We start from the raw sequence: 56,593 nt of genomic DNA, 5'->3' as shown, positions 1-56,593 counted from the left end.
TTCGGCGTCGACGGCGCAGCGCATTTCTATTTCAACAAATCCGCGCGCGACGTGAACCTCGCGGAAGCCGCGATGCTCGCCGGCCTGTTCAAGGCCCCAACCAAATACGCGCCGCATATCAACCTGCCCGCCGCCCGCGCCCGCGCCAACGTGGTGCTCGACAACCTCGTCGATGCCGGCTTCATGACCGAAGGTCAGGTGTTCGGTGCGCGGCGCAATCCCGCCGTCGCCGTCGATCGTCGTCAGGAAATCTCGCCGAACTACTATCTCGACTGGGCCTTCGACGAGATGCGCAAGCTCGTCGATACATTCCCGAAGTCCTATGTCGAACGCGTCTTCGTGGTCCGCACCGCCATCGACATGAATGTGCAGCGCGCCGCCGAGGCCGCCGTCGAAAACCAGCTTCGCCAGTTCGGCCGCGACTATCACGCGACGCAGGCCGCCACGGTGGTGTCGGACCTCGAAGGCGGCGTCCGCGCCATGGTGGGCGGCCGCGACTACGGCGCAAGCCAGTTCAACCGCGCGGTGGACGCGATGCGCCAGCCCGGTTCGTCGTTCAAGCCCTATGTCTACACGACGGCGCTGCTCAACGGTTATAAGCCGACCTCGATCATCCTCGACGGCCCGGTCTGTATCGGCAACTGGTGCCCGCAGAACTACGGCCACTCCTATTCCGGCAACGTGACGCTGACGCAGGCCATCACCCGTTCGATCAACGTCGTGCCGGTGAAGATTTCGATTGCGCTCGGCAAGGGCGCGCAGAATCCGGCCAAGGCCGGCCGCGTCAAGATCGTGGAGACCGCGCGCCGCTTCGGCATCACGGCGCCGTTGCTTGATACGCCGTCGCTGCCGATCGGCTCCACCGAAGTCACCGTGCTCGAACACGCCGTCGCCTATGCGACCTTCCCGAACAAAGGCCGATCGTCGAAGCCACATGCCGTGCTGGAAGTCCGTACCGGCGCCGGCGATCTGGTCTGGCGCTTCGACCGCGACGGCCCGAAACAGTTGCAGGCGATCCCGGCCTCCGTCGCCGCCGATATGGCCGGCATGATGAGCCACGTGGTCAGCGAAGGCACCGCACGCCGCGCGGCGCTGGACGGCATTCCGACCGCGGGCAAGACCGGCACGACCAATGCGTATCGCGACGCCTGGTTCGTCGGCTACACCGGCAACTTCAGCTGCGCAGTCTGGTACGGCAATGACGACTACTCGCCGACCAACCGCATGACCGGCGGCTCGCTGCCGGCGCAGACATGGCACGACATCATGGTCGCAGCCCATCAGGGCATCGAGATCAAGGAAATCCCGGGTGTCGGCGCGGGTACCAAGAATCCTGCCGCAGCCGCCTCATCCGTCATGGCCGCCAACGCGCAGGACGCCAAGCCCGGCCCGCCGCCGGTGCTGACGCGCCGCGGCGCCGACGTCCTGCTGCGTGTCGAGAAGCTGCTCGACGACGCCGGCAAGACCGCCGGCCGCACATCATCCAACGAACCGTTGAAGCCCCGCGCCTCCTCCGCGTTGGCCTTCCCCGAGAGCTACGCGTCGGCGAATGATGCACCGGATGCCAAAACGACCACATCCGCAACCGCCCCCGCGTCGCGCAAGAACTGAAGCTGCTATCATGACGGTGCGCACGTGCGGCTGATCTTCCTCACGCTTCTGGCGCTCGCGATCGCCACTGCTGTCGGTCTCGGTCTGACCTGGACCACCGCGACCCGCGGCACAGACCTTGGCACACTCACCATCGGTGCATGGACGGCGCGCCCACGCACCGGCACCAGCGAGATCGATCCCTATGCGCGGGCGTCCATTGCACGGTCGGGCGAATTGCCGATCGGCACGGGCGACGGCGTCACTTTCACTGCCACCACCGATGACAAGAAAAAGCCGCTAGACGGTCGCTGCGATATCGTCGTGTCAGGCGTGACACCGGCTGCGCGTTTCTGGACGCTCTCGCTCTATGACACCAAGGGCCGCCTGGTGCCCAACACATTGCAGCGCTACGGCTTCACCAGCCAGGAAGTGGTGCGCAATGCCGACGGCGCGTTCGAGATCCGCATCGCTGCACGCTCGCGCGCCGGAAATTGGCTGCCGACATCAGCGCTGGAACGTTATGTGTTGATGCTGCGGCTGTACGATACGCCGGTTGGCGTTGCCACCCGGACGCAGAAAGACGCGCCGATGCCCGCCATCGCCACGGTGAGCTGCCCATGATCCGGCTGATGTTCGCGCTCATCGGGGGTGTCGTGCTTGGCGGCATCGTGCACCTTGTCAGCGTGCTGGCGCTGCCGCGCATCGCGACGCAGGACGCCTATTCGCGCCTCGCTTCGGTGACGAAAGAAAATGCGGTGACAGCATTGCCGCAGACCGAGCCGGCCAATGCGCTGCTGCCATTCATGGACCCGGCCTTCGCCATGGCGGTCTGCCGCTACGACCTGGCCAAAGGACCGATCAAGCTCACCGTGCCGGTCAGCCAGTCCTACACGTCGGTGTCGTTCTATACCCGCAGCGACGTCGCTTACTACGCGATCAACGACCGCTCCGCCGGCCGCCGCGTCATCGAGCTCGATCTGATGACCGAGGCGCAGCACGAAGCCCTGCCCGAGGAAGAGGACGTCACGTCCGCCGACCGCCTCATCATCGACTCGCCGACCGCGACCGGCCTGATCGTGCTGAAGGCGCTCGCCGCCGAACCCGGCCTGATGATCCAGGCCCAGGCGTCGCTGGCCGCATCGAATTGTCGGGTGCAGACCGATCCGCCGGCCGCGCCGGTGAAGGGGAAGCGCTGATAAGCGATCGTCATCGTAGGATGGGTAGAGCGTCTTCGCGAAACCCATCATGTCGTCGTGTGTATATGATGGGTTTCGCTGCGCTCTACCCATCCTACGTGCGCTATCCCGTTGCCAGCGGCGTGCCGATATCCGCCACGAGCTTCACGAGATCGGCCTGCCGTGACCTGCCGGTCTTGGCGTAGATCCGGTTAAGATGTGTCTTCAGCGTATTCTCTGAGATCCCAAGCAAAGTAGCAGTCTGGGATGGGTTGAGCCCCTTTCCGGCGCTCACGAGCACGCGCGCTTCGGCGGGCGTGAGCTCGAACAGCGTCGTCAACACGGCTTCCGGCATTGGAGAGGCCGAGGTCGTTGTCGAGACGAAGACGGCCGCACATGCGGGGCGGAAAGCGGCACGCGCCGTACCAGCAGTCAAAGGCAGGACATAGGCGACAGCGGGCGGTTGTCCTGCCGCCGACACCGGCAAGCCAATGCCTTTAGCGCCGAGCGAGAGATCCGATGCAGCGCTTGCGATCGCCTGCAGCAAGGCATCGCCCATTAATGCGTTCTGTGCCTGAATGGTTCGCCCCTGACGCAGGATCGGACCATCAGTTGCGAACATGCGTTCGGCACTTGCATTGGCATGGAGCACCGATCCGGCCGCGTCGGTCAGCACGACGGGCACCGCGAGGTTCTCAAGCGATTCACGAAACAGCTGCGCGGTCACGCGCACGTCGTCGAGCAGGTCGCTGATCATCGCGGCCCTGCGCAAATGCGGAGACAGCAAGGTCAGAAACCGTTGATCCTCGGCAGATACGGCAGCCTTGTCCGCCCAGGTGGTGCAGCCGAGCAGACCGATGCGATCCGGCGTGTGGACAAACTTGACGATGCACCCTTCCCGCAATCCCTGCGGTCCGGCCCAATTGCGAAAGAACGCGGTCTGCTGCAATTCACTTTCGGGCATCAGCGAGAGCGTGGATACGGGCGTATCGATATCGCCGACCACCGCAGCTTTCAGGCCCGGAATATCATCGAAACTGTAGTCCTGCAGCGCGCGCATGCGCTCGGCATCCCAGGGCGATTGGGCAGCAAACCGGCCGTGATTGTCCGACGTGCCGGCTAGTGCGATCGTGGTGTAGGCCGCGTCCATCGTCTGCGTGATGCGGGTGAGAACGCTCGACCATCCCTCACGGTTCAGAACGCAGTCGTAGATATCTCCGATGATTGAAGAGAGCACGTCATTGTCGACATCGTCCATGAACATTCCAAATCCGTGATGGCGCGCGCTCTGGTGTGACAGGGCGAGGTCGAAGTCAATTTCCGGACGCGCACACGCAGCATATTTTACCACATCATACTTCGGGGTGACGACACGGAATCCTGCAACGCTTAGCAGTGGCGATGGCGACCCTGGACTTTTCGGGAGCGCGAATGAGCGGCCTGCTTGTCCGGCGGGCCCGCACGTCTGGAAGTCACGTCTCGAAGTACTGGAGAGCTCGATGTCGAAATCCGCTAAGTTGGCCTGCGTGATCGGCTGCGTTCTGCTTGCGTCAACGCCCGTGCTGGCCGCGGACAATCTCGCTCAACCGCACTACAAGGCGGCAGTGTCCCCACCAATCGTGACATGGACAGGCGCCTATATCGGCGCCACCTTGGGCTATGGCTGGACCGAAAGTGCGTCCACCATTACGGCCATCGACACGATCATCACGCCATTTTTCCTGTCGCAGGGCACGATGCCCCGGTCGCTCAATTCCCGCTTCGATGGATTCATCGGTGGCGCTGAAATCGGCTACAACTGGCTGATCGACCGTTGGGTAACAGGTCTGGAAACAGACTTGTCCTATTCGAAAATGGGCGCGGGCGTCACTTATTACGCCCCGGAGATTGGTGCCAATCCGGAAACTCTGACCAGCCATAACACCGAGCTGAGCTGGTTTGGTACCGCGCGTGCACGATTGGGCTATCTGGTGACACCGGAGACATTGTTCTTCGCTACCGGCGGTCTGGCCTACGGCCACGTGAAAGTCTCGTCTGCTCTTGTGCCGGAGCCGACATTTCCATGTGCCCGGAACGCTCTCTGCTCCGCAGGGTCTGCATCGGAGACACGGATCGGCTGGGCGATCGGCGGCGGCGTGGAATCGAAGATCGCATCGAACTGGACCGCGAAGGTTGAATATCTGCATTTCGATCTCGGAACGATCAGCGATACGACGTTGAGCAAGGCCACCTTCGCGGCCTGGCCAGGAAAACCGATCATGGGCGTTAATTCGAACGTCACAGGCAATATCGTCCGCATTGGCGTGAATTATCAGCTGTAAGACGACCTCGGCGTGACGTTATTCCGCATAGAAAACGTCCAGGGAGCCCTCTGGCGTAATCTGCCTGCAATCTCCCGCAGCGAAGCTCCGCATCCATTGTCGACCCACGAATCGGCGCGAATGCGGGGCCTCCATGCAACACGACCAAGAGCCGTCCGATACGGCCGTCAGCTATTTCCTGTCCCTGATCTGGTGGCCGCTGCTGTATTTCGGGGCGCTGCTCGGTGCCGGCATGGCTTTCGCCAGCAATGCGCCGCTGTTCTGGTTCAATATCGTCTATGCCGCGCTTCTGCTGACGATTGTGCTGCTCGAACGCATGACGCCGCATCGCGCCGAGTGGCTGGAGCATGATGGCGAAACGCTGAATGACCTCAGTCACACGTTGCTGACCAAGGGGGCGGCGCAACTGGCCGTCGCGGCGACCTCGATTGTGCCGATGGCGGTGGCGACCGTAACGCGCGCGGACGATCATGCCTCGCATCTGTGGCCGACACAGTGGCCGCTGATCGCGCAGGTCGTGCTCGCGCTGGTGATTGCCGAATTCGGGCTCTACTGGTCACACCGGATCGCGCATGAAAACCTGTTCTTCTGGCGCTTCCATGCGCTTCATCACAGCGTGGTCCGGCTCTGGGTGGTGAACACAGGACGCTTCCATGTGATCGACTCGCTGATCAAGATGGCGCTCAGCCAGGCGCCGCTCTACCTGCTCGATGCACCGTTGCCGGTGTTCCTGTGGGTCGGCGCGGTGACTGCGATCACCGGCCTGCTCACCCATTGCAATGTGGAGACGCGCACGGCGCTGTTCGATCCGATCTTTGCGACGCCAAAACTGCATCGCTGGCATCATTCGAAGACGCTGAAGGAAGGCAATAGCAACTATTGCGAGAACATCATGGTGTGGGACCATGTGTTCGGCACCTATCTCAATCCCGCCAAGGCGTCGCCGGATCGGCTCGGCATCAGCGGCAAGGTTGCGTCGGATTTTCTGGGACAGATCGTGCAGCCGTTTTCGCGCAAGGGCGCGCGACAGATTCTTGGCCGTCAGATCGTGCCGGACGATCAGGTGAATCCAGTTGAAAAGTCGGACGCTGTGGCGCGGATCAGCGAAGCGTAATCCACCCTACTTCCAGCCCTACACGTCCAGCTATCCGCCGACCTGGAGCACCTTGCCGGGGCGCACCGGCGTGAGGCTGCCGGCCATGGCCGTGGTCTGCGCTGCCAATTCGCCGATCAGCATATCGGCGCTGGACGCCATGCCATCGGGGGCGTGGATCACCATGCGTTCCAGCGCCCACTTATAGGACGACACCCGGCGCTGCAGACATTGCTCGACCCACTGCACGATCAGCGCGTTCTCATCCATGCGTGCGATGGCGTCGGCGCGCTCCTTCGGCTCCAGCGCCGACACCAGCTTCAGGCTGGCATTACGTTTGCGATCGAGTTCGACGACCTTTGCAGCCGTCGCATAAAATCCCTCGAAACGCAGGATGTCGTCGCGCGCGTCATCCATCAGCACGCTGTAGCGCGACGTATGCGAGCGATGTGGCTCGTCGATCAGCAGCCGACCATAGGCCGTGCGATCGAAGGTGACGTTCTGCCGCCATGGCGACGCGATCGGCTTGTAGTCGCCGAACACACTCTTCCAGAGAGGGCGCGAATGCGGCGGCTCGATCAGCGGATAAGCGAGATCGCGCATCTGGCGTTCGAGATCGGTGAGCTGGAATTCCGACGACTTCAGGCCGACGCTGCCGGTGGCCTCGACGCCGATCCAGCGATGCATGTCGTCGGTCACCGCATTGTTGCGGGTACGGCCGAAATCGCCGCCGGCGCAGCCGCCGAGCGTGCTGCCGATCAAGCTCGCAAGTACGAAACACGGCGCAAGAAACGACGTCTTGCGCCGAAGCCGTATCCGGTTCGGATGGGATATCGCCGACATCAGAACAGGTCCGGGGTCAGGAACGGGCGCGGCGCTTGCGGCGGCGTCCCGGCGCAGTGCCCTCTTCCGGGCCGCTGCCACCATTGCTGTCGTCGATCTGACGCTCGATTCGGATCACCGGCAGGATCAGGATTTCGGCGGAAGTTTCGCGGGGAGACGGCGCCACATTCACGCCCAGCCGTCGCGCTGCCGCATCCGCCGGGAACTTGATGATGGTGCTCATTATCCAGTCTCTCCGCGCCGCTTCGCCCGTTTTGCCGACGCACGGTCATTAAGGACAGTCATGGTTAATGGCGTGTTAACGCCACAGGTATCATCGAAACAACGGTTCGTCGATGCCGCGCGATGTCAACGAACGCACGCTCCGCTCGCACCTGGACCGTTGAACCGACTCGTCGGAATCAGATCTGCCTCGGCCAACGGCCCATGGTTAAACACATATTAATGCGTCCGCGATAATTTGAGGCAAGGTTCCCTTAGTAAGCGTATGCCATGCCTGCCTCACCTCCAATGTTTCCGGGCTTTGACGGATTGCTGACGCTCTCGCGTCGCGAAGGTGTGGACGTGCGACCGACCTTGCTGCGCGTGCTGACGGATCTTTATGTCCAGGCACCGAACCATACGATCGACGAAGAGAAGCAGTTCGTCGAACTCACCGCGCGCCTGATCGATCAGGTCGACGACGCCACCCGCGCCGCGGTGCGTGCGCGGCTGTCGATCTATCCGAACACCCCGCGCGCGATCCTCAACCGGCTCAATCTGCACCCGACCGAACCCGGCCAATCGGTGCCGCTCGCGCAGCCCATTTCCGCCGCAGAATCTCCCGCGCCGCCCGTGAAGCAGCCGAGCGAAGCGCAGATGCGTGTCGCCGCCAATATGGCCATGGCGCCCAGGGACGCGTCCGAGATCAGTACGCTGTTCTTTGCCGCATCGAGCAGCGAGCGTGCGCAGATCCTGCATAACCTCGCCGAAACGCCGCTGCGATCCTCCGCCCGAATTCCGCAAGCGCGCGCCGCACGCGCGATGCACATTCTTGAAATGGCCGCCTTCGCCGAAGACCGCGACAACTTTGCGCGCGAGCTGAGCGAAGCCTTGATGCTGCCCGCCGCCATTGCCGAGCAGGTCGTCAGCGATCCCGGCGGCGAGCCCCTCGCCTGCTGCGCCAAGGCGCTCGGCATGCGGAGCGACATCTTCCAGCGTGTCCTGCTGTTCCTCAATCCGGAATTCGGCACCTCGGTGACGAACGTCTACCGGATCGCGCGCATGTATGACGTGCTGAGCGAACGCTCGGCGCTGATCATGGTCGCCGCCTGGCGCGGCGCGCATATGGCCGCGACGCGCGCCAAGTTCCGGCCCGCGCTCTATGACGACGAACGCCATCGCGCACGGCCGAGCGCGCCGCAGGCACGGCCAAACGTCCAGCCGGATGTGGATATCACGCGCGTGACGCGGAATTCGTCGGGGCGCTAGCCCTTCGCCAATTCGAGAAAATGCCGTCCGGCCTTGTCCTCGGTCTCGACGATCCACACGTCGGGATCGAACGAGATCTCCTTCTGCAAGCGCTCTTCGATCTTGCGTTCTTCGACGGGCTGCGGCGGTGAGGCTGCGAAGACGCGATCGACAGGGCGGCTCTCGTCATAGGCGGTTTGCGGCGCCGGCGTGTAGAGCATCGCGGTGCCATCCAGCAGCGCGACCTTCACGAACACGGCGCCCGCCTCCTCCGCACCACGACGGCGCACGGCGCCGAACACGCCTTCGGTCTGGCAGCGGCGCAGATATGCGGCCACCCATATTGCTGACTTCAATCTCATGGAATCGACGATAAGCCAGCCGCAGGGCTGGCGCTAGTCGATCGCGCGCCCGGTGACGGTGGCGAGTTCGCGCACCATGCGATCGGACACCTGCCCGGTGACCGGCAGCTTGCGCTCACGCTCGAAGCGCTGGATCGCAGCCGCGGTGTCCGAGCCGACATTGCCGGTCGGCTTGAGCTGACCATAGCCGTATTCCGTCAGCGCACGCTGAACAGCGGCGACGCGGCGCGTATTGGTGATGAGATCACCGAGCGGATCGGTGCGGGTCGCATTCGGGATCGCCGCCGGCGGGCGCGCCACGGCGCCCGTGGTCGCCGGTGAGGCCGGTGGTGCCGGCGCCTTCAGGAGATTGCCGACCGGATCGGCCGCGCGCTGCTCGACGGGTTTGGCGGCGAGTGACGGCTTCGGCTCATTGGCGCTGTTGACCGGCTTGGAATCCAGCATGCGGGAATCGAGCTTGGTGTCCGGCGAAGCAGCATCCAGCGGACGCGGCTTGGGCAGCGGATTGGCGACCTGCGCCGGTGCCGGAAATGCAACGACGGTGCTCGAACCGAACATCGGCGACGGATGATGGCCCTTCTGCAGGAAAATGGCATTGGCGATGATGGCGCTGACCGCAGCGAATGCGATCAACCCGGCGACCATGTCCTTCGGGCTGTGCAGCAGCACGCGCAGGACGATACCGCGCTCCGCGGGCTCGTCGACGATGGCGACGGCGCGGCCGCGTTTGGACTTGGTCGCTTTGGAACTGGCTTTAGGCACTCTTCTTCACCTGATGGGCTTGGTCGGACGGCGCGGTGCGCGCCGCGGGATTCAAGATCGCGATATTACTGACGTGTTCAGCCTGCGGCGTAAACTCCAGCGGCAGCGCGATGGTGATGGTGGTGCCTTCGTCGATCCGGCTCTGCACCTGCATCTCGCCACCATGCATGCCAACGAGGCTCTTCACAATGGACAGGCCGAGGCCGGTGCCCTCATGGCGCCGCTGATAGGTCTTGCCGGCCTGGAAGAACGGATCGCCGATGCGGGCGAGATCGTCCGATGCAATCCCGACGCCGGTATCGCTGACGCGCAGCATCAAGCGTGATCCTTCGACGCCCGCTGCCACGGTAACGCTGCCGCCGCGCTCGGTAAATTTGATGGCATTGGATACGAGGTTGAGCAGGATTTGCCGGAATGCACGCGGATCGCCGTTGACCTCAGGCAGATCCTTCGGCGCATCGGTGATGAGATCGATGCCGTTCTCGCGCGCCTTCAGCGCCAGCAGATTGCAGCAATTGATCAGCGCCGGACGCGGGGCGAAGGGCTCCGGCGAAATCTCAAAATTGCCGGATTCCAGCTTCGACATGTCAAGGATACCGTTGACCACCGACAGCAGGTGCTGGCCGGAATCGTTGATGAGCTGGGCATACTCCTTGCGCTTGGTCGCATCGAGCATCATCAGCTCTTCCTGCACCAGCATGTCCGAAAAGCCGATAATGGCATTCAGCGGCGTGCGCAGCTCGTGGCTCATGGTGGCCAAGAATCTTGTCTTCGACGCATCGGCGCGCTCGGCTTCAATGCGGGCCTGCGCCAATGCCTCTTCCTGCAACTTGCGGTCGGTAACATCGCGCAGCACGGCCACAACTTCTGCATCGGCATTGACCGGCATCGACGTGTCGACGTCCTGCTCCATCGGCCGGCAGCGCATTTCAACCCAGATGAATTCGGCGCCAGACGGACGCATGCGATCATTGCCGCGCACGACATCGCGGCGCAGGCGGAATTCGACGCTGCGGGCTTCGCCGCCGCGTGCGGCGTCGGACAGAGCCGTGAGATAGGCCGGGCGATCCGCAACATGGACGCGATCGAACAGGCCATGGCCGAGCAATCGCTGCACGGGCGCGCCGATCAGTGCTTCAGCCGCCGGCGAAATGAACTGCACGGCGCCATTGTGACGATGACGCGAGATCACGTCGCTCATATTGCGCGCCAGCAGGCGATAGCGGTCTTCCTCAACATAGAGCAGCGAGACGCTGGTCCGCGCCAGCGACTCCGCGCCGAAGGCGAGACCGGCAGCGTAGATGGTGGCAGACGCGATGCCGAAAGCCATGAACACGCCATGGCCGGCGACCCCGGCTTCAGATACAGGCAACCAATCGAGGCTGGTCAGCACGATGAGAATGCTGACGCAGGACAGCGCCAGCGCCGATGCAAAGGCAACGATACGCCGCGAAGCCGAGAGCGCCGCCTCGATCGGCACCACGACAAGCCAGATCGCCGCGAACGAATTGATGCCACCGGTGGAGATCGCCATCATCATCACGAGGCCGGCGAGTGCGACGGACGACAGCACCTGTGCGCTTTCATAGCGACCGGTGCGCGACAGAAAATATGAGCAGAGGATCGGCGCCATCAGCCAGGCGAAAGCCGCGACCTCGATCGCGTTCGGCGCGCCGCGCAGCGCGAGATAGACAGGAAAAGCCGCAAAGGCCGCAAGGCTGCCGAGCAGACGCGGCGCCATGAATGCGCGGTGACGCGCACTCGTCAGCGCATCGTAGCGCACTGAAGGGTGCAGCATGGCATCAAGGCAGTCGCGGATGATGGTCGATACTGTCACTGGTCTCGCTTCGGCTTGATCGTCAATTCAGACGCGCCGAAACGCCTCCTTTTATCGTTGTGCCAACGTGTCAGAGCGACATTAAGCGAACACTAAAGTGACCGCCGCGTTCGCCATGCCTAACGTGCAAGTGCTGATTTAAGAGGAGTTTTCGCATTTCCATTCGGCAACGATGGTGAACGAGTAGTTTCCATCGCCGCGTCCATATGGTTTCGAAAGCGTGCATCCCCAACATCGTGTCGGAAAACGCACGAACAGCTCATCAATGGAAAATTTACGCCAAACCGAATGAAGCGAATTTTCGTCGATTTAACCGCATCGCAAATACTTGCAATTTATCGACTGCTGCTAACTTCGATCCCAATTGCGACAAATCGCAACGGTTCGAAGAGACTAACGGGGTTCGCGATGTTCTTCCTGCTTCGCATGGCATTCTGGCTCGGGCTCGTGCTCGTGCTGCTGCCGAGGGACAAGACGCCGGAATCGGACAAGCTGCCGCAGATCGGCGCGTCCGATGCGGTATCGGCTGCGAGTGCGGCGATGTCCGACATGGCTCAATTCTGCAAGCGCCAGCCGGCCACCTGCGAAGTCGGCGGCCATGCGGCCACCGTGATCGGCGAACGTGCCAAGGACGGCGCGAAGAAAATCTACCAGATCATCACCGAGAAGAAGCCGGATACTACCGGCTCGATCGGTGGCGAAGGTGAAAACCAGGGGACGATCGCCATGGTCAAACCCGACACGCTCACCCAGGACGACCTCGCCGCCGAATGGCAGCCACCCACCGCTGCTCCCTAAACGGCTGATTGCGGCGGATAATTACCGCAAACAGCGGTCGCTTTCGGCGCTGTTCGTCCCTATATAGGGCCTGACATTGCTTGCAGGCCCCGATGACCACGATTGACGATATCCGCGATAATTTCGAGCTACTCGAGGACTGGGACGACCGCTACCGGTACGTCATCGAACTCGGGCGCAGCCTCACGCCGATGCCGGATGAGGAACATTCCTCCGCCAATAAGGTCAATGGCTGCGCGAGCCAGGTCTGGCTGTCGCGCCAGGTCGCTCGCGACCACGGCACGCCGGTGCTCAGCTATCTCGGCGACAGCGACGCGCATATCGTTCGCGGGCTGATCGCGATCCTGCTGACGCTGTATTCGGGCCGCAAGGCCGAGGACATTCTGGCCACCGACGCCATCAAGGTGTTCGACGAACTCGGCTTCAAGGAACACCTCACGCCGCAGCGCTCCAATGGCCTGCGCGCCATGGTCGAGCGTATCCGCCGGGACGCCACCGAGACGCTGGCAGACGCGAACCAGGGCGTGACCCCATAGGCTCGAGCGGCTGCAGGTGCTGCGCCAACGCTCCGCCAGGGATTCACTGATCGGAGCGCAGCTGAGGCCCGTTTACCGGGCTTCAGCCCCAAGCGCGCCCGACCGCGCCCTCGCCTGCAGCCGGGACACCGCCTCGGCCAAAGGAATGTCGGCCTGTGAGCCGTCGCGCTCGCGCAGGCCCACCCGGCCGTCCCTCATCTCGCGTCCGCCAACGATCGCCATTACCGGCACCGCCATGTCATGCGCCGCCACGATGCGCCGTGAAAGGGTATCGGCGCCGTTATAGGCAATGGCCCTAATCCCTGCATCCTCGAACGCCGCCACGACGTCAGCGCCGTATCCGGCCTGGTCTTTCGAGATCGGCGCAACCGCGACCTGATCCGGCGACAACCAGAACGGAAGCACGCCGCCGTGGTGCTCGAGCAGGATCGCGATCATGCGGCCGAGCGATCCGAAGATGGCATGGTGGATCATCAGGGGCCTTGCGCGGCTGCCGTCGGCGGCGATGTAGGACGCGTCGAGCCGCTGCGGGAGAACGCTGTCGAGCTGCACCGTGCCGCACTGCCAGGATCGTCCCAGCCGGTCGCGCAACGCGAATTCCAGCTTCGGTCCGTAGAACGCGCCTTCGCCAGGATTGATTTGAGGTGCGAGGCCGCATTGCCGCGAGGCATCGCCGAGCTTCGCCTCCGACCAGTCCCACGTCGCGTCGTCGCCAGCGCGCATCGCCGGACGCGTCGACAGCGCCACTTCGTAGTCGGGGAAGCCAAGATCGCAATAGACCTCGCCCAGCAAAGCGATGAAGCGCGCGACTTCGTCCTCCACGTCCTGCTCGCGGCAGAACACATGCGCATCATCCTGCTCGAAGGCGCGCGTTCGCATGATGCCGTGGAGCGAACCGGATGGCTCGTTGCGGTGACAAGCGCCAAACTCGGCATAGCGGATTGGAAGCTCTCGCCACGAGCGCAGACCCTTGTTGAAGATCTGCACGTGGCAGGGGCATGACATCGGCTTCAGTGCCATCGCCAATTCGCCGTCATCGACCCGGAACATGTGCTCGCGGAATTTGTCCCAGTGGCCGCTGCGACCCCAGAACTCCTTTGGCAGCAGCTGTGGCGTTTGGACCTCGGCATAGCCGGCTTGGCGCATTTTGCGCCGGAGATAATCCTCCAGCACCCGGTAGATCGCGTAGCCGCGCGGATGCCAGAACACCATGCCCGGCGCATCGTCCTGCAGGTGCCAGAGTTTGAGTTGTACGCCGAGATTTCTGTGGTCGAGATCGTCCATGGCTGTGTTCCTTACGAGGGGAAAAAGCGCGGACGGGGATCATCAGAAACAGAAAAGGCCCCGTCCGTCACCGGCGGGGCCTTTTCTGGGTGAAGTACGCTTGTCTCTAGCGCGCGCGACCAGAAGGCGATCCGCCGTGAGCGGTCGCCGTGGTGGTCAATGCAGCTGATCGAAGCTTGTTCATGCGCTGTATATGGCGGCAAAACGCCCAGGCGTCAACGAAAGCTGCTTGGCGTCGCAGATATATGATGCGCGGGCCTATGATCGCGGCGAACGACTTGGCCGTCGTCAAGCTCGCATCCATCAGCATCTGGCTGCGCGCTATCGACTCCACACCCTAGCTCTCGAACGCCGCATCGTCTGCGAGCCAGGTTCGCACTTTCGATGGCTGCCCCCTGACCTCACTGGCGAAGCCGTAGTGCCGCGCGAGGCGATCCAGCGCGAGTTGCAACACGACCTTGGCGGAACGCGCCGGCCAGTTGCGTTCGCGCTCGATGTCTTCGAGGCCGCGCAGAAAGCAGCACACATCCATCAGAACCCCTGAAAATTCGGGCCCGCAGGCCTCCAGCGCCTGACTGACGCGCTGGCGCGACGTCACCATGACGTCCGTCATCTCGCCGGGACTACTGCTGGCCCCGCGTGGGCGACCGCCGGTTGGCGCGGCCCAGTTCGCCGTCATGCGCGGCGCCATGTTGCCGCGCGTGAAATCGGCACGCAGTTTCTCGCCGGCGATGAACTGATGCGGGCTGATCATGCTGCGACCATCGCGGCCCTTGCGCCGGGCCAGCCAGCCGAGCGGGCTTTCACTGTCATTGACGAGGACGCTGGCGACGCCGTCATCGGTGAGGATCTGCCGCGTTTCCAGCGATAGATGCTGCGCGCGATGGTGGTCGACGCGGTCGGGATGCTTGGCGGTGCTGCGGGATGTCTTCATCGGGGCGACTCCATTTAGGACAATAAGCTCACATCCCGAACGGCCCGGCAAGCAGAATTTTAGACTTTATTCCTTTATCGGCTTTTATTCAAAGGAACGAGTGCCTTCGCACGATCGCTCGAAGCTGCGGCGTTGAGAAAGCGGGTTTCCGGCGGCGACCGCGATTGATCCGCGGCCGGCGCGCGCGAAGAGTTCATCGCAGTCTTCGGCCACGACCTGCGGGCAAAGCCCACCCCTGTCGTCCGACAGATCACGTCCAGAATTCGCGGCACGGCATCGATGCGCGGGATGGCCTCAACGTCCGCTTGAAAGTCTCCCGTCATACCCGCCAAGTTCACGTATCGCCTGCCTGTGGTGTCACACACCAATTGCGCGTGGCGGGAGATGTATCCCGCATCCCGACGTAGAACTTTCTTCGTCTCCGATTTGTTCTATATTGGTTCCTGCGGATGGAACCTGACTTTATTGCTTAGCTTTACTTGTGCGGATTACTTGCGGGATCGCTTGCTCAGGTCACCTGTTCAGGTCACTTGCGCCGGCGGCGCTGCTGACCCAGCCCCATTTTCTTGGCGAGCTGCGAACGCGCCACCGCATAGTTCGGCGCGACCATCGGATAGTCGGCCGGCAGGCCCCATTTCTCGCGATATTGTTCCGGCGTCATCGCGTACTGCGTGCGCAGATGGCGCTTCAACGACTTGAAGCGTTTTCCGTCCTCGAGACAGACCAGATATTCGGCGGTCATCGATTTCTTGACGGACACCGCCGGTTTGGCCGGCTCCGCTGCGACCTCCGGCCGGCCGTTCGACACCCGCACCAGGGCAGCGTGAACCTGACCGATCAGCGCCGGCAGTTCTGACGCCGGTGTTGGATTGTGACCGACATAGGCCGACACGATCGTCGCCGTGAGATCGATGAAGCTCTTGCCGGCGATGTCGTTCATGATCCGTCGTCTTTCAAGGATTGGAGCCGCACTTTACTTGACAATCATGCGGGCATTACAGCCACGAGGGCAATAACAACGTATAGCGCGCCGATTTCATTCTGCGCGCAAGATTAGTCGAGATCAGCTGAAAGTGACCGCCAACGGCAATGGGCTGAGCGTCAGCCCCTGTTGTCGAGATGTTCGCGCAACTCGTCGATCGAGGCGAAGCGCATCATGCCTTCGGGCATCTGCGCCTCGATGGAGCCGTCGGAATACAGCGAATAGGCCATGCCATCGACGACCCCCGATTTCAGCACGGTGACGTCCGGTGCTTGCGACGGCTCTTCAGCCGGCGTCGGCGGAACGTAGCGATCCGGAATCAGCGCGGCATCGGGCAGCTTGTCGCTTGGCGAGGACGAGGTACGGGCGGCGCGGCGGATCGCGTCGGAGCGCGACCGATCCGGCTGCGGCCAGGCATCCTCGAAACTCTTCGGCTGCTCGGCGGGCGCCTCCGGCGTTGGCATGGCCGCCTCGAATGCGGCAGCTGCCTCGGCCCTCTCCCGCTCCCGGCGCGACGACTGGAACAGCAGATTGCGACGCTTCGGCTCCTCAGGCACCGGTGCCTCGGCGGCCGCGGACGCAAGCCGCTCACGGTCGCGCAGCACTTCGTCCTGCCATGGGGGAACACCTGGCTCCGGAACGGCAGGTCGCGCGGCCGGCTGGTCACGGCTGAACAGCGGGGCCGGCGCCGGCGCGTCATCCGCCTCCTCTGCGTCCTCCCTCGGAACCGGCGGCAGTTTCAGTTCCCGGCGCGGCAGCCGGGGCGACGGAACCAGTTCATCGATCTCGCCCTGTGGTCCAAACTTCTTCAGCTCGCGGACGGCGAGCGCCATGCTGACCATGATCAGGCCGGTGCAGGCGCCGACCGTTCCGGTCAGGATCAGGGTATTGCCGAAGCCGAATTCCTTGACCGGAATGCCGAAGCCGATCGCGGCAAGGCCCGCCAGAATGACCCCGATCCCGGCAATCAGCAGCAATTTCATAGTCTTCGAACTCCTCGACGGACCACTCGCGAGTCTCGTCATGGGTGCCACGATAGCGTCATATTGCGTGCACCGCCAAACGGCATTTTGCGTTCATCCCTTGTACATCGGCCTGGTGGTAAGTTTTGGGAGAGTTTTCTTCCACCGGAGACAACAGGTTTGGGACAGCCGACGCCGATCTATCCCTAAACGGTAAAGCTTTTACCTTGTCCTGTTTGTTGCAACGCATTAAGAAACTTCAGCCACAATTCTCAATTACTTCAAAAGAGAAGTGCGCTATATCGATGCCGGGGAAACGAGGCTCAAAGAGCGCTAAAGCTGAGCCATTGGGGACACCGGGTTATCCATCGCCATGTCATCGATTACGACTGCGGCCATCGACACGCCAGTAAGGCGCTCGGTGGAACGGACGTGTGACGACCTCGCCATCCTGGCGCTTGTCGTTGTCAGTATCGTCGCAAGCTTCACGTTCCGGGACTACGGTCTCGGATGGGACGACTATACTCACGCTGAATATGCAGATCTTCTATTGAAGATGTACGGGTCGGGCTTCACCGACACCGGCGCTTTGTCGTTTGCAAATCTCTACATGTATGGCGGCGGCTTCGATATGGCGGCCGCGCTGCTGCACAAGATCATCCCGCTTGAGCTGTTCGAGACGCGACGCCTGCTCGGCGCGATCGTCGGCGTCATCGGCCTCGGCGTCACCTGGCGCCTCGGCCGCCGTGTCGCCGGCCCCGTGGGCGGCCTCGCCACGCTGCTGCTGCTGGCGCTGTGCCCGACCTTCTACGGCCATATGTTCATGAACCCGAAGGATGCGCCTTTCGCCGTGGCGATGGTCATCCTGATGCTCGGGCTGGTGCGCCTTGCGCAGGAATATCCGAATCCGTCGCCGCGCACGGTCCTGATCCTCGGCCTCGGTGCCGGCTGCGCGATCGGCTGCCGCATTCTCGCCGGCCTGACGCTGATCTACGCGGTGATCGGCTTCATGCCGCTGTGGATCGAGGATGTCCGCACCAATGGCGTGCGCGAGAGCGTGCACCGCTTGCTGCATGTCCTTTACGTGCTGCTGCCCGGCCTCGCTTTCGGCTATCTGATCATGGGCCTGATCTGGCCGTGGTCGATTCTCGAGCCCGCCAATCCGCTGCGCGCCCTGGGCTACTTCTCTCACTTCTTCGAGAAACCGTGGAAAGAGATGTTCGACGGCGCGATGATCTCGGTGCCGGACATGCCGTGGTCCTATCTGCCGACGCTGTTCGCGCTGCAGCTTCCGGAAGTGCTGCTCAGCCTCACCTTCGGCGGCATCGCGCTGACCATCATGTCGCTGTCGCGCGACACCGTGCCCGCACGTCGCAAGACCATCCTGTTGATGCTGACCTTTGCCGCCACATTGCCGCTGGTGATCGCCATGGTGAAGCGCCCGGCGCTGTATAACGGCATCCGGCATTTCATCTTCGTGCTTCCGCCGATGGCCGTGCTCGGCGGCGCGGCTTTCGCGGCGCTGATGGACTGGCTGCGCGTCAATCATCGCGGCGCGCAAGCGGCTGCCGTCGCCGTGTTCTCCTTCGGCCTGATGCTGCCGACGGCCGAGATGATCCGGCTGCATCCGTATCAGTACACCCACTTCAACTACATCGCCGGCACCGTTCGCCAGGCCGATGCGCTGTACATGCTGGACTATTGGGGCCTTGCGCTGAAGCAGGCCTCCGATGCGCTGCGCGAGCAGATCGTCGAGCGCCAGGAAAGCCCGCCGGTCGGCCGCAAGTGGAAGGTCGCCGTGTGCGGCCCGCAGCGTCCGGCACAGGTCGCGCTCGGTCCCGACTTCACCATCGGCTGGGACAGCCAGTCGGCCGACTTTGCGATGACGCTCGGCGAGTTCTACTGCAAGGGCCTCACCGCCCCCGTGATTGCCGAGATCAAGCGCGACGACGTCGTCTTCGCCAAAGTCTACGACATCCGCGGCAGCAGCATTTCGAGCCTGCTCGCGATCCCCGCGCCGTAAAATTCTGCGTTAGTACTAAGTTCCAAGTTTTCGTCGTGCCCGGCCTTGTGCCGGGCATCCACGTCTTGGCGATCATGAAAGGCGTGGATGGCCGGGACAAGCCCGGCCATGACGACTCTTGTTGTTCATGGCCCGTGTCGTAGACTAACGCGCCGCCTGAAACCTGATGTCGCCGTTGTTCAGAAAGCACGTCTTGCTGAACAGGCCGAGATCGACAGGATTCGGCAACCGCACATCGTCCAGATCGGGACATGGCTTCACGGCGGGGTCGTAGGACCGATGAATCTGCGAGATGAAGACGAAGATCAGCCCGCGTTCCCTCGCGAATGACTGCAGCGCACGCACCTGCACCATCAAGGCCGGGTTCTCGCGTTTCTGATCGAGCAGTTGCAGATAGTCGATCACCACAAGCGTGCCGCGCGGCGCATCGGCCAGTTTCCGGACGACGTAGTCGGCGCTGATGTCGTCGGAATTGTCGAATTCGAACAGAGTATCGAAACGCCCCCGCTCCACGCCGATGGCACTGAAACGGTCCAGCACGTCCTTTTCGCTGTATTCCAGCGAAAAGAACACGCTGCGATGGCCGGATTGCATCGCCTCCACGGCAAGCTTCAGGCTCATCAGCGTCTTGCCATGGCCCGGGCGCGCGCCGACCAGCACGAGATCGCCAGGAGACAGTTGTTCGAACAGTTTCGCGGCAGGTGCCACCGAAGACATTCGGGCCACAAGCAGGCTCCAGGCAGCAAAGCCTTCTCGCACGGCGATCCGGTCGAGTGCCTCGTGCAGAGGAATGTTATCGGCGCGGGATAGAAGCCTGGCCTTGCGCTTCAATTGATAAACAGGCGCAGAAAGACGCATTGTGAGAACCTCCTGGTGCGAGCGTTGTCACAACCCCTCCTTATGCTTGATGCTCGAACAGTTGGTTCGGTGATCAGAGAGCCCGGTATGATGGATACTTTCCCGCTGGAGGGGGGAGGCGTGGGCCGCGCCAGAATCACAGTGTAGCGCAATCCCCTTCCCCGCGAAATTGCGGACTTCCAATCGCCCGCCATCAATTCTCCCTCTTCGCCCGCGAATGACACGCCATGATGATCAATCGACGAACATTGCTGGCGGCTGCGCCGGCGCTCATGGCGTGGCCGGCCTTTGCCAAGGAAACGGCAAAGGACGCGCCGGCAGCGTTGCAAGCCTATGAACGCGACACCGGCGGGCGGATCGGCGTCTATGCCGAAAACCTCAAGACGGGCGCAAAGATCGCGTGGCGCGCCCATGAGCGCTTCGTGATGTGCAGCACGTTCAAGGCCTCGCTCGCCGCCTGCGTTCTCGCCCGCATCGACCGCGGCGAAGACAAGCCCGATCAGATGATTGCCTATGCCGCTGCAGACCTTCTGCAATATGCACCGGTCGCGCGCGACAATCTTGCCAAGGGCGCGCTCTCGGTCGCCGACATGTGCAAGGCCATCGTCGAGCTCAGCGACAACACCTGCGCCAACATGCTGCTGGCGCGCGTCGGCGGTCCGGCCGCCCTCACCGCCTTCTGGACCAAGACCGGCGACGGCGTCTCGCGCCTCGATCACAACGAGCCGCTATTGAACCGTTCGCGTCCCGGCAATCCGCAGGACACGACCACGCCTGCCGCGATGGCCGGCAACGTCAAACGCTTCGTGACAGGCGACGTGTTAACGCCCGCCTCGCGCGAACGCCTCACCGACTGGATGGTGAACTGCAAGACCGGCGACAAGCGCCTGCGCGCCGGGCTGCCGAAGACATGGAAGATCGGCGACAAGACCGGCAACAACGGCAAGGACGCCGCCGGCGACATCGCCGTGACCTGGCCGAAGCCAGACCAGCCCGTCGTCATCGCCGCCTATACGCAGGGCGGCACGCCGACGGCTCCGCAACTGGAGACGGTGTTCACGGCGATTGGCGAGATGGTCGGGCGGCAACTGGGATAGGCTGCGTCGTCGGCAGAACATCTGGCTTCCGGCGCGACATCGTTCCGACGACAATCCCGCCAAGAATCATGGCCATCGAGGCGATCAGCGACAGCTCGATCGCCTCGCCCAGCACCAGCGCGGAAATCGCAACGCCCATTACCGGCGTTGCCAGCAGGCCGAGCGACGTAATGGTCGCCGGCAGGCTGCGGTTGATGATCACCATCGCCCAATGCGCCAGCGCCGTGCCGAAGATCCCGCCGAACAGCAATGCGCCGACGAGTTCGCGCGTCCAGGCGATATCGGGGACGCCTTCGCGGATCAGCGCCAGCACTGTCAGCAGCACGCTCGCGAGCAGCGCCTGCCAGAACACGAGTTGAAACGGCTCGGAGATCCAGCGGTGGCCGCGGACATAGACGATGTTCGCCGCCCAGCACAGCGCCGCGAGTAATAACAGCCCGCTGCCGATCAGCGCATTGCCGTTGCTCCAGTCGAATGCCGACGGGTTGAACATGACAGCGATGCCGGCAAGCCCGAGCACGATGCCCGCGAGACGTTCTCGCGGAACGGGCTCACGCAGCAGCAGCCAAGCGGCCGGCGCGACCCAGAGCGGCGTGGTGTAGCCGAGCACGATGGAGCGCCCGACCGGCACAAATTGCAGGCCGAAGGCAACCAGCACCGAGAATAGGCCCATATGCAGAACCGCGACACTGACGATCACAGGCATGTCGCCGCGCCGCGGCACGATGAATTGCCGGCGCGCCAGCGTAATCGCCGCAAGAGCGAGCGTGGCAATCACGGCGCGGATCGCCACCGACCACAGCGGCGAAATGTGCTGCACCAGAAATTTCGTCAGCGTCCAGTTCAGCCCCCACATGGTCACGACGACGGCAAACAGCAGCAGCGCCGTGCGGCGCGACAGGGGATGTTCGGACATGGCTTCATCTCACGGCTTCGGTGCATGGCGCACTCGACAGACCGAGGACACTAGGTTTTACTGGCCCCAATCAAAGATCCATTCCAGTAAAAATGACTGAGCCAGTTTGATGGGCGACATTCTCGCAGGGCTGATCGATATCGCGCGCGGGTCCGCGAGCGGCGAGACGTTGACGCGGCAGCTCTATGATCAGCTCCGCGCGGCGATCCTGAGCGGCGCGCTGCCGCCAGGCCATCGCCTGCCGTCGAGCCGCGACTGCGCGCAGCAGCTCGGCCTCGCCCGCAACACCGTCTCGTCCGTCATCGATCAGTTGGCCATGGAAGGCTATCTCGACGTCGCGCAGGGACGACGCCCGACGGTCGCCGCCGCTGAGCGCAAGGCGTTGCTGACCGGGCGCAACATTGCCGGCAAGACGCCGAAGCCGCTCGGCCTGTCGCGCTGGGCCGAGCGCGTGCAGAAGTCGGATTGGCCGTTCATCAACAAAGGGAGGCCACTGCTGTTGGCCCCGGCGCTGGCAGATGCGCGGCTGTTTCCCCACGACATCTGGGCGCGCTGCCTGCGCCGCGCGGCGCGACGCGGATCGACCGGCGATCCCGCCATCAATCGCGCCTCGTTGCGCAACGCCCTGCTCCGCCATCTCATCGCCTATCGCGGCGTGCGGGCCGAGGCACGACAGATTATCCTGATGCCATCGGCGCAGTCTGCGCTTGAACTCATCGCGCGCGTGTTACTCGATGCCGGCGATCTCGCCTGGGTCGAAAGCCCCGGCTATGGCGGCGCATATGCGGCGCTCAATGCGGCCGGCGCGACCATGCGCGGCATTTCGCTGGATGGCAGCGGCCTCTCCATCAAAGGCCGGCGCGATCGCCCGCGGCTGATCTTCGTGACCCCGTCGCATCAGCATCCCACCGGACGGCTGATGCCTGTGAGCCGGCGGCAGCAATTGCTTGCATTTGCCAATGACATTGGGGCTGCCATCGTCGAGGACGACTATGACAGCGAATTCCACTATGACGGCCGCCCCGTCGCCGCCCTGCAGGGCCTCGATGACAACGGCCGCGTGTTCTATGTGGGCACGTTCTCGAAACCGATGTTCGCGGATGTGCGCAGCGGCTACGCCATCGTGCCGCCGGATCTTGCCGACCTGTTCGAAAAGGCGCAGCGCCACGGCAGCCATATCGTGCCGGCGCCGGTGCAGGATGCGCTGGCCGAATTCATCGACGACGGTCACTTCGCGGCGCATATCCGCAAGATGACGCGTGTCTATCGCAGCAGGCGCGATCACCTGCTGCAGGCACTGCAAGTTCATGCCGGCGATCACCTGACGATCGAACCGCCGGCCGGCGGCATGCAGTTGCTAGCCCATCTCGATCTCGATCGCGACGACCGCACCATTTCGGCACGACTTTCCGAGCTCGGCGTGACCGGCCGCCCGCTATCGATGTATTTCACCGGACCTGTGGCCGGCCAGGGATTGTTCATGGGCTTTTCCGCCTGGAACGAACAGGAGATCGACAAGGCTGCCGCCATCGTCGGACAGGTGCTGCGCGCCACAGCTCCGCCACGCGGCCACTCCGGCAAGGCACCGAAGCGGCCGAAGGGCTGACGTTCCTATGCAGCCGCGAGCTTCTTCTCGACGGCCAGCGCCGCCGGCAGCGGTCGCCACAGCACCGTCATTTCCTGTATGAGGCCGGCGTCGTTCAGACGCCAGTAGTCGACGCCATCCAGCTGTTCTGTGCCAACGGTGATACCGAAGAAGGCGGACACGTGTTCCGGGCCCTGCAGCACTTCGTGGAAGTCGAAGCTGTCGACGACACCCAGCAGCGCCGTGACCACCGGCCGGATCGCTGCCTTGCCCTTGAACGGCTCGGCCGCGAGCGGCGTCTTCAGCACGATGTCGTCGGCCATATGCGAGAGCATGGCATCGAGGTCTTTGCGCTGCATCGCTTGGGTAAATGCATGGATGTGCGTGAGGTTCATGATCATGATCCTTTCGATCATATTAGAAGCGGCTTGCGCAACTCACTCCGCCGCTGTCGGCACGATGATGCCAAGCTTCGTCGCGATGCGTTGTGCGGTGGCCTCGCGTTGCGCGGTGATCTTCGCCACCGACTGACGGGTCTGCGCCAGCACCGTCGCCGGTGCGGTTTCGGGCGTGCCGCTGTTGAACGGCGGCTGTGGCGCATATTCCATGAACAGCTGAATTCCCTGCGCCACCTCGTCGCCGCGCAGTTCTGCAGCCAGACGCAGCGCGCCATCGATGCCCGACGTCACGCCGGCGGCGAAGATCCAGTCGCCGTCGATCACCACGCGCTCGTTGACCGGCGTTGCGCCAAAATAGCGCAGCAGATGAAACGACGCCCAATGCGTGGTCGCGCGGCGGCCCATCAGCAATCCCGCAGCGCCGCAGATCAGCGCGCCGGTGCAGACCGAAAAGATTCGAGCATGTCCGGCCTGCTGACGGAGCCAATCGAGCACAACCGTATCGTCCATCAGCGCTTCCTGGCCGAAGCCGCCGGGCACATGCAGCACGTCGAGCTGGGGCGCGTCGCCAATGGCGGCATCCGGCGTAATACGAAGCCCCCTGTAGTCGCGCACGGGATCGGTGGTCTTGCCATAGATTCGATAGGTCGAATTCGGGATCCGCGACAGCACTTCGAACGGGCCGGTGAGATCGATCTGGTCAAGCCCCTCAAACAACAGCGAGCCGATCTGGAGATGTTGGTCTGGCGGGATCATGGAATGCTCCAAGCATTTGTGAATGGACAAGCCGAACCTAGCCCGGCACAGTCTGGCGAATATGCCAAAGACCCCTCGTTCCCCGCCAAACTCTGTTGCGACGGTTCCGCGCGTTATCGACGTGCTGGCGTTCCCGTCGGTGCAACTGCTCGACGTGTCCGGCCCGCTGCAGGTCTTCGCCACGGTCAATGAGATCATGCAACGCAAGGGACAACCTGCGCCCTATAGGCTGCGCGTGATCGCGCGCGGCGGCCATAGTGTGACCGCCTCTGCCGGACTTGGCCTCGCCGTGAGCGATCTGCCGCGCCAGGCCGAACCGATCGACACGCTGCTCATTGCCGGCGGTCCCGGCGTACACGCCGCCGCTTCCGATCCCGCTATGGTCGCCTGGGTGCGCAAGCGCGCGGCCAAGGCGCGGCGCACCGCCTCGGTCTGCACCGGCGCGTTCCTGCTTGCGTCAACCGGCGTGCTCGACGGCCGTCGTGCCGCCACCCACTGGTCCTGGTGTTCCGAACTCGCGCAGCGCTTTCCCGACGTGCATGTGGAGTCCGACCCGATCTTCGTCCGCGACGGCGCGTTCTGGACATCGGCCGGCGTGACCGCGGGAATCGATCTCGCGCTGGCGCTGGTGGAGGAAGACCTCGGACGCAGCGTCGCGCTGATGGTGGCGCGCCATCTCGTGGTATTTCTCAAGCGCCCCGGCGGCCAGTCGCAATTCAGCGCGGCATTGTCGCTGCAGACCGCGGACGACAAATTCGGCGCGCTGCATGAGTGGATCGGCAAGCATCTCGCCGACGACATTTCGCTACCCATGCTGGCAGAACAGGCCGGCATGAGCGAGCGCAGCTTCAGCCGGCACTATGCGGACGCCACCGGCATCACGCCCGCCCGCGCCGTCGAGCAGTTGCGCGTCGAAGCCGCACGGCGGCTGCTCTCGGAAACGAAACTGCCGGTGAAACGCATTTCGCAACGCTGCGGCTTCGGTTCCGAAGAAACCATGCGACGCAGCTTCCTGCGATTGCTTTCTGCCACGCCGCAAGACTATCGCGCGCGTTTCAGTTCCTGAATGTCGCGATCGGGCCTTCTGCCACCCTGGTAAGCATGTCTGCCGCGCAAACCGTCTGGCTTGCTGCCGCAACAGGGCGGGATTAGGCTGGCATCAGCCAAACGCCAAAACACTGCCAGTCAATCCGGGAGCACTCAACATGTCACCAGCCGAAGCCCGCCTCAAGGAAGTGCCGTCGCATATGAGTGAGGGCGAATGGGCCCAGCGCGTCAATCTCGCCGCTGCCTATCGCCTCGTTGCGCTCTACGGCTGGGACGATCTCATCGACACCCACATCTCCGCCCGCGTGCCCGGCCCCGACCATCACTTCCTGATCAATCCCTATGGCCTGATCTTCGAAGAGATCACGGCATCGTCGCTGGTCAAGGTCGATCTCGACGGCAACCAGCTGTCCGAAAGCGAATACAGCATCAACCCGGCCGGCTTCACCATCCATTCGGCAATCCACGAAGTCCGCGAAGACGCCGGCTGCGTGATGCATCTGCACACCCCGGACGGCACCGCAGTGGCCTCCTGCATGGAGGGCCTGCAGCCCCTGAACCAGACTGCTCAGCTCGTGATCCCCGAACTCGCCTATCACGACTATGAAGGCGTCGCGCTCGATCACGACGAACGCCCGCGCCTGCAGAAGGATCTTGGCACCAAGAACGCCATGCTGCTGCGCAATCACGGCACGCTGACCGTCGGCCGCTCGGTCGCCTCGGCGTTCGAGCGCATGTATTACCTGGAACGCGCCTGCACCATGCAGGTCCGCACCCGGATGCTCGGCCCGACCGCCTATCCGGTCGACCAGATCGTCATCGACAAGAACGCCGTGCTGGTGGGCAACCCCGACAAGGCCGAATTGCGCTCGACCAAGCTGGTCTGGCCGCCGATGCTGCGCAAGCTCGACCGCCGCGATCCGTCTTACAAGACCTGAGATTTGGTGCTATAGAGAGGTTACATACCTCTACACAGTGATTCAAAACGCCGTCCAATTCCGGGCGGCGTTTTTATGTTTGGTGCAGACTGTCATTCCGGGGCGCGTGCGACGCCGCAGGCGAACCTCGGCCATTCCACTTGGAATGGCGGGGAATGACGAGCCTGGGATCACGGCCGCATGAACGCAAAATCCGTGTCGGGATCGCAATTATCGGCAACGAAATGCAGCTCCGACTGTACGTCAGCCGTGGTCCTTGTCTCCAGATACTTCGAGACCACGAGATTCACGAGGGAGCGACAGACGCTGTCCTGATCGACCCCGGCGGTCTGAGCTGCCGCCATCGCGGCAGAGAAATGAGTATTGGCGATTTCGGCTGCGGACATTGCATCCTCCCTTTTTTTGTCTTTCGATCAGGAAAGCCTGACGCAAGCCTTGATGTGGGTCAACGCGAAGGCAGTCGTCATCCCAACACTCCGTCATGGCCGGGCTAAAGCGCGAAGCGCAGCTTCGCTAGATGTCCCGGCCATCCGCGCCTCAGCTCGCGGCCAAGACGTGGATGCCCGGCATATGCCGGGCATGACGGCTATTGCCAGCTTACTTCTTCACATCCGCCAGCGCCGCAATGATCCGCGCCCACGACCGGATGCCCTTGTGGAAGCTCTTGAGGTCGTACTTCTCGTTCGGCGAATGGATATTGTCGTCATCGAGGCCGAAGCCGATCAGGAGCGAGTCCAGACCGAGCGTGCGCTTGAAATCCGCGACGATGGGAATCGACGCACCTGAGCCGATCAGCAGCGCCTGCTTGCCCCATTCGTCGGTCAGCGCATCGCGCGCAGCGGCGAGCGGCTTCATGTTCCAGTCGAGCGCGATGGCCGGCGCATTGGAATGATCGAGAAACTCCGCCGTGCAATCGCCGGGCAATTGCGACGTGACGAAAGCCCGGAACGCATCGCGGATCTTGCCGGGGTCCTGACCCTCGACGATGCGGAACGAAACTTTCGCCGACGCATGCGAGGCGATCACCGTCTTGGAGCCCTCGCCCGTGTACCCACCGACGATGCCGTTGATATCGCAGGTCGGACGCGACGTGATCTGTTCGATCAGTTCGCGGCCCCGCTCGCCGGCCGGAATAGAGAGACCGATCGGCTTGAGGAAGCTCTCCGCGGTGAGACCGAGGCCCTTCCACTGCGCCAGAATATCGGCAGGCAAATCCTTCACGCCATCATAGAAGCCGGGAATGGTGATGCGGCCATTGTCGTCATGCAGCTTGCCGAGAATATTGGTCAGCACGCGGATCGGATTGCGCGCACCGCCGCCATAGATGCCGGAATGCAGATCGCGGTTGGCTGCAGTGATCTTCACCTCTTCATAGACGAGCCCGCGCAGCGACGTGGTGATCGCCGGGGTGCTCGGGTCCCACATGCCGGTGTCGCACACCACCGCGAAATCGGCGGCGAGATCCTTCTTGTTGGCTTCGAGGAACGGCACGAAATTCTTCGAGCCGACCTCCTCCTCGCCTTCGATGCAGATGGTGAGATCGATCGGCAGCGAGCCTGTGACATTCACCCAGGCCCGGCAGGCTTCCACGAAGGTCGAGAGCTGGCCCTTGTCGTCCTGCGCACCGCGCGCAACGATGATGTCGCGGCCATCGGCATGTTTGGTGACCACCGGCTCAAACGGAGGACGATGCCACAGGTTCAGCGGATCGACCGGCTGAACGTCGTAATGACCATAGAACAGAACATGCGGCCGCTTGCCGGTGTTGCCCTTGGCGGTGGCGACGATAGCGGGATGGCCCGCCGTCGGCCGTACCTCGGCGTTGAAGCCCAGGCCCTCGATCTCGCCGGCCAGATGCTTTGCCGCCGCCTTGCAGTCCTCGGCGTAAGCCGGATCGGCGGAAATCGACTGGATCCGCAACAGCGCGAACAACCGCTCCAGGGCCTTGTCGAAATCGGCATCGACGCGATCGAGAACGGATGCAAGCTGCGTATTGGACATGAGCGAATTTCCTTAAGCGTGATGGTCCGGAATTTCGGTGGAATCTAGCAGCACCGGCGGGTGGTGCATATGCCAGATCAATCCGCCTGCGAGGATGGCCGTTGCCAGCAGATTATTGCCCCAGGCCTGCAGCATCGCCGGGAATACCGGGATCGACAGCGCCATCAGCACGCCAATGATGCCAAGCAGCCACCATGTCCCGGTCCGTACATTCGGCCTGGGATCATCGGCGGCGCGATGCATCAGCACCGTGAGCGGCAGAAACAGCCACATGAAGTAATATTGCCGCGCCAGCGGCGATGCCACCGTCATCAGGCAGAACAGGATGCCGAGTTCTTCGGCACGTGAGCGCGGCGTGAGTTTCGATCGCGGCAAAAGCGACCAAATGAAGCCGAGGCCGATCAGACCAGACACCGCGAGCACGATCAGGTTCGCGGTTTTGTAGCTGACATCGATCACGTTCATCGTGGCCGATCCACGCTTGCGATCGTCCTGGAAATAATCGATCGGCCGCACCAGACGATGCGTCATCGCGATGATCGACTGATTGACCCAGGACCAGTTCTGTTCGTCGCGCTGGCCGAACCCCTTCTCGGAGCTGGAGCCGACCATTTCGGTGTACCAGGTCTTCACCTCGGCCGCATTGCGCGCGAAGCCGCGAAACGGCGCCGGCACCACATAGAGCAACAGCAGCGTGCAGATGATCATGCTGGCCGAGGCCGCCCAGTGCCGCCGCCAGATCAGATAGGGTAGCACCGCCACCGGAAACACCTTGATGGCCGTGGCGAGCGCAAACATGCTGCCGCCGAGCCACGGCCGATCCTTCTGCATCCACCAGAAGCCGAGCAGCATCATCGCCAGCAGCACCAGATTGGGCTGGCCGAGATCGTACATGTCGAACACGAAGGTGATGGTCGCAAAGCCCGGCAGCGCCGCGAGCCAGGCCGCCGGAATCTTCTTCGAGCCGGTCATGGCATTGGACAGCTGGCTGGTGATCGCCCAGGCCGCCGAATTCAAGATCGAGAGCAAGAGATAGAGCGGGATCTTGCCGAACCAGCTCGGGAGCGCCAGCAAGACCGCGGACAGCGGTGGATAGATGAAGTCCAGCGCACCATTGGTCTTCGCCTCATAGAGCGGCGCACCATGCAGCACCTGCCGCCCAGCCCAGAACCACAGCGCGTAGTCCTTGGTCTTGCCGTTGCCGAAGATTTCCGGGACGAGCACATCCGCCGTCAGCAGGACGCAGGTGATCAGGAACAGCACGTCCAGCGGCTGCCGCAAGGACGGCCACCGCAAAACCGGCATTTCGCCGTCACTTTTCGTCACTTCGCAGTCCCGCTTCAAAGACGCACCAAGGCAGCGCGTTCAGACCGCGGTGGGTAGCAGATGGCGCCGGACCTGCAAAGGCGCAGACCGGCGTATACCGACGTGGTGAATGGCACTTACCGCTTCAAAATCCCGCCCAGCGTCCCGCGCACGATCTCGCGGCCGATCGAGCTTCCCAGCGAGCCGCCCACCTGCTTGCCGATATTGGCGACGATGCCACCGACGACCTTATTGGTCACGCTGCGGGTGACGCTCCGCGCAATCACCTGGCCGGTGGAGAGCCTGTTGCGGCCGGTATTGGTGCCGAAGATGGTGCCCACGATGGCACCGAGCTGGCCCAGAAATCCGCCGCCACCACCGCCCGCCGCGTCGCCAGCCTCGGCGGGCGTCGCCGCCGTGCCGGCGATGCGCTTCTGCAGCGTCTCGTAGGCGGATTCGGAATCGATCGCGGTGTCGTATTTGCCCTTCACCGGGCTCGCCGCGAGGATCGCCTTGCGCTCCTCAGGCGTGATCGGCCCGATACGTGCGGTCGGCGGACGCACCATGATGCGTTCGACCATCGCAGGCGTGCCGTTGCCTTCGAGGAACGAGACCAGTGCCTCGCCCTTGCCGAGTTCGGTGATGACCGTGGCCGTGTCGAGTTTCGGATTGGCACGGAAGGTCTGTGCTGCCGCCTGCACCGCCTTCTGGTCCCGCGGCGTAAAGGCGCGCAGAGCGTGCTGAACGCGATTGCCGAGCTGGGCGAGTACGCGATCGGGCACATCGATCGGGTTCTGGGTGACGAAATAGACGCCGACGCCCTTGGAGCGGATCAGGCGCACGACCTGTTCGATCTTGTCGAGCAGCGCCTTCGGCGCATCGTTGAACAAGAGATGCGCCTCGTCGAAGAAGAATACCAGTTTGGGCTTCGGCAGGTCGCCGACTTCGGGCAATTCCTCGAACAGTTCCGAGAGCAGCCACAGCAGGAAGGTTGCGTAGAGCCGCGGGCTCGACATCAGCTTGTCGGCGACGAGGATATTGACCATGCCACGGCCGTCGCGGTCGGTCTTGAGAAAATCTTTCAGCTCCAGCGCCGGCTCGCCGAAGAATTTATCGGCGCCCTGGTTCTCCAGCACGAGCAATTGGCGCTGGATGGTGCCGATCGTCGCCTTGGTGACGTTTCCGAAGCTCAAGGCTGACTTGCGGACATCGGCGAGTGGATCGACCTCGTCCTTCTTGGCGGTCATCGGCACGATGGCATCGAGCAGCGCGCGCAGATCCTTCATGTCGAGCAGCGTCAGACCGTTCTCGTCGGCGACGCGGAAGGCGACGTTGAGCACGCCTTCCTGCACATCGTTGAGATCGAGCAGCCGCGCCAGCAATAGTGGCCCCATCTCCGAGATGGTCGCGCGCACCGGATGGCCCTGCTCGCCGAACACGTCCCAGAACACGGTCGAGAACTGATCGGGCTGGAACGTCAGCGCCATCTCCTTGGCGCGCTGCAAAATAAAGTCCTTGCCCTCGCCGACTTCGGCTATCCCCGAGAGGTCGCCCTTGATGTCCGCAGCGAAGACCGGCACACCGGCACGTGCAAAGCCCTCCGCCATCACCTGCAGCGATACGGTTTTACCTGTTCCCGTCGCGCCCGTGACGAGACCGTGGCGATTGCCGAGGGCCAGCGTCAGCCATGCCGGTTGGTCGCCCTTGCCGATGAAGATCTTGCCGTCGGTATCGCCTGACTTCAGTTCGGTGGTCGCCATCGGATCGCCTCTGTCGCGCGCATCAAGAAAAAGATTTCAAAAAAATTTGCGGCTCACCATGATCTTACCGCATCTTGGCGAGCGATTGAAACGCAAAGCGTTCCCGCCACACCTGAAACCCGTCCGTCGTTCCCACGGACGAAACACAAGCCGTATCTTTTTGCTCTTTCCAAAGTACGGCGCTGTCGCATCTGCGAACAATTGACCAAAATTTCACGTTTGCTCTTGCATTGGTGCAACACTCGATACGCGATCACACTGAATCGCACGTCGGGCGAGTTGGCGCGCTTGTAATTCGAATCACAGCGGCTCAAGATCACTTTTCAACATAAGGGCATCGGCACTCAACCGATGTGAGGCGGGGCATCATGGACGAATTAATCAAAGCGCTGACCGCAAAGGTCGGCATCGACGAAGCTGTGGCTGAAAAGGCTGTCGGCATTATCTTGGGGTTCCTGCGCAAGGAAGCACCGGCCGCGCCGGTCAATGCGCTCATCGAAAAAATTCCGGGTGCGGATGCAGCCATCGCATCGTCAGAGGGCGGTGGTGGATTGAGCAGCCTGATGGGCGGCGGCATCATGGCCCTGGGCAGCAAGCTGATGGGTCTCGGCCTCGGCATGGGCGAGATCCAGAGCGTCGCGCGCGAACTGTTCAAGTTCGGCCGCGAGAAGATCGGCGCGGATGCCATGGACGAGATCGTTGCCGGCACACCTGGCCTGAGCCAGTTCTCCTGACCGTCTGTTACGTCAGCAGCCGCGCGTAAGCGTCCAGCATCTTCATACGTCCGATCTTCATACGTCTGAGTACCATGACATATCCCATCTCCAAGATTGACGGTTTGACGGCCTTCGCCGCGACCAAACTGAAAAAGGCAGGCATCCGCACCATGGAAGGGCTGCTGGACGCCGCTCACTCCGCGAAGTGCCGCAAGGAACTCGCTGCCAAGACCGGGTTCAGCGAACAGCAACTGCTCGAATGGGCGAACCTCGCCGACTACCTGCGCATCCCCGGCATGGGCAAGGCCAAGGCCGAACTGCTCCGCGCCTCCGGCGTCAACACGGTACGCGAATTGACCCACCGCAACCCGTCCCGCCTGGCTCAGGCGATGCGCGAGGCCAACGACAAGCGCAAGCTGGTGCGGGTGATGCCCTCCGAGAAGTCGGTCGGCGACCTGATCGAAAAGGCCCGCCAGCTGCCGCTGAAGATTTCGTATTGAGCCTCTCGTCATTCCCCGGCACACCAATTGGTGTGCCTGAGGGCACGCGCAGCGCTAGCGGAGCGTGAACCTCAGCCACTCCGATTGGAGTGACGGGGAATCCCGAGATGGCTGAAACGCCGGATCGCTTCACGCTGCAAGATTCCGGGTTCGCCTGCGGCTCACGCCGCATGCGCCCCGGAATGACGTTTTGATCCATCTTGACTCCCTCCCCCCGACCGCGCAAAGCGACCTCATGATCGCGCGTCCGACAACGTCTGCTCCGACGGTCCACCCGGTGCTGGCCGCGCTGCTGGCATCGCCGGTGCCTGCCGTGATGGGTATCCTGAACGTCACCCCGGATTCCTTCTCCGATGGCGGCCAGTTCGATGCCCCCGAGCGTGCGCTGGCGCAGGCCAGGCGAATGATCGCCGAGGGCGCGGGGATCATCGACATCGGCGCCGAGTCCACGCGCCCCTATGGGTCCCGGCCTGTCACCGCCGATGAAGAATGGGCGCGGCTCGTGCCGGTGCTGGCCGACGTGGTCGCGCTCGGCACGCCGGTGTCGATCGACAGCATGAAGGCGTCCGTCGTCGCGAAAGCGCTCGCCGCCGGCGTCGCCATCGCCAATGACATCTGGGGACTGCAGCGCGATCCCGACATGGCGCGCGTCATCGCCGAGCACAGCGCGCCTGTGGTCGTCATGCATAACCGCGACGAGGTCGATGGCAGCATCGATATCGTCGCCGACATGAAAAGCTTCTTCGCGCGCTCGCTGGAGATCGCCGCCAGGGCCGGCATCCCTGCGGGCCACATCGTACTCGACCCCGGCATCGGCTTCGGCAAGACGCCTGAGCAGAGCATGATTGCGCTGGCGCGGTTCGACGCGCTGACCAGCTTCGGCCTGCCGGTGCTGATCGCCGCCTCGCGCAAGAAATTCATATCGACCGTCGTACCGTCGGAGCCGCAGCAGCGCATCGGCGGATCCCTCGCCGCGCATCTGCTGGCGGTGCGGCACGGCGCCAAAATCGTCCGCGCCCATGACGTCGCGGAAACCGTTCAGGCCCTGCGCGTCACCGCAGCCATCGAGGACTTAAGATGACCGACATGATCTTCATCAAGGGCGTATCCGTGCATGCCCATCACGGCGTGCTCGACTACGAAGGCGTCGTCGGGCAGCGCTTCGTCATCGATCTCGAACTCGATGCCGATATCGACCTTGCCTCGCGCACCGACCGCCTTGCCGATACCGTGTCCTATGCCAATGTCGTCGCCACCGCGATCGCCGCTTTCAAGGACACCAATTACAAGCTGCTGGAACGCGCTGCCGGTGCGGTGGCCGATGCGGTGCTCGCGGATTTTCCGCGCATCAGCTCGGTCAAGGTCACCGTGCACAAGCCGCACGCGCCGATCGCCGCGATCTTCGACGATGTCGGCGTGGTGCTGCGCAGATCGCGGGCGTAACCGATGGCCAGCGTCCTCATCGCGCTCGGCGGCAATGTCGGCGATGTCCGCATGACCTTCCGCAAGGCGATCGGCAATATCTGCGGCATGACGCAGGCCGCGTTGATCGAACGCTCGGCAGACTACAGCACGCCGCCAGTCGGCGATGTGCCGCAGGACCACTTCGTCAATGCGGCAATCGAGATCGAGACCGAACTCGATCCGCACGCGCTGTTGTTCACGCTGCACAGGATCGAACACAAGTTCGGCCGCAACCGCGTTGCCGAGGGGCACTGGGGTCCGCGGCCGCTCGATCTCGACATGATCGCCTATGACGACGTGGTCATCGCCAAGCCGGAACTGCACCTGCCCCACCCGCGCGCCACCACCCGCGCCTTCGTTCTGGTGCCGCTAGCCGAGATCGCCCCGGAGCGGGTGATCGCGGGCAAGACCGTTGCCGAGCATCTGAAGGCGCTCTCAACCGCCGGCATCGAGAAGCTGCCCGACCTCGATTGAGCGCCAACACGCCGGAACTATCCTCACAAGATCACTCGCAGATCCCACGGCGCGACCAGCTCGGACCAGATTGGTTTAGCTCTGTGCCCCGCCCCTCACCCGTCGTCGCTGCGCGACGCCACCCTCTCCCCGCATTGCGGGGAGAGGGAAGAAAGCGCCAATTCCGCGCATCCCCATGCTCGAACAGCCATTGGCAACCCCTTCTCGGCATGGCATTTTCCGGCTCAACCACGAAGCAATACCGGGAGTGAAGTTCCTCAATGTCGACTGCGACTGACGACCTGCGGCTGGCCGCCGATTTTGCGCCTGCGAGTTACGATGACTGGCGCAAGCTCGTCGATGGCGTGCTGAAAGGCGCGCCGTTCGAGAAGCTGATCAGCAAGACCTATGACGGCGTCAAGATCCAGCCGATCTATCCGCGCGCCCAGGATGCGGCGCCGATTGCCAGCCGGCCGGCCGCGGCGCCATGGCAGATCATGCAGCGGATCGACCACCCGGATGCCGGCAAGTCGAACAAGCAGGCGCTGCACGATCTCGAAAACGGCGCCACTGGTCTCACGCTGGTGTTCGAAGGTGCCAATGGCGCGCGGGGGTTCGGCCTCGTCGCCTCGCCCGACACCATCGAGACGCTGTTCGACGGCATCTATCTCGACGCCGGCATCGGCATCGAACTCCATGCCGGCCCGCAGTCGCGCATGGCCGTGACGCATCTCGCCGATTACATCAAGACGAAGGGCATCGATCCCGCCACATGCGATATCCGCTTTGGCCTCGATCCCATCGGCGCCACCGCCGTATGGGGCACCAGCGCCTATAACTGGTGGGAGATGGCGCCCGCCGTCACCGACACCATCAAGAAGCTCGCCGCACAAGGCTTCAAGGGCCCGTTCGCCGTTGCCGACGGCCGCATCATTCACGATGCCGGCGGCTCCGAAGTGCAGGAACTGTCCTACGTCCTCGCGGTGATGGTGTCCTATCTGCGCGCGATGGAAGACCATAACATTCCGCTCGAGACGGCCCGCGGCATGGTCTATGCGCGTCTCGCGGCTGATGCCGATCAGTTTCTCACCATGGCGAAATTCCGCGCGCTGCGCCTCTTGTGGGCGCGCATCGAGGAAAGCTGCGGCCTCGTGCCGAAGCCGCTGTTCATCGCTGCCGACACCGCATGGCGCATGCTTACGCAGCGCGATCCCTATGTGAACATGCTGCGCGCCACCATGGCGACATTCGCTGCGGGCCTCGGCGGTGCCAACTCCATCTGCGTGCTACCGCATACGCTGGCGCTCGGCCTGCCCGATGGCTTTGCGCGCCGTGCTGCGCGCAACACCCAACTGGTGCTGCTGGAAGAGTCCAATCTCGCCAAGGTCACCGATCCCGCCGCCGGTGCCGGCGGCATCGAGGCGCTCACGCGCGAACTGTGCGACGCCGCATGGGCGCAGTTCCAGGACATCGAAAAAGCCGGCGGCGCCTTCCCCGCGCTTGGCAACAATGTGATCCAGCCGAAGGTCGCCGCCACCCGCGCTGCGCGTCAGGCCAGCGTCGCCAAGCGCCGCGAAGTGCTCACCGGCGCCAGCGAATTCCCGAACCTGCATGAAGCACGTGCCAGTGTGCTGAAGGTCAAGCCGATCCCCGGCAAGCCCTATGGCAAGGACAAGATCAAGTTCAACCCGCTGGAACCGATCCGGCTGGCCTCGCCCTTCGAGGTGCTGCGCGACAAATCGGATCACCTGCTGGCGCGCAAGGGTGCCCGTCCGAAGGTGTTCCTGGCCAATCTCGGCACGCCAGCCGATTTCACGGCACGCGCGACCTTCGCCAAGAGCTTTTTCGAGACCGGCGGCATCGAAGCCCTCGACAGCGACGGATTCGCCGATCCGGCCGAACTCGCCAAGGCCTGGAAGGCCTCCGGTGCCGCGCTGGTATGTATCTGCTCGTCCGACAAGCTCTATGCCGGCCAGGCCGCGCCCGCAGCAAAAGCGCTTCAGGCCGCCGGCGCGAAGCATATCTATCTGGCAGGCCGCCCCGGCGACCTCGAGGCGCCCTTGCGCGACGCAGGCGTTAGGGATTTTATCATTGCCGGCGGCGATGCGCTGGCGATGCTGGTGCAGGCCCACGATCTACTAAATTCGGCCTGATGGAGTAAGCCATGACGGCAACGGCGAGCAAACCCGCGCTGACCGGCGGCTGCCAATGCGGCGCGATCCGCTTTGCGCTGTCGGCTGCGCCGACCCGGGTCAGCATCTGCCATTGCCGCATGTGCCAGAAGGCCACCGGCGCGCCATTCGCCTCGCTCGCCGATATCCCGAACGAGAACTTTGCGTGGACCCGCGGCAAGCCGGCGGCGTTCAAGTCATCGTCGATTGCGGAACGTGACTTCTGCGCCAAATGCGGCACGCCGCTGAGCTACCGCGCCATCGGCGGCCCCAAGATCGAGATCATGACCGGCGCCTTCGACCGCCCGGACCGCGTGGTGCCGACGCAGCAATTCGGCACGGAGTCACGCCTGGGCTGGGTCGGCAATGTGTCGAACCTGCCGAGCAAGACCACCATGCAGAATTTCGGACCGGAGAAATGCGCGGAAGTGTTCAGCTATCAGCATCCGGATCATGATTGAGATAGCGTGTTTCAACAAGGATCGCGCGCATGGGCAGTTTGCTATTCGACTTGCTGATGTGGCCGATCGCCAAGGTGCTTGAAAAAGTGTTTGACGTGGTACTCTGGCGGAAAACTGAAACGCCCCCGTCAGACGACCCGACCTACAAGAAGAACGTTCAGAGACTCATCGAACGCAATCGAGAATTCGAGAAACGACCATGACCAAGATTCCTGACTTCACCAACATCGCTTTCTCGCCCATCGCCGCCGGTGCGCCATCGCAGGGCGAGCCATGGCTGACACCCGAAGGCATTCTGGTGAAGCCGGGCTATGGCGAAGCCGATGTCGCCGGCATTGACTTCCTCGACACCTATCCGGGCATCGCGCCATTCCTGCGCGGCCCCTACCCCACCATGTATGTCAACCAGCCCTGGACGATCCGGCAATATGCCGGGTTCTCCACCGCGGAAGATTCCAACGCCTTTTATCGCCGCAACCTCGCCGCCGGCCAGAAGGGCCTCTCGGTCGCGTTCGATCTCGCCACCCATCGCGGCTATGACTCGGATCATCCGCGCGTGTCGGGCGACGTCGGCATGGCCGGCGTGGCGATCGACTCGATCTATGACATGCGCACGTTGTTCGCCGGTATTCCGCTCGACCAGATGAGCGTGTCGATGACCATGAACGGCGCGGTGCTGCCAATCCTCGCGCTCTATGTCGCCGCCGCCGAAGAACAGGGCGTGCCGCCGGAGAAGCTGACCGGAACGATTCAGAATGACATTCTGAAGGAGTTCATGGTGCGCAACACCTATATCTACCCGCCGACGCCCTCGATGCGGATCATCTCCGACATCTTCGCCTACACCTCACAGAAGATGCCCAAGTACAATTCGATTTCGATCTCCGGCTATCACATGCAGGAAGCCGGCGCGACGCAGGATCTCGAACTCGCCTATACGCTGGCCGACGGCGTCGAATATCTCCGTGCCGGTCTCGCCGCAGGTATCGACGTCGACCGCTTTGCGCCGCGGCTGTCGTTCTTCTGGGCGATCGGCATGAACTTCTTCATGGAAGTCGCCAAGATGCGCGCCGCGCGGCTGCTGTGGGCCAAGCTCCTGACGCAGTTCAATCCGAAGGACCCGAAATCGCTTTCGCTGCGCACCCATTGCCAGACCTCGGGCTGGTCGCTGACCGCGCAGGACGTCTACAACAACGTGATGCGCACCACCATCGAGGCGATGGCGGCGACACAGGGCCACACCCAGTCGCTGCACACCAACGCGCTCGACGAAGCATTGGCGCTGCCGACCGACTTCTCCGCGCGCATCGCCCGCAACACGCAGCTGTTCCTGCAGCAGGAAACCGGCACCAACCGCATCATCGATCCATGGGGCGGCTCCTATTACGTCGAACGTCTCACCCACGATCTCGCCACCAAGGCCTGGGCGCACATCCAGGAAGTGGAAGAACTCGGCGGCATGGCCAAGGCCATCGAGGCCGGCGTGCCGAAGCTGCGCATCGAGGAAGCCTCGGCCAAGACGCAGGCACGCATCGATGCCGGCCGTCAGGCGGTGATCGGCGTCAACAAATACAAGCCGGAAAATGAAGAAGCGCTCGACGTGCTCAAGGTGGAAAACTCCACCGTGCGCCGGCTGCAGATCGACAAATTGAAGAGGCTTCGTGGCGAGCGCAGCCAGGCCGACGTCGATGCCGCGCTGGCGGCGCTGACGCGCTCGGCCAAGGACGGCAACGGCAACCTGCTAGCGCTGGCGATCGATGCCGCGCGGGCCAAGGCCACCGTCGGCGAAATTTCCGATGCGATGGAAAAGGTGTTCGGCCGCCACCGCGCCGAGATCAAATCCATCACCGGTGTCTACAAGCGCGAGGCGTCCACCATGAACGACAAGGTCCAGAAGGTTCAGGCGCTGATCGACGCCTTCGAGGACGCCGAGGGCCGCCGTCCGCGTATTCTCGTCGCCAAAATTGGTCAGGATGGCCATGACCGCGGCCAGAAGGTGATCGCTTCGGCCTTCGCGGATGTCGGCTTCGACGTCGATATCGGGCCGCTCTTCGCCACCGCCGACGAAGCCGCGCGGCAGGCCGTCGAGAATGACGTACACATCCTCGGCCTCTCCTCGCTGGCCGCAGCCCATCTCACCGCGGTGCCGGAGCTGAAGGCCGCACTCAAGAAGCAGGGCCGCGAGGACATCATGATCATCATCGGCGGCGTCGTCCCGCCGCAGGATTACGACGAACTCTACAAGGCCGGCGCGGAGGCGATCTTCCCGCCCGGCACGGTGATCTCCGAGGCGGCCGAAGAGCTGATCCACAAGCTCAATGCGCGGCTGGGCCACAGCGAGGCGGCGGCGTAGCTGCGGCGTCACGGCAAACGTGGTAGGATCGCGGGATGACCGACGTGATCGACATCCCGCTGGAGACGATCCTCGCAAAACTGCGAGCGATTGCGCCTGCCATCAAGGCAGAAGGCGTGACGCGGCTGGCCGTGTTCGGCTCTAGGGTTCGCGGTGACGCACGGCCGGACAGCGATCTGGATATTTTGATTGAGACGTTCGACAGAGCGTCTTCAGCGCGACGCTTCGATCTGTTCAAGGTCATGCATCTCATCGAAGATACGATTGGAATTTGGCCGCACGTCATGTTTCCAACCGAATTGACACCTCGCATCAGGGAACGCATGGCCGACGATCTGATCGAGGTGTTTTGATGCCTCCCACGTCCGAAGATCGTCTGAAAGACATTCTTGATCGCGTTCATCTCATCGAGCGCGTCACGAGCGGCATGGCGCCGGATCAGTTCGCCGAAGACGAAGTTGTTCGCGGTGCGGTAGAGCGCTTCCTTGCCATCATCTGCGAAGCGTCATTGCGGTTACCGGATAACGTCAAGATTCTCGCTCCGCATATCAATTGGCGAAGAATGAATGATTTCGGAAATCACCTCCGTCACGCTTATCATCTAACGGATGCGGACGAAGTCTGGCAGATCGTGCAGAATGACCTGCCTCCCCTCAAAGCCTTTGTTGAAAGCGTCATCCGCGAATGACTATACGTGCCTTTCATCAGTCGCTGCTTGCGGCTTTGCTCCTCGCACTGCCATGCATCGCGCCCGCCCTCGCCGCCGAGCCAAAGCCCGACATCCAGCTCAAGGCCAAATACACCGAGGTCGCCGTGTTCTTCGATGCCGCGATCAAGTCCGATGCGCCGCTGCTGAAATATCTCACATCCGCCAGCAATGGCTGGGCTGCGAAGACGCTGAAGGAACTGGCCGAGCAGCGCAAGGACATGCGCGATCTGCCTGCCGATATCCGCAACCGGCCCTGGGAATCGGAGCGCAGCTATACGCAGAGCTCGCTCGTCTCCGGCCGCTATGTCAGCATCATTCGCGCGGACTACAACTACACCGGCGGCGCGCATCCCAATCGTGCCAACGACACGCTGCTGTGGGACAGGCAGGCCGGCAAGATGATCAGCATCCGCCCTTTCTTCACCGAGCTCGCCGATGGCGGGCCGGCGATGACGGCGATCCGCGATGCGGTCGTCGCCGATCTGAAACTCGAGAAGAAAAAACGCGACAACGACAATCCCGACATGAGCCTCGTCGACGCGCTGGAACCGAAGCTGCTCAAGATCGGGCCGGTATCGCTGGCGCCGTCGACGTCGACCGGCAAGAGCTCCGGCCTCAGCTTCCATTACGGCCCCTATGCGGTCGGCTCTTATGCCGAAGGTGATTACGACGCCTTCGTGCCGTGGGAGAAACTCAAGCCATATCTGTCGGCCGAAGGCAGCGCGATCTTCGGCGGCGAGCGGCCGAAGGACGACGACAAGGGGCCGCAGTGACGAAAGCCCCCATCGACATCGACGCGCTCGCCAAAGACCTCCGCGCCGGCGGCCGCGCCGCGCTGGCGCGGGCGATCACGCTGGTGGAAAGCCGCCGCGCCGATCATCAGGCCGCGGCGCGCGAACTCGTCCAGGCGCTGCTACCCGCCACGGGTAATGCGTTTCGCGTCGGTATCACCGGCTCGCCCGGCGTCGGCAAATCGACCACCATCGATGTGCTCGGCATGTATCTGATCGACAAGGGCCACAAGGTCGCGGTGCTGGCGGTCGATCCCTCCTCGGCGCGCACCGGCGGTTCGATCCTCGGCGACAAGACACGGATGAACGATCTGTCCGCCCACCCGAATGCCTTCATCCGTCCCTCGCCGTCCTCCGGCACGCTCGGCGGCGTCGCGGCGAAAACGCGCGAGGCCATGTTGCTGTGTGAGGCGGCAGGTTTCGACGTGGTGCTGGTGGAGACCGTCGGCATCGGCCAGTCGGAAACCGCGGTCTGCGATATGACCGACTTCTTTCTGGCACTGATGTTGCCCGGCGGCGGCGACGAGTTGCAGGGCATCAAGAAAGGCCTGATCGAACTCGCCGACATGATTGCCATCAACAAGGCCGACGGCGACAATCTGAAGCGCGCCAATATCACCGCTGGAGATTATCGCGGCGCGCTGCATATCCTGGCGCCGCGCTCGGAGCACTGGCATCCGCCGGTCGTGACCTATTCGGCATTGACCAAGACGGGTATCACCGAGCTCTGGGACAAGGTCGTCGCGCATCGCACCGCCATGAATGCCTCCGGCGATTTCGCCGGCCGCCGCCGCGAGCAGCAGGTGAAATGGATGTGGACCATGCTGGAGGATCGGTTGAAGGCGCGGCTGCGCAGCGATCCCGGCATTCGCAGCAAGGTCAAACAGGTCGAACGCGACGTCGCCGACGGCACGATGACGCCGGCCGTCGCGGCGGAAGCGATCGTGGAGTTGTTGAGGTAGCGCGCCCTAACCTCTCCCCGCTTGCGGGGAGAGGTCGGCTGGCGGAGCGCAGCGAAGCCAGACGGGTGAGTGGGACTATCCACTTGCTCCTATTTCGTGGAGAGTCCCCCCTCACCCGCCTTCCACATGCTTCGCATGTTACAGACGACCTCTCCCCGCAAGCGGGGAGAGGTTAGCGCGCCGTCGCGATCATGGAGGCGAATGTTGAACCGTTCCGGTACATCCCCCCGCATCCTCATCACCGGCTTCGGCCCGTTCCCCGGCGCGCCGTTCAATCCAACGCAGGCGCTGGTGCGAAAACTCGCAACGCTGCGCCGCCCCGCTTTCGCGGATATCACCCGCATCGCACATATTTTCGACGTCACCTATGCCACCGTCGATCGCGAACTGCCCGAACTGATCGCCCGCCATCGTCCGGACGCGCTGCTGATGTTCGGCCTCGCCGCACGCACGCCCTATATCCGGATCGAGACGCGCGCCCGCAACGCGGTGTCGATGCTGTGGCCCGATGCCGGCCACACAACGGTGCGCCGCGCCAGCATTGTTCCGGGCGCTGACGCGCAGATGTTCGGCCCGCACACGGCGCGTCTGTTCCGGGCTGCCCTCGCCAGTGGCGCCGACGTGCGCCCCTCACGCGATGCCGGCCGCTATCTCTGCAATTACCTGTCCTGGCGCAGCATCGAGGCCACCCGCGCGCCGAACGGGCCACGCCTCGCGGCCTTCGTCCATGTGCCGCTGCTGGCACAAGACACCACCTCGCACCGCATGACCTCCGACGAGCTCACCGATACCGGTGAAGCGATCCTGCTGGAAATGATCCGCATGACCCGGGTCAAGCTGCGTGACGCAGCCCGGAATTCCGGGGTGTGAGGCCGTCGAGACGGCGCCCCCGGTTATTCTCTGAACATTAATTCATAAGTTGGGGAAATTCCGCCGGTTTCCGCGACGCAGCCATGCCGAAAGTCAACTTGTGCATCGCAACATGAAGACCCTAATGGCGGGAATGCTCTCAGGGACAGCTTTGTGACCGACATCAACGCCGACGCCCCCCTCGCGGTGTCATCGACCCATAGCCCAATGAAATTTGGCGAATTCGTCGTCGTGATCGCTTCGATCATGGCGCTGAATCCGCTTGCCATGGACATCATGCTGCCGGCGCTGCCGCATATCGGTGCGGCCTTCAAGGTCCCTGATGCCAACCACCTTCAGACCGTCCTCTCGGTCTTCCTGCTCGGCTTCGGCGTGGCCCAATTCGCCATGGGCCCGCTGTCGGACCGCTACGGTCGGCGCCCCATCCTGCTCGGCGGAATGGCCGTCTATTGCGCCGCGAGCGTGCTCGCGCTGTTCGCACCGTCGTTCGAAATCCTACTGCTTGCCCGCCTGCTGCAGGGCGTCGGCACCGCGGCGACGCGCGTGATCGCGGTGTCGATCGTCCGGGACTGCTATGCCGGCGGTCGCATGGCCAGCGTCATGTCACTGGCCATCATGGTTTTCATTTCCGTGCCGGTCATCGCCCCGTCTTTCGGGCAGGCCCTGATGGTGTTCACGGAATGGCGGGGCATCTTTGTCGTGCTGATGCTATACGGCCTTCTGACGCTGGCATGGAGTGCCTGGCGAATGCCGGAGACGCTGCCGGTCGCCAAACGCCGCTCACTCGCCATTCGTGATGTGCTCTATGCCTATCGGCAAACCGTCAGCCATCGGCAGACGCTCGGTTACGGCCTCGCTGCCGGCATCCTGCAGGGCGCACTGTTCGCTTTCGTGTTTACGTCGCAGCAGGTGTTCACCGAGATTTTCCATCTCGGGCCATATTTCCCGCTTGCCTTTGCTTCCATCGCTTTCGGCGTCGCTGCGGCCAGCTTCTTCAACTCGCGCGTAGTCCATCGCCTTGGCATGCGCGCACTCTCCCACGGCGCCCTGCTCGGTTTCGTCACTGCTGGCGCGGCGATGTTATTGGCCGTGGCGATGGGCTTCATGCCGCTATGGTTGTTCATCGCGCTGTCGATGCTGATGATGTTTGCCTTCGGCCTGATGTTCTCGAATTTCACCGCACTGGCGATGGAGCCGCAGGGCCACATCGCCGGCACGGCCTCCTCGCTCTACGGGACGCTGACCACGCTGCTGGGTATCGCCATCGGCACGGTTATCGGCCAGCACTATGACGGCACTCTGCTGCCGTTCGCGACCGGCCTTTTTCTTTGCACCCTCACTGCATTCGCGGTGATCCTCGTGGTGGAAAGGGGCCGCCTGTTCAAGTCTCACAAGATGGTGAGCTGAACGCTCTCGCGACGCAGCCGAACGGCCGCCGCGCAATTTTGAAATGTCTGGGAATACGTCGGGGCGAACCCGGCGCCGCCATGAACGTTATCAATTTTTACCGGAGCAATCCGATGCCCTACGCACTGTTCTGTGACGACGCGAAACTGAGCAAATCCTATCCGACCGAAGCCGACGTCTGGAAACTCGCCGCGGAGAGCGGCCTTGTCACCGATGTCGAAGCCAAGAATGCGAAGCCGACACCGCGCCGCGTGCTCGACAACGACTACGAGATCCGTCCCTGCCACGCGGAGCCCGGCGAATGCCCGGAAAAGAACGAGCGCGACGCCCAGGCCGAGAAGGATTTCCAGCTCGCGCTGAAGGGACGATAGCGCGCGGGGCGCCCAGCGAAGCGACGTCCGAAATTATGCGCCTGCACGCTCCCCCGTTGGTCCAAACTCCGGGGGCGCGGTCTTAGCAAAGCCGACAGAACGCAAACCTCAGCCGGGGAATCCCGATCCACACTTGTCATTCCGGGGCGCACGCAAGCGGCGAAGCCGCTGAAGTGCGAACCCGGAATCTCGATGTGTTTGGCACGATCGGAGACTCCCATGCTGAGATTCGGGGTTCGCGTGCGCGAAGGTGCGCCCGCGCCCCCAGGCAAACCAATTGGTTTGCCTGGGAATGACAAGTGTGGGGCGGCAAGACCGCACCTAAACATTTTTTCCTATTCCTCATTGACAGCATCCCTAACTTGATTATATTCCCCTTCGTCCTGCCCCACCGAGAGGGGCGATCGCGATCGTCACGTTCGCGGGGTGGGATGCGGTGGACGCCGGAGATGCGGCGTCACGCGGTTCATGGGGGACGTCTGTCTTCGGGCAGGAGGATCTGCGCCAGCACTGCCACTGGCAAGGACACGGCCGACCTTGAGATGGAAAGATCCCTTGGACAGTGTGACGGACGACCAAGTCAAAACGCGTTCGGCCAAGTGCTTTGCGGCTACCCTGTCCCTCCGCCCTGGGACATTAATTTTGGTGATGGGACCGTTCGCCATGGCAGATGTGCAAGCAACCGAAAAAACACCGCATGCGGAACGCCGGGCAATCGCTCGGCGCCTCCGAAAGTCCTGATGCACTCCAGATTGCGGAAGACCGCATTCGCATCAGGCCCAAGGGTGCAACGGGCACCCGGCGTTCCGCACGCCCTCTCACAAGGGGGCGGGAATGCAAGAGACGACGGCGCCCCCGCGCCGCAAACAATGGGGGCGATGACGCATGTCTGAAGCGCACGTGTTGTCTAGAGCAGTGGCTGTTTGACAGTTGAATCAACGATGGCGCGATGAAGGCGCCGCACCACAGGTGTCATCCCCGGGCTTGACCCGGGGATCCAGCTTGGCCCGCACACCGTCGCACAAGACAAGGTGGATGGCCGGGTCAAGCCCGGCCATGACGTGAGGAGAAGTCTGGGATTATTGCGAAGCTCGCTTCGCGCCATCCGGCCATGACGACCGGGAGTGACGCACCCGCTCTTACCGTTCCATATGTCAGAGCATCATTAACCCTACCCTGCACATTCATCGCGGCCGCTCTCGCCTGGCAACGTCACACGCATCATCTTGCGTTACGTCATCAGCGGACATCCACCGGGACCTTGAACCATGGACCTGCATCGCCGCCATCTGCTGACTGCGTCCGGCGCGGGTCTCGCCGCCGGCGCATTCGCCGCATCGGGCGATGCGGCACGCGCCGCCACGCTCACCTCGACGCTCGGACGCGACGCCACGCAATATGGCGTGCGTGCCAATAGCCAGGACGATCAGACCCGCGCATTGCAACGCGCCATCGACGAGGCAGCGCGCGCGCAGGCACCGCTCGCATTGCCGCCCGGCACCTATCGCACCGGTATGCTCAGGCTCGCGCGCGGCTCGCACATCATCGGTGTGCGCGGCGCAACGACCCTCACCTTCAGCGGCGGCGCGTCGCTGCTGTCAGGCGAAGGCGCGGACTATGTCAGCCTCAGCGGCCTCACGCTGGACGGCAACTTCGCCAAACTGCCGCCGCGGCGCGGGCTGCTGCACTTGGTGCAGGCGCGCGAACTCCGCATCAGCGATTGCACCGTGACCAATAGCGGCGGCGCGGGCATCTGGCTGGACAACACGGCGGGCGCGATCACCGGCAATACACTCACCAACATCGCCACCACGGCCATCGTCTCGTTCGATGCGCAGGGATTGATCGTCGCGCAAAACACCATTTCCGGCACCAGCAGCAACGGCATCGAGATCCTGCGCACCGCCATCGGCGATGACGGCACGCAAGTGATCGACAATCGTATCGAGGATATCAAGGCCGGCCCTGGCGGCTCCGGTCAATATGGCAACGCCATCAACGCCTATCGTGCGGGCAATGTCATCGTCTCCGGCAATCGCATCCGCAACTGCGATTACTCCGCGGTGCGCGGCAACTCAGCATCGAACATCCACATCACGGGCAACAGCGTGTCGAGCGTGCGCGAAGTCGCGCTCTATTCGGAATTTGCCTTCGAGGCTGCGGTGATCGCCAACAATACCGTCGATGGTGCGGCGCTCGGTGTCTCCGTCTGCAACTTCAACGAGGGCGGCCGCATCGCAGTGGTACAAGGCAACATCATCCGCAACCTGCTCCCGAAGCGGCCGATCGGTACGGCGCCCGACGACGATGCCGGCATCGGCATCTATATCGAGGCGGACGCCAGCGTCAGCGGCAATGTCGTCGAGAACGCGCCGTCCTTTGGCATGATCGCGGGCTGGGGCAAGTATCTGCGCGATGTCGCCATCACCGGCAACGTCGTGCGCAACAGCTTTATCGGCATCGGTGTATCGATCGCACCGGGCGCCGGCACCGCGCTGGTGAGCAACAACATGATTTCAGGCGCGCCGCGCGGCGCTGTGGTCGGCCTCGATCATGCAAAGCCGGTGACCCCTGACCTCACGGCCGATGGCGCACAGCGCTATCAGCAGATTGCCCTCTCCGGGAACACGGTGCGCTAAAGCGCTGTCCGCAGCATCGGATAGCGCGCGCTCATCACCAGAGGATCAAGCGCTTTCTGCCAATCAAGATCTGCCGGCGTCACCGCCGCCTGCCGAGGCGGAGCTTGCCGCAACAGGGTTTCGATCGGGATCAGGACGGGCGAAGCCGCTTCAGCCACCGGCTCGATGTCGGGCTGCAAGGGCGCAACCGCAGGCGCTGCGATGGCAGGAGCCGCGACGGCAGCCGGCCGTGGTGGTTCAGAGGCGCGCGGCGCCCGGTAGATCACACCTTCCGAAGACAGCACGCGCCTCACGGCGGCGGTCTCGCCCTCGACCATCAGCCGCCAGCGTTCAACCGCGTCCTTGGCTTCCTGAATGTTGTCGAGGAACTCAGCCTCGCTGTGAAAACGGCGCCAGCGCCCGCTCTCGAACAGTTCTGTCAGGTAATCCAGCCGGCTCTCGGCAAGAGCGCACCAGCGCTGGGCCAGTGGCCGACCGATGCCGGCATGCGGGTAAGGAAAATTCAGGTGAGATGACATGGAAATGTCCGCAAGAGAAAAAACGGACGCAAAGCAACAAACGAATCACTCACCAATACTTGGAGAGTTTCTGTGGAAAAGTTTTCGGGGTCCAGCGCAATGTGGTCAAACTTGGACAATTGCGTTGGAAACACGTGAGAAAGCCCCGTCAAACCTGAGGTATTGCAGTCAAGCCTTGCTTGAGCCTTGCTCGATGCCGGGCCATGCACGGCAATCTATGACCTGAAGGTTAAAATTTTTGGTTAACAAAAACGAAAGACCCGTCCGGGGGGACAACCGGACGGGTCAAGCTATACCGGCGCGAATGTTTGGGCGCATACGCCGGATATGGCCTCGTTGGGGAGGGAATGCCGCTCCCACATCCATATGTCCGGTCCACCCGGCCAAACGTTCAACGATCAGGAGATTATTTTTGGACGTCTGACGCCATCGACGGCGACGATGCCTCGACCGCACGCGTCGTCGGCGCCGGCGCGGTGACGACAACAGGCGTGACAGGCACAGGCGCTGTCGTCACGGGTTGCTGAGCGCCCTGCACTGCCGATACCGCACTATAGGCATCCGCCGCGCCGGCACCGAACAGGTCGTCACGGCCGGGCGCACCAAGATCACGCGCGGTTGTCATCAGGATGCTGCGGATCTCGTTCGGCCGTAGTTGCGGATTGCGCTCGATCATCAATGCGGCGAGCCCGCTGATGTAAGCCGCCGAGAACGAGGTGCCCGACGTCATCTGGTACTTGTTGTCCGGCGCGGGCAGGAAGATATCGACGCCCGGCGCAGCCACCGCGATGTGGCTGCCACGGTTCGACGCGGAGAACAGCCTGTCATACGCATCGGTGGCGCTGACTGCGATCACGCTGGGGCTTGCAGCAGGATAAAGCGGCGGCGATTTCGGTCCGGCATTGCCTGATGCTGCGACCATCACGATGCCCTTGCTGGCTGAGGCCGCAATACCGCGCTCGATCAGCGGATCCTGCGGACCGGCAAAGCTCATATTGATGACCTGGGCGCCATTCATGGCCGCGTGGTTGATACCCTTGAGGATCACGAAAGACGAACTCTCGGCACCGCCCTGCGACACACCAAAAGCGCGAATGGCCAAGATGCGCGCGCGCGGCGCGCTGCCCATCAGCCGCGCATGCGATACGATCGCCCCCGCAATGCCGGTGCCGTGCACATGCGCACCTTCCTTGCTGCCAAGCGCATCGAACGAACCCACGATGGCATCAGCAAGTTCGGGATGCGCGACGTCGATGCCGGAGTCGATCACAGCGACTGTGACATTGGCACCGGCGGACAGCTTGTGCGCCTCGGGCAGACGCAACTTCGCCAGCGCATATTGCGCAGGATCGCCCTCGCCCATCGTCGGCACTGTCACCTGGTCCTGCAGCACATAGCGGAAATTGGGTTGCACAGCGCGCACGTCAGCCTCGGCGCGCATCTGGGACTCGACAGTCTCGACCGAACGGTTGTCGGTGATGCCGAACAGGCTGATATTGGCGCCGATCAGCGGAAAGTCCTGCGACGACAGACGCTCCAGGCGCAGACGGCGCGCCAGCGCATCCGTCTGGTCGGGCGTGAGCGCGCTGTCGAGTTCGGCGACAATCTGCCGGGGGACATAGCGCGTATTGAGGGCCGCCTGCGGGCCATTGCTGCGCGGTCCACCACCGGCATTCTGACTGCGCGGCGTCGGGCCACCGCCGCCCAGATCAGCAACGAATGGCTTCTCGTTGCACTCGCCGGATGCCGCGCGATTGGCATAGGCACAGCTCGGATAGGTGTTGGGGGAATAGCGTACATAAGGAATGGTTGGCAGTACGCCCACGATCTTCGGCGGCGGTGTGCGCCCTGGCCGCGTGGATATGGGCGGTGTCCGGCTGGCTGTCGTCCCGATCGCCGCCCCGCGCGGGCCGACGCCGGTGATACCGACGCGACCAACAATGGGTCCACGGCTCGCGATATTCGGGCCACGGCCGGCGATGCGACCCGCGCCGGCAGCGATGTTCGGATTGATGCGCGGCGTTGTGCTGGGAGCGATCGTGGGAATGCGCGAACCGATATTGAGGCTCGGCGAGCGCATCATGCTCTGCGCGCCAGCGACCGAAAGGCTGAACGGCCACGCGACGGCGAGCGAAAGCACAGCGGCCGTGCATTTCATCATTGGTCTGGAGGCACCACGATCATGTCTCATGGAACAGGCCTCGCACGCATAATGCGGATCGGATCAACCGACGGCGCCTATTGCGCCTGAACCGCCATGCTGACGATCTTCTCGTTCTCCAGCCGGCGGATCAGCCCGGCGATCTGGTCCTTGGTCATCACCCGATTGCCGAACTGCAGCCGGAACAGCCCGTCCTTGCCGCTATCGACAATCGTGCCCTGATAGCCGTCGAGCAGCGCTGTGATGTCAGACACCCGCGCAGTCGGCGCAAAACGGACGAACAGGCGCGTCGGGGCTTCTACCGAGACCGGTGCCGGCGCGAGCGACCGGGTGACAGTGGTCGGTGCACTCGCTGGCGACGGCGCGGCTTCATAGGACGCGGTTTGGAATGAGTGTGTATCGCGCTGCATCAGCACAGTGCCGATGACACCTGCCTGCAGCATGATCGCAAGCGCGCCAACAGCGGCCGAAGCCGCCAGCGTCCGCGGCGAAAGCGATGCGAAAAATCCGGAAATCCGCGCCGACAGACCGACCGACGTCGATCCGCTGCGCACCGGCTCGGCGTCAATTGCAGCAAACAGCTTCTGCATCGCCCGTGAGGACGGCGCACCGAGGCTCTCATTGAGGCCAATGGTCTCCGCGTATTCTTCCTGGATCACGGCATATTGCTTCGCCAGTTCCGGATCCTTGGCCAGTGCATCATCGACGCGGCGCGCATCACGCGCGTTGAGCGTGCCCGCGGCGTGCCAAGGCAGCAATGCCTCGATCTCGCCTGGCTCCTGGGTCGGCACTTTGTTGCTCATCGCCATCATGGCCAGCCTCGTTCAATGCCGGCTGCCTTGAGCAGATCGGCTAATTTCTTGCGCGCATAAAACAGGCGCGTCTTGACGGTGTTCTCGGGAATTCCGACGATCTCGGCCACCTCTTCCACGGACTTCTCGTGGTAGTAGACGAGATCGACGATTTCCCGATGCTCGGGCGAAAGGGATGTCAGGCACTTCCGCAACGCGTCACTGGTATCCTTTTTCTGAACCGACACTTCGGGATTATCGGACGTATCCTCGATCGCGTTGGCCGTCTCGTCGTCCAGTTCGGCGTCCTTGCGCTTGCGCAGCGCGGACAGCGCCTTGAACCTCGTAATCGCCAGGAGCCAGGTCGAGACCGCGGAACGGCCTTCGAATTTGCCTGCCTGCCGCCACACATCCAGGAACACCTCGCTGATAAGATCCTCAGCAATCTGTTCGTTCCGCACCAGCCGAAGGCCGAAGCGAAACACCCGGACATGGTGCCTGCCATAAAGCACCTGCATGGCAAGACGGTCGCCTTGCGCAATCCGGGCGATCAGAATCTCATCCGATGCCGCCTGTGTTGCACTCACTGCCCGTCTCGCAAGGTTGGTCTGAATGAGGATGTAAGAGGTTCGATTGACAAGATAAAATCTTCTCGAATGGGCAGGAATATACCGGTCGCGGCTGCTTTAGCCGCGCCGAACGGGCTTTTACCGCCCTTTTCTTGGGCGGAACGGGTAACAGGTAGCATAATGCTGGGGCATTTCCGACCCGAACGCCAGCGATTCACACGGCAACCTTACCAAGTCGTGGCTTCCGGAACAGCCTTGAGACGGAGGAACCTGCATTTTGCAGCCATATCCCGAAACCCTCATCAATGAATACCGTAACTTGCCCTGGCGGCTTGTCCGCCACATCAAGTGAACTCGCCCGGGCCCGTCATCGGCCCGGGCATTTTTACTTAAATAACAAAGCTATTCTTGAAACCTTCTGGCAGTCCCGCAGTACGCGATCTGTCAACATTTGTCGCCGGGAGCAGCTAATGAGTAGCCGGTTACCAGATTTGACTCACGGCAATAGATACCAAACCTAAAGGCTTTGAGCACTAGAGTTCCATCAGCAAAACCCATCGATGGGCTCAATGACCGCAGCCGCTTCATCAGTCTTGAATCCAGTCAACGGCGACTTCGAAGCCGTCGATGGAGAGTTGCGGTCTGATATGCTGGCACGTCGCCTGAAGCGGCGACGGCAGATGCTCGCACTCGCGGCTGCCAGTCATGCCGTCAATGTCGTGCTGCTTTTCGTCTTCCTTGCAGCAGGCACTATCGATGGCACCATCGTCGCGGCCTATGCCGGCTGCGCTTTTGCCTCTGTCCTGATCTTCCTCGCGATCTCCGAGAGCGGCCTGACGGATGACTGGCGCGATCATTTCTTCGCGGCGCCCTACACGGCTGTCACTTACGCACTTCTGCTCGCCTTCGTTTACACCGCGCCCAATGTCGCCGTCGTGTTTCTCTGCGCATTGTTTCTTGTGGCCAATGTCATCGCCTTGCGTACCTCGCCCCGTGAAGGTGTCGGCGCCTGGACCGTCATGACCGGCGGCCTCGCATTGCTGTATTTCTTCATCGATCTGCCCTTGACGCTCCCCTCCAGCAACTCGATCGAACGCTTCGGCACCTTGCTGACATTCTCGATGACCATCGCCCGCAGTATGTTCATTGGCATTTTCTCCAGCTCACTACGCGACGCGCTGTTTCGGCGCCGCGTTGAACTCGAGGCCGCCTACAAGCGCATCGAAGAGCTCGCAGAACTTGATGAACTGACGGGGGCGTTCAATCGCCGCTGCATCATGCGGCTGCTTGACGATGAAATCATCCGCGCACAGCGCAGCAACACACCCTGCACCGCCGCGCTGATCGACCTCGACTGGTTCAAGCGGATTAACGACAATTTCGGACACCCAACCGGCGACGAAGTACTGCGGACCTTCGCCATCACCATTTTCGCCAATATCCGCAGCATCGACAAATTCGGCCGCTATGGCGGCGAGGAATTCCTTTTGGTGCTGCCGGACACGCCGCATGACAAGGCCGTGCAAATGCTCGACCGTTTGCGGGGGATTGTCGAAGCCCTGGATTGGAGCGCATTTTCCGACGGCTTGACCGTGACGATTTCGGGCGGCGTTGCCACATTGGGTCCGAACGACACGCCAGACACCTTACTCGCACGCGCCGACAGCGCACTCTATGCCGCCAAGGAGCGCGGACGAAATCGAATTGCAAGCGCCTGAACGAATTTTACGACCCCTGGCCGCAACATATTAGCGGCAGGACACGATTAGAATTACGGGATTTGATTTATGTCTTCGAAGTCACCGTTATCGGCAAATTTACTCGACGAACTTGACGCCGCACTGGCCCACGGAACGGTCGCACGGCGCGTGGAAACGCTGCGCCGCGTCACGGATCTGTTCGTCAACAATGCCGTGGATTACTCCGACGCGCAGATCGCAGTGTTCGACGACATCTTCGATTGCCTGCTGACGCATATGGAAGCGTCTGCAAGGGCCCTTCTGGCCGAGCGACTGGCACCCGTCTCTATTGCACCGCCCCGGGTCATCCGGACCCTCGCATTCGACGATTTGATCGAGGTCGCCGCACCCGTGCTCTCTCAATCGGAGCAGCTCGACGACCATGCCCTGATCGAGAATGCACGCACCAAAAGCCAGGACCATCTGCTCGCGATTTCGACGCGCAAGGTCCTGAGCGGCGCCCTGACGGATATTCTCGTCGAACGCGGCAACGACGCCGTCGTCACCAGCACCGTCAACAACCGCGGCGCCGACATTTCAGAGCGCGGTTACAATACCCTGCTCTCCCGCGCTGACGGCAACGATACGATTGCGACGTGTGTTGGCCTGCGTCCCTCCATTCCGCGCCACCATTATCTGAAGCTCGTCGCCAAGGCATCGGCCTCGGTCCGGGCGAAGCTGGAAGCCGCCCACGTCCACCACACCGCCGACATATCTCTGGTGGTTCAGCAGGTTGCCCGGCGGGCTCGTTCCGCACCAGGCAGCATCAGTCAGCAGACCGTCATCGCCCATGGTCTCGTACGCTCCCTGTTTGAAGACGGTCGGCTGGATGAAAACGAAGTGGCGAAATTCGCCGAAGCCGGCAAGTTCGACGAGGCTAACGCCGCGCTCGCGTGCCTGGCCAACGTGCCAATCTCCGTCGCGGAAACCATGATGGTCGAATCCCGCAGCGAGGGCATTTTCATTCTGTGCAAGGTCGCGAATTTTTCGTGGAAGACCGTCAAGACCATCATCAACATGCGCGAGCAACTCGCTGGAACACAGCTGTCTGACAGCGCGACCGACCGCGAGACCTATGAACGTCTGCGCATCTCCGCGGCACAACAGGTCCTGCGCTTCCACCGTATGCAGCAGGCGACGTCCGACCTACCTGCCGCCTGACGTTTGTCAATCGACATGTTTCCACGCGAATGGCCGCAGTCTGGCCATTGAGACCGAGCGCCGCAACGCCAATTGCGCTGAGCAGCCATTCCGTCAGCAGGCATCGACTTGCCGGTGAAGGCGCTGATAGTGATGCCTCGATCACGGCGAATAACGCCGGAACGGGTTGGCATCAAGCAGGGCGGGATTCATGCGCGTCTTGATTACAGGCGCCGGTGGCTTCATCGGCAGAACGCTCACTTCTGCGCTGCTTCAAGCAGGCGCGCTCACCAATGCTACAGGCACAAGCGAAACAATCGAGGAGTTCCTCCTTCTCGACATGCATTTGCCGCCTGCATCCGACCCACATGTGAGGCACTTGCAAGCCGACATCGACGCACCCGATACGCTGAAGAAAATCGCTGCATGGAAACCCCATAGCGTGTTTCATCTCGCCGCTGTGCTGACCAGCGCCGCAGAACAGGACCCGGCGCGCGCGCTGGCGGTGAATGTTTCGGCGCTGGCGGAATTGATCGACGCCATTGGCACGAAGGATGCTCCGCCCCGCCTGATCTTTCCAAGTTCGATCGCGGTCTTCGGCGGGTTATTGCCTGATCACGTCGATGACGATCATTTGCAGCGTCCACAAACCTCCTATGGCACGCACAAGGCCATCGCCGAATTGATGCTGGCGGACGCCACGCGTCACGGAATGGTCGATGCACGTGCCCTGCGCCTGCCGATCGTGCTGGTGCACCCCGGCCCGCCAACACAGTCGGTATCCGACCGGATCGCGGGCATCGTTCGTGATGGCGTCGCCGGAAAGCCGTCGATTTGCCCATTGCGCGCGGACACGAAAGTGCCGATCGTTTCGGTGGAGACCGTTGCGCAGAATTTGATCACGCTTCACAATGCCGATCCAGCCAAGATGCGCGGCAAACGCGCGCTCAATCAGCCTGCTTTGACGATCAGCATGGACGACATCATTGAATCGATTGCACGTGTCACCAACACCACGCCGAACGTGACATATACCCTCGATCCCGATCTCAAGAAGATCGTCGATAGCTGGCCGAAAGGTTTCATTTCCACCCGTGCGCCATCCCTCGGCGTCGTCGCCGACAAGAGTTTCGAGGACATCGTGAGCCAGTATCGCCAGCGTCTTGCCGAAAAATCTGCTGCATGACCGAGCCTGCAGTCGACATCTGCATCATTGGCGCCGGCTCATCCGGTATTGCCGTTGCCAAGGCCCTGCACGACAAGGGGCTCAGTTTCGACATCTACGAGAAGGGCTCAAATATCGGCGGGATGTGGCGCTACGGCAATGACAATGGCCTGTCCTGCGCCTATCGCAGTCTGCATATCGACACCAGCCGCAACAATCTCGGCTACTCCGATTTTCCGATTCCAGCCGACAAGCCCGACTTCCTGTCGCACCAGCAGTTGCTGGAATATCTGGAAGCCTATGCGGATCGGTTTGGCGCACGATCTCGCACCCGCTTCAACTGCGAAGTGACCTCGGTCGAAAAGACCGATGACGGCTGGCGCGTCACGACGAAGGAAGGCACCCGCGAATACAAGACGGTGATTGTCGCCAACGGCCATCTCTGGGATCCGCGTTGGCCGACGTTCTCTGGCACATTCAACGGCACGGCGATTCATTCCAGCCAGTATCGCACCGCGCAGCCTTTCGAGGATAAGAAGGTGCTGGTCGTCGGCATCGGAAATTCGGCCGTCGATATCGCCATCGATCTCTGCAAGCGCGCCAGCAGCGTCGTGCTGTCCACGCGAACCGGTGCCCATATCATGCCGAAATACATGATGGGCATCCCGATCGATCGCTGGTCAGCCTTCTTCGCGCGCAAGCTGAAATTCCCGACACTGCTGACACGCATGATCATGGCACGGCTGATCTATCTCGCTGTCGGCGACCAGACCCGCTTCGGCGTGCCGAAGCCGAAACATCCCATGTGGCGCGAACATGCGACATTGAGCCAGGAGCTGCTGCCTTATATCGGCCATGGCTGGATCAGCATCAAGCCAAACGTCACCGCGCTGGAGGGGGACGCCATCGCCTTCGCCGATGGTACGCAGGAGAGCTTCGACGCGGTGATCTACGCAACCGGTTACAAGACCAGCTTCCCGTTCCTCGCGCACGAGATCTTCTCGGTGCCGGAAGATCGCGGCATGGTC

Annotated in this window: 56 protein-coding genes (2 of these 56 only partly in view); 34 read left to right on the top strand and 22 right to left on the bottom strand. The window is 62.7% G+C overall.

What is annotated here, in order from left to right; genetic code table 11:
- The 3 genes in view from AB7813_RS00665 to AB7813_RS00655 are tightly spaced (at most 24 nt apart) and all read left to right on the top strand, a layout consistent with a single transcriptional unit that may run on beyond the window.
- A protein-coding gene (locus AB7813_RS00665; protein ID WP_089267024.1) for a transglycosylase domain-containing protein crosses the window boundary here: on the top strand, positions 1-1,611 show its 3' portion. The gene continues 678 nt to the left of window position 1, outside the view; 1,611 of the gene's 2,289 nt are visible here — the last part of the coding sequence; its start codon lies beyond the left edge, outside the window; the stop codon is at positions 1,609-1,611.
- 24 nt (positions 1,612-1,635) lie between these two features.
- Positions 1,636-2,214 carry a DUF1214 domain-containing protein gene (locus AB7813_RS00660; RefSeq protein ID WP_068730494.1) on the top strand — a complete coding sequence of 193 codons (579 nt, stop codon included), beginning with the start codon at positions 1,636-1,638 and terminating at the stop codon, positions 2,212-2,214.
- A complete protein-coding gene (locus AB7813_RS00655; protein ID WP_089267023.1) occupies positions 2,211-2,789 on the top strand; it encodes a DUF1254 domain-containing protein in 579 nt (192 codons plus the stop codon). Before AB7813_RS00660 ends, AB7813_RS00655 begins: the two co-directional genes overlap by 4 nt.
- Before the next feature lie 103 nt (positions 2,790-2,892).
- On the opposite strand, the gene AB7813_RS00650 is transcribed toward AB7813_RS00655, so the two are convergent.
- Positions 2,893-4,344 carry a helix-turn-helix transcriptional regulator gene (locus AB7813_RS00650; RefSeq protein WP_439088982.1) on the bottom strand — a complete coding sequence of 484 codons (1,452 nt, stop codon included), beginning with the start codon at positions 4,342-4,344 and terminating at the stop codon, positions 2,893-2,895.
- Positions 4,345-4,372: 28 nt separating this feature from the next.
- On the opposite strand from AB7813_RS00650, the gene AB7813_RS00645 reads away from it, so the two are divergent.
- Positions 4,373-5,089: an outer membrane protein gene (locus AB7813_RS00645; protein WP_439088983.1), complete on the top strand. Its 717-nt coding sequence runs from the start codon at positions 4,373-4,375 to the stop codon at positions 5,087-5,089.
- A 133-nt stretch (positions 5,090-5,222) separates the two neighbouring features.
- Complete coding sequence (locus AB7813_RS00640; RefSeq protein ID WP_439083658.1) at positions 5,223-6,203, top strand: sterol desaturase family protein; 981 nt, start codon at positions 5,223-5,225, stop codon at positions 6,201-6,203.
- A 30-nt stretch (positions 6,204-6,233) separates the two neighbouring features.
- Here AB7813_RS00640 and AB7813_RS00635 read toward each other — a convergent pair whose 3' ends face one another.
- Positions 6,234-7,025: a hypothetical protein gene (locus AB7813_RS00635; RefSeq protein ID WP_439083659.1), complete on the bottom strand. Its 792-nt coding sequence runs from the start codon at positions 7,023-7,025 to the stop codon at positions 6,234-6,236.
- A 16-nt stretch (positions 7,026-7,041) separates the two neighbouring features.
- Entirely contained in the window at positions 7,042-7,248 is a 207-nt protein-coding gene (locus AB7813_RS00630) for a hypothetical protein (RefSeq protein ID WP_068730489.1), read from the bottom strand.
- A gap of 269 nt (positions 7,249-7,517) precedes the next feature.
- On the opposite strand from AB7813_RS00630, the gene AB7813_RS00625 reads away from it, so the two are divergent.
- Complete coding sequence (locus AB7813_RS00625; protein WP_439083660.1) at positions 7,518-8,495, top strand: DUF2336 domain-containing protein; 978 nt, start codon at positions 7,518-7,520, stop codon at positions 8,493-8,495.
- Here the strand turns inward: AB7813_RS00625 and AB7813_RS00620 are convergent.
- The 3 genes from AB7813_RS00620 to AB7813_RS00610 are packed head-to-tail and all read right to left on the bottom strand — an operon-like array spanning position 8,492 to position 11,435.
- Positions 8,492-8,836: a DUF1491 family protein gene (locus AB7813_RS00620; protein ID WP_309944772.1), complete on the bottom strand. Its 345-nt coding sequence runs from the start codon at positions 8,834-8,836 to the stop codon at positions 8,492-8,494. The genes AB7813_RS00625 and AB7813_RS00620 overlap by 4 nt on opposite strands.
- Before the next feature lie 33 nt (positions 8,837-8,869).
- Positions 8,870-9,598: a peptidoglycan-binding domain-containing protein gene (locus AB7813_RS00615; protein ID WP_231077362.1), complete on the bottom strand. Its 729-nt coding sequence runs from the start codon at positions 9,596-9,598 to the stop codon at positions 8,870-8,872.
- Positions 9,591-11,435, bottom strand: a complete 1,845-nt coding sequence (locus AB7813_RS00610; protein WP_439063514.1) for a PAS domain-containing sensor histidine kinase — start codon at positions 11,433-11,435, stop codon at positions 9,591-9,593. The genes AB7813_RS00615 and AB7813_RS00610 overlap by 8 nt, the downstream gene beginning before the upstream one ends.
- A 408-nt stretch (positions 11,436-11,843) precedes the next feature.
- On the opposite strand from AB7813_RS00610, the gene AB7813_RS00605 reads away from it, so the two are divergent.
- Together AB7813_RS00605 and AB7813_RS00600 are read left to right on the top strand one after the other, a co-directional pair.
- The gene (locus tag AB7813_RS00605) at positions 11,844-12,233 is read left to right on the top strand and encodes a DUF5330 domain-containing protein (protein WP_231077364.1); all 390 of its coding nucleotides are present in this window, start codon (positions 11,844-11,846) and stop codon (positions 12,231-12,233) included.
- Between the two features lie 92 nt (positions 12,234-12,325).
- Complete coding sequence (locus AB7813_RS00600) at positions 12,326-12,769, top strand: SufE family protein (protein ID WP_068734257.1); 444 nt, start codon at positions 12,326-12,328, stop codon at positions 12,767-12,769.
- A 72-nt stretch (positions 12,770-12,841) separates the two neighbouring features.
- Here the strand turns inward: AB7813_RS00600 and thrS are convergent, their stop codons facing one another.
- From thrS to AB7813_RS00580, 4 genes are all read right to left on the bottom strand, one after another.
- Positions 12,842-14,053, bottom strand: coding sequence for a threonine--tRNA ligase (thrS, locus tag AB7813_RS00595; protein ID WP_439063513.1), 1,212 nt, complete (start codon positions 14,051-14,053; stop codon positions 12,842-12,844).
- 337 nt (positions 14,054-14,390) lie between these two features.
- Entirely contained in the window at positions 14,391-14,987 is a 597-nt protein-coding gene (locus AB7813_RS00590) for a DUF6456 domain-containing protein (protein WP_439057965.1), read from the bottom strand.
- A 526-nt stretch (positions 14,988-15,513) separates the two neighbouring features.
- On the bottom strand, positions 15,514-15,927 hold the full coding sequence (locus AB7813_RS00585; protein ID WP_089267012.1) for a MucR family transcriptional regulator: 414 nt from the start codon (positions 15,925-15,927) through the stop codon (positions 15,514-15,516).
- Positions 15,928-16,088: 161 nt separating this feature from the next.
- Positions 16,089-16,952 carry a hypothetical protein gene (locus AB7813_RS00580; protein ID WP_439063511.1) on the bottom strand — a complete coding sequence of 288 codons (864 nt, stop codon included), beginning with the start codon at positions 16,950-16,952 and terminating at the stop codon, positions 16,089-16,091.
- A gap of 352 nt (positions 16,953-17,304) precedes the next feature.
- Between AB7813_RS00580 and AB7813_RS00575 the strand changes: the two genes are divergently transcribed.
- Positions 17,305-18,954: a glycosyltransferase family 39 protein gene (locus AB7813_RS00575; protein ID WP_089267010.1), complete on the top strand. Its 1,650-nt coding sequence runs from the start codon at positions 17,305-17,307 to the stop codon at positions 18,952-18,954.
- 144 nt (positions 18,955-19,098) lie between these two features.
- On the opposite strand, the gene AB7813_RS00570 is transcribed toward AB7813_RS00575, so the two are convergent.
- On the bottom strand, positions 19,099-19,812 hold the full coding sequence (locus AB7813_RS00570; protein ID WP_439057961.1) for a DNA helicase: 714 nt from the start codon (positions 19,810-19,812) through the stop codon (positions 19,099-19,101).
- A gap of 227 nt (positions 19,813-20,039) precedes the next feature.
- Here AB7813_RS00570 and bla point away from each other — a divergent pair, with 227 nt between their 5' ends.
- Positions 20,040-20,909, top strand: a complete 870-nt coding sequence (gene bla / locus AB7813_RS00565) for a class A beta-lactamase (RefSeq protein WP_439057959.1) — start codon at positions 20,040-20,042, stop codon at positions 20,907-20,909.
- Here bla and AB7813_RS00560 read toward each other — a convergent pair.
- Complete coding sequence (locus AB7813_RS00560; RefSeq protein ID WP_439057957.1) at positions 20,869-21,825, bottom strand: DMT family transporter; 957 nt, start codon at positions 21,823-21,825, stop codon at positions 20,869-20,871. The genes bla and AB7813_RS00560 overlap by 41 nt on opposite strands.
- 109 nt (positions 21,826-21,934) lie before the next feature.
- On the opposite strand from AB7813_RS00560, the gene pdxR reads away from it, so the two are divergent.
- Complete coding sequence (gene pdxR, locus AB7813_RS00555) at positions 21,935-23,431, top strand: MocR-like pyridoxine biosynthesis transcription factor PdxR (RefSeq protein WP_439057955.1); 1,497 nt, start codon at positions 21,935-21,937, stop codon at positions 23,429-23,431.
- A gap of 5 nt (positions 23,432-23,436) precedes the next feature.
- On the opposite strand, the gene AB7813_RS00550 is transcribed toward pdxR, so the two are convergent.
- Complete coding sequence (locus AB7813_RS00550) at positions 23,437-23,805, bottom strand: nuclear transport factor 2 family protein (protein ID WP_184519389.1); 369 nt, start codon at positions 23,803-23,805, stop codon at positions 23,437-23,439.
- Positions 23,806-23,847: 42 nt separating this feature from the next.
- Entirely contained in the window at positions 23,848-24,564 is a 717-nt protein-coding gene (locus tag AB7813_RS00545; protein ID WP_089267005.1) for a DJ-1/PfpI family protein, read from the bottom strand.
- Between the two features lie 61 nt (positions 24,565-24,625).
- Between AB7813_RS00545 and AB7813_RS00540 the strand changes: the two genes are divergently transcribed.
- Together AB7813_RS00540 and AB7813_RS00535 are read left to right on the top strand one after the other, a co-directional pair.
- Positions 24,626-25,630 (top strand): GlxA family transcriptional regulator, encoded by a 1,005-nt coding sequence (locus AB7813_RS00540; RefSeq protein WP_439060466.1) that lies wholly within the window; start codon positions 24,626-24,628, stop codon positions 25,628-25,630.
- Between the two features lie 139 nt (positions 25,631-25,769).
- Positions 25,770-26,549, top strand: coding sequence for a class II aldolase/adducin family protein (locus AB7813_RS00535; RefSeq protein WP_439063506.1), 780 nt, complete (start codon positions 25,770-25,772; stop codon positions 26,547-26,549).
- A gap of 170 nt (positions 26,550-26,719) precedes the next feature.
- Here the strand turns inward: AB7813_RS00535 and AB7813_RS00530 are convergent, their stop codons facing one another.
- The 4 genes from AB7813_RS00530 to AB7813_RS00515 form a co-directional block, all read right to left on the bottom strand.
- Positions 26,720-26,935, bottom strand: coding sequence for a hypothetical protein (locus AB7813_RS00530; RefSeq protein WP_093759036.1), 216 nt, complete (start codon positions 26,933-26,935; stop codon positions 26,720-26,722).
- 211 nt (positions 26,936-27,146) lie between these two features.
- Positions 27,147-28,550 carry a M20/M25/M40 family metallo-hydrolase gene (locus tag AB7813_RS00525; protein ID WP_231077372.1) on the bottom strand — a complete coding sequence of 468 codons (1,404 nt, stop codon included), beginning with the start codon at positions 28,548-28,550 and terminating at the stop codon, positions 27,147-27,149.
- A gap of 12 nt (positions 28,551-28,562) precedes the next feature.
- Positions 28,563-29,855 carry a glycosyltransferase family 87 protein gene (locus tag AB7813_RS00520; protein ID WP_439064604.1) on the bottom strand — a complete coding sequence of 431 codons (1,293 nt, stop codon included), beginning with the start codon at positions 29,853-29,855 and terminating at the stop codon, positions 28,563-28,565.
- Positions 29,856-29,992: 137 nt separating this feature from the next.
- Entirely contained in the window at positions 29,993-31,615 is a 1,623-nt protein-coding gene (locus tag AB7813_RS00515; RefSeq protein ID WP_439063505.1) for a helicase HerA-like domain-containing protein, read from the bottom strand.
- A gap of 368 nt (positions 31,616-31,983) precedes the next feature.
- On the opposite strand from AB7813_RS00515, the gene AB7813_RS00510 reads away from it, so the two are divergent.
- The 17 genes from AB7813_RS00510 (at position 31,984) to AB7813_RS00430 (ending at position 47,482) form a co-directional block, all read left to right on the top strand.
- Complete coding sequence (locus tag AB7813_RS00510) at positions 31,984-32,349, top strand: hypothetical protein (protein ID WP_068734292.1); 366 nt, start codon at positions 31,984-31,986, stop codon at positions 32,347-32,349.
- A gap of 74 nt (positions 32,350-32,423) precedes the next feature.
- A complete protein-coding gene (locus AB7813_RS00505; RefSeq protein ID WP_089267001.1) occupies positions 32,424-32,831 on the top strand; it encodes a DUF4332 domain-containing protein in 408 nt (135 codons plus the stop codon).
- 235 nt (positions 32,832-33,066) lie between these two features.
- Positions 33,067-33,912 carry a dihydropteroate synthase gene (gene folP / locus AB7813_RS00500; protein WP_089267000.1) on the top strand — a complete coding sequence of 282 codons (846 nt, stop codon included), beginning with the start codon at positions 33,067-33,069 and terminating at the stop codon, positions 33,910-33,912.
- Complete coding sequence (folB, locus tag AB7813_RS00495; protein ID WP_089266999.1) at positions 33,909-34,274, top strand: dihydroneopterin aldolase; 366 nt, start codon at positions 33,909-33,911, stop codon at positions 34,272-34,274. The genes folP and folB overlap by 4 nt, the downstream gene beginning before the upstream one ends.
- 3 nt (positions 34,275-34,277) lie before the next feature.
- Positions 34,278-34,769, top strand: a complete 492-nt coding sequence (gene folK, locus AB7813_RS00490; RefSeq protein WP_089266998.1) for a 2-amino-4-hydroxy-6-hydroxymethyldihydropteridine diphosphokinase — start codon at positions 34,278-34,280, stop codon at positions 34,767-34,769.
- Between the two features lie 260 nt (positions 34,770-35,029).
- Positions 35,030-36,901, top strand: a complete 1,872-nt coding sequence (locus AB7813_RS00485) for a methylmalonyl-CoA mutase family protein (protein WP_439083663.1) — start codon at positions 35,030-35,032, stop codon at positions 36,899-36,901.
- Between the two features lie 11 nt (positions 36,902-36,912).
- Positions 36,913-37,380: a GFA family protein gene (locus AB7813_RS00480; protein WP_093759041.1), complete on the top strand. Its 468-nt coding sequence runs from the start codon at positions 36,913-36,915 to the stop codon at positions 37,378-37,380.
- Between the two features lie 29 nt (positions 37,381-37,409).
- A complete protein-coding gene (locus AB7813_RS00475) occupies positions 37,410-37,583 on the top strand; it encodes a hypothetical protein (RefSeq protein ID WP_170849709.1) in 174 nt (57 codons plus the stop codon).
- Positions 37,580-39,733 carry a methylmalonyl-CoA mutase gene (gene scpA / locus AB7813_RS00470; RefSeq protein ID WP_439083664.1) on the top strand — a complete coding sequence of 718 codons (2,154 nt, stop codon included), beginning with the start codon at positions 37,580-37,582 and terminating at the stop codon, positions 39,731-39,733. The genes AB7813_RS00475 and scpA overlap by 4 nt, the downstream gene beginning before the upstream one ends.
- A gap of 35 nt (positions 39,734-39,768) precedes the next feature.
- On the top strand, positions 39,769-40,086 hold the full coding sequence (locus tag AB7813_RS00465; RefSeq protein ID WP_093759043.1) for a nucleotidyltransferase family protein: 318 nt from the start codon (positions 39,769-39,771) through the stop codon (positions 40,084-40,086).
- Positions 40,086-40,421 carry a HepT-like ribonuclease domain-containing protein gene (locus tag AB7813_RS00460; RefSeq protein WP_175367531.1) on the top strand — a complete coding sequence of 112 codons (336 nt, stop codon included), beginning with the start codon at positions 40,086-40,088 and terminating at the stop codon, positions 40,419-40,421. Before AB7813_RS00465 ends, AB7813_RS00460 begins: the two co-directional genes overlap by 1 nt.
- Positions 40,418-41,215, top strand: a complete 798-nt coding sequence (locus AB7813_RS00455) for a hypothetical protein (protein WP_439083665.1) — start codon at positions 40,418-40,420, stop codon at positions 41,213-41,215. Before AB7813_RS00460 ends, AB7813_RS00455 begins: the two co-directional genes overlap by 4 nt.
- Positions 41,212-42,195 carry a methylmalonyl Co-A mutase-associated GTPase MeaB gene (gene meaB, locus AB7813_RS00450; RefSeq protein WP_439083666.1) on the top strand — a complete coding sequence of 328 codons (984 nt, stop codon included), beginning with the start codon at positions 41,212-41,214 and terminating at the stop codon, positions 42,193-42,195. Before AB7813_RS00455 ends, meaB begins: the two co-directional genes overlap by 4 nt.
- 201 nt (positions 42,196-42,396) lie before the next feature.
- Positions 42,397-43,065, top strand: coding sequence for a pyroglutamyl-peptidase I family protein (locus tag AB7813_RS00445; RefSeq protein ID WP_439083667.1), 669 nt, complete (start codon positions 42,397-42,399; stop codon positions 43,063-43,065).
- 153 nt (positions 43,066-43,218) lie between these two features.
- Positions 43,219-44,472 (top strand): multidrug effflux MFS transporter, encoded by a 1,254-nt coding sequence (locus tag AB7813_RS00440; protein ID WP_439083668.1) that lies wholly within the window; start codon positions 43,219-43,221, stop codon positions 44,470-44,472.
- Between the two features lie 113 nt (positions 44,473-44,585).
- Positions 44,586-44,843 (top strand): hypothetical protein, encoded by a 258-nt coding sequence (locus AB7813_RS00435; protein WP_441227867.1) that lies wholly within the window; start codon positions 44,586-44,588, stop codon positions 44,841-44,843.
- 1,268 nt (positions 44,844-46,111) lie between these two features.
- Entirely contained in the window at positions 46,112-47,482 is a 1,371-nt protein-coding gene (locus AB7813_RS00430) for a TIGR03808 family TAT-translocated repetitive protein (protein ID WP_439083669.1), read from the top strand.
- Here AB7813_RS00430 and AB7813_RS00425 read toward each other — a convergent pair.
- The 4 genes from AB7813_RS00425 to AB7813_RS00410 form a co-directional block, all read right to left on the bottom strand.
- Positions 47,479-48,000, bottom strand: a complete 522-nt coding sequence (locus tag AB7813_RS00425) for a TIGR03809 family protein (RefSeq protein WP_441227866.1) — start codon at positions 47,998-48,000, stop codon at positions 47,479-47,481. The two genes, AB7813_RS00430 and AB7813_RS00425, sit on opposite strands and share 4 nt — an antisense overlap.
- Before the next feature lie 406 nt (positions 48,001-48,406).
- The gene (locus tag AB7813_RS00420; RefSeq protein WP_439083671.1) at positions 48,407-50,158 is read right to left on the bottom strand and encodes a S8 family serine peptidase; all 1,752 of its coding nucleotides are present in this window, start codon (positions 50,156-50,158) and stop codon (positions 48,407-48,409) included.
- A gap of 80 nt (positions 50,159-50,238) precedes the next feature.
- Complete coding sequence (locus tag AB7813_RS00415; protein ID WP_115033649.1) at positions 50,239-50,973, bottom strand: hypothetical protein; 735 nt, start codon at positions 50,971-50,973, stop codon at positions 50,239-50,241.
- A complete protein-coding gene (locus AB7813_RS00410; protein ID WP_089266985.1) occupies positions 50,970-51,539 on the bottom strand; it encodes a sigma-70 family RNA polymerase sigma factor in 570 nt (189 codons plus the stop codon). Before AB7813_RS00410 ends, AB7813_RS00415 begins: the two co-directional genes overlap by 4 nt.
- A 551-nt stretch (positions 51,540-52,090) precedes the next feature.
- Here AB7813_RS00410 and AB7813_RS00405 point away from each other — a divergent pair.
- The 4 genes from AB7813_RS00405 to AB7813_RS00390 all read left to right on the top strand — a co-directional run.
- On the top strand, positions 52,091-53,239 hold the full coding sequence (locus tag AB7813_RS00405) for a GGDEF domain-containing protein (RefSeq protein ID WP_441227865.1): 1,149 nt from the start codon (positions 52,091-52,093) through the stop codon (positions 53,237-53,239).
- A 69-nt stretch (positions 53,240-53,308) separates the two neighbouring features.
- Complete coding sequence (locus tag AB7813_RS00400) at positions 53,309-54,421, top strand: DUF2336 domain-containing protein (RefSeq protein ID WP_120290751.1); 1,113 nt, start codon at positions 53,309-53,311, stop codon at positions 54,419-54,421.
- Between the two features lie 190 nt (positions 54,422-54,611).
- The gene (locus tag AB7813_RS00395) at positions 54,612-55,586 is read left to right on the top strand and encodes an NAD-dependent epimerase/dehydratase family protein (protein WP_439063495.1); all 975 of its coding nucleotides are present in this window, start codon (positions 54,612-54,614) and stop codon (positions 55,584-55,586) included.
- A protein-coding gene (locus tag AB7813_RS00390) for a flavin-containing monooxygenase (RefSeq protein WP_439063494.1) crosses the window boundary here: on the top strand, positions 55,583-56,593 show its 5' portion. It continues 318 nt past the right edge of the window; only the first 1,011 of its 1,329 coding nucleotides appear in the window; its start codon is at positions 55,583-55,585; its stop codon lies beyond the right edge, outside the window. The genes AB7813_RS00395 and AB7813_RS00390 overlap by 4 nt, the downstream gene beginning before the upstream one ends.

The organism is Tardiphaga sp. 20_F10_N6_6, assembly GCF_052076045.1.
Taxonomy (GTDB): domain Bacteria; phylum Pseudomonadota; class Alphaproteobacteria; order Rhizobiales; family Xanthobacteraceae; genus Tardiphaga; species Tardiphaga robiniae.
The sequence above is the reverse complement of the archived record's forward strand: the minus strand, read 5'-3'. Positions and strand labels throughout refer to the sequence as shown.

What these genes read in the sequence shown, in the direction of transcription:
- AB7813_RS00655 (WP_089267023.1), top strand. Translation starts at nt 2,211, where the DNA reads ATGATCCGGCTGATGTTCGCGCTCATCGGGGGTGTCGTGCTTGGCGGC.
- AB7813_RS00640 (WP_439083658.1), top strand. Translation starts at nt 5,223, where the DNA reads ATGCAACACGACCAAGAGCCGTCCGATACGGCCGTCAGCTATTTCCTG.
- AB7813_RS00635 (WP_439083659.1), bottom strand. Translation starts at nt 7,025, where the DNA reads ATGTCGGCGATATCCCATCCGAACCGGATACGGCTTCGGCGCAAGACG.
- AB7813_RS00630 (WP_068730489.1), bottom strand. Translation starts at nt 7,248, where the DNA reads ATGAGCACCATCATCAAGTTCCCGGCGGATGCGGCAGCGCGACGGCTG.
- AB7813_RS00625 (WP_439083660.1), top strand. Translation starts at nt 7,518, where the DNA reads ATGCCTGCCTCACCTCCAATGTTTCCGGGCTTTGACGGATTGCTGACG.
- AB7813_RS00620 (WP_309944772.1), bottom strand. Translation starts at nt 8,836, where the DNA reads ATGAGATTGAAGTCAGCAATATGGGTGGCCGCATATCTGCGCCGCTGC.
- AB7813_RS00605 (WP_231077364.1), top strand. Translation starts at nt 11,844, where the DNA reads ATGTTCTTCCTGCTTCGCATGGCATTCTGGCTCGGGCTCGTGCTCGTG.
- AB7813_RS00600 (WP_068734257.1), top strand. Translation starts at nt 12,326, where the DNA reads ATGACCACGATTGACGATATCCGCGATAATTTCGAGCTACTCGAGGAC.
- thrS (WP_439063513.1), bottom strand. Translation starts at nt 14,053, where the DNA reads ATGGACGATCTCGACCACAGAAATCTCGGCGTACAACTCAAACTCTGG.
- AB7813_RS00590 (WP_439057965.1), bottom strand. Translation starts at nt 14,987, where the DNA reads ATGAAGACATCCCGCAGCACCGCCAAGCATCCCGACCGCGTCGACCAC.
- AB7813_RS00585 (WP_089267012.1), bottom strand. Translation starts at nt 15,927, where the DNA reads ATGAACGACATCGCCGGCAAGAGCTTCATCGATCTCACGGCGACGATC.
- AB7813_RS00580 (WP_439063511.1), bottom strand. Translation starts at nt 16,952, where the DNA reads ATGAAATTGCTGCTGATTGCCGGGATCGGGGTCATTCTGGCGGGCCTT.
- AB7813_RS00575 (WP_089267010.1), top strand. Translation starts at nt 17,305, where the DNA reads ATGTCATCGATTACGACTGCGGCCATCGACACGCCAGTAAGGCGCTCG.
- AB7813_RS00570 (WP_439057961.1), bottom strand. Translation starts at nt 19,812, where the DNA reads ATGCGTCTTTCTGCGCCTGTTTATCAATTGAAGCGCAAGGCCAGGCTT.
- bla (WP_439057959.1), top strand. Translation starts at nt 20,040, where the DNA reads ATGATGATCAATCGACGAACATTGCTGGCGGCTGCGCCGGCGCTCATG.
- AB7813_RS00560 (WP_439057957.1), bottom strand. Translation starts at nt 21,825, where the DNA reads ATGTCCGAACATCCCCTGTCGCGCCGCACGGCGCTGCTGCTGTTTGCC.
- pdxR (WP_439057955.1), top strand. Translation starts at nt 21,935, where the DNA reads ATGGGCGACATTCTCGCAGGGCTGATCGATATCGCGCGCGGGTCCGCG.
- AB7813_RS00550 (WP_184519389.1), bottom strand. Translation starts at nt 23,805, where the DNA reads ATGAACCTCACGCACATCCATGCATTTACCCAAGCGATGCAGCGCAAA.
- AB7813_RS00545 (WP_089267005.1), bottom strand. Translation starts at nt 24,564, where the DNA reads ATGATCCCGCCAGACCAACATCTCCAGATCGGCTCGCTGTTGTTTGAG.
- AB7813_RS00540 (WP_439060466.1), top strand. Translation starts at nt 24,626, where the DNA reads ATGCCAAAGACCCCTCGTTCCCCGCCAAACTCTGTTGCGACGGTTCCG.
- AB7813_RS00535 (WP_439063506.1), top strand. Translation starts at nt 25,770, where the DNA reads ATGTCACCAGCCGAAGCCCGCCTCAAGGAAGTGCCGTCGCATATGAGT.
- AB7813_RS00530 (WP_093759036.1), bottom strand. Translation starts at nt 26,935, where the DNA reads ATGTCCGCAGCCGAAATCGCCAATACTCATTTCTCTGCCGCGATGGCG.
- AB7813_RS00525 (WP_231077372.1), bottom strand. Translation starts at nt 28,550, where the DNA reads ATGTCCAATACGCAGCTTGCATCCGTTCTCGATCGCGTCGATGCCGAT.
- AB7813_RS00520 (WP_439064604.1), bottom strand. Translation starts at nt 29,855, where the DNA reads ATGCCGGTTTTGCGGTGGCCGTCCTTGCGGCAGCCGCTGGACGTGCTG.
- AB7813_RS00515 (WP_439063505.1), bottom strand. Translation starts at nt 31,615, where the DNA reads ATGGCGACCACCGAACTGAAGTCAGGCGATACCGACGGCAAGATCTTC.
- AB7813_RS00510 (WP_068734292.1), top strand. Translation starts at nt 31,984, where the DNA reads ATGGACGAATTAATCAAAGCGCTGACCGCAAAGGTCGGCATCGACGAA.
- AB7813_RS00505 (WP_089267001.1), top strand. Translation starts at nt 32,424, where the DNA reads ATGACATATCCCATCTCCAAGATTGACGGTTTGACGGCCTTCGCCGCG.
- folP (WP_089267000.1), top strand. Translation starts at nt 33,067, where the DNA reads ATGATCGCGCGTCCGACAACGTCTGCTCCGACGGTCCACCCGGTGCTG.
- folB (WP_089266999.1), top strand. Translation starts at nt 33,909, where the DNA reads ATGACCGACATGATCTTCATCAAGGGCGTATCCGTGCATGCCCATCAC.
- folK (WP_089266998.1), top strand. Translation starts at nt 34,278, where the DNA reads ATGGCCAGCGTCCTCATCGCGCTCGGCGGCAATGTCGGCGATGTCCGC.
- AB7813_RS00485 (WP_439083663.1), top strand. Translation starts at nt 35,030, where the DNA reads ATGTCGACTGCGACTGACGACCTGCGGCTGGCCGCCGATTTTGCGCCT.
- AB7813_RS00480 (WP_093759041.1), top strand. Translation starts at nt 36,913, where the DNA reads ATGACGGCAACGGCGAGCAAACCCGCGCTGACCGGCGGCTGCCAATGC.
- AB7813_RS00475 (WP_170849709.1), top strand. Translation starts at nt 37,410, where the DNA reads ATGGGCAGTTTGCTATTCGACTTGCTGATGTGGCCGATCGCCAAGGTG.
- scpA (WP_439083664.1), top strand. Translation starts at nt 37,580, where the DNA reads ATGACCAAGATTCCTGACTTCACCAACATCGCTTTCTCGCCCATCGCC.
- AB7813_RS00465 (WP_093759043.1), top strand. Translation starts at nt 39,769, where the DNA reads ATGACCGACGTGATCGACATCCCGCTGGAGACGATCCTCGCAAAACTG.
- AB7813_RS00460 (WP_175367531.1), top strand. Translation starts at nt 40,086, where the DNA reads ATGCCTCCCACGTCCGAAGATCGTCTGAAAGACATTCTTGATCGCGTT.
- AB7813_RS00455 (WP_439083665.1), top strand. Translation starts at nt 40,418, where the DNA reads ATGACTATACGTGCCTTTCATCAGTCGCTGCTTGCGGCTTTGCTCCTC.
- AB7813_RS00445 (WP_439083667.1), top strand. Translation starts at nt 42,397, where the DNA reads ATGTTGAACCGTTCCGGTACATCCCCCCGCATCCTCATCACCGGCTTC.
- AB7813_RS00435 (WP_441227867.1), top strand. Translation starts at nt 44,586, where the DNA reads ATGCCCTACGCACTGTTCTGTGACGACGCGAAACTGAGCAAATCCTAT.
- AB7813_RS00430 (WP_439083669.1), top strand. Translation starts at nt 46,112, where the DNA reads ATGGACCTGCATCGCCGCCATCTGCTGACTGCGTCCGGCGCGGGTCTC.
- AB7813_RS00425 (WP_441227866.1), bottom strand. Translation starts at nt 48,000, where the DNA reads ATGTCATCTCACCTGAATTTTCCTTACCCGCATGCCGGCATCGGTCGG.
- AB7813_RS00420 (WP_439083671.1), bottom strand. Translation starts at nt 50,158, where the DNA reads ATGAAATGCACGGCCGCTGTGCTTTCGCTCGCCGTCGCGTGGCCGTTC.
- AB7813_RS00415 (WP_115033649.1), bottom strand. Translation starts at nt 50,973, where the DNA reads ATGATGGCGATGAGCAACAAAGTGCCGACCCAGGAGCCAGGCGAGATC.
- AB7813_RS00405 (WP_441227865.1), top strand. Translation starts at nt 52,091, where the DNA reads ATGACCGCAGCCGCTTCATCAGTCTTGAATCCAGTCAACGGCGACTTC.
- AB7813_RS00400 (WP_120290751.1), top strand. Translation starts at nt 53,309, where the DNA reads ATGTCTTCGAAGTCACCGTTATCGGCAAATTTACTCGACGAACTTGAC.
- AB7813_RS00395 (WP_439063495.1), top strand. Translation starts at nt 54,612, where the DNA reads ATGCGCGTCTTGATTACAGGCGCCGGTGGCTTCATCGGCAGAACGCTC.